The sequence below is a fragment of the Pseudoduganella lurida genome (assembly GCF_007830455.1).
Taxonomy (GTDB): domain Bacteria; phylum Pseudomonadota; class Gammaproteobacteria; order Burkholderiales; family Burkholderiaceae_D; genus Rugamonas; species Rugamonas lurida.
Window position 1 is genome coordinate 114,462 of the sequence record NZ_VLLB01000008.1, and the last position, 57,671, is coordinate 172,132.

The window sequence follows — 57,671 nt, forward strand, 5'->3', positions numbered from 1 at the left end:
AGCGGCTGGGCGATCGTCACTTTTTCGCGATGTCGATTTTTTTGACGTTGTCTTCGTGCCATTGGCGGACGGTGAAAGCCTGAAAGTCGGTCAGGATTGCGGAAACATGTATGAAGCCGTCAGGAAGAAGCCGCCAAGGTGTTTCACCGGCGAGCGACTCTAGCGTCTTTTTATCGAGATCCGTGGTTTCGAGCAATGCTGGCAGCGAGGTTTGCAGCGCGGCGGCGATCGCTTCAAGGATCTTGAGAGAAGGATTTGCCTTGCCGTTTGTAAGATCGGAGAGGAACGAAACCGAGATGCCAGCATGGTCGGCTAGATCGTTTTTCGTCATGCCAAGGATGTCCAGCAAGCGGAGCACGTTAGTGAAAAAAATCTGGTTATACATGGGTCGCCCCTTTAGCGGCTAAACTATGGCGGCAAAATATGGGAAACCTATGATTGGCACAGCCTGCAGTGCCAATCAACATACTCGCCGCGTCAATCGTACTCAGGTAGAGACAATTGTTTTTGCATTTCACTGGACGCGAATGCGAAATGAATTTAACAGCATCTGGCAAGTCACCGCATCAAAATCAGATGGGGCATTGAGCGGTACAGACTAGTCAAGTGCCTAATCGAGCTTCAACTTTCATTGTGTCTCGAAGCGATCTGGCTAATCCATGCACTTGGGAATGCCTTCGTTGTTAGGCAATGATAGGGGGGGCAGCTCCCCGGAGCGGATCGCCAAGTTAAGTCTATGGGCAGTGTCTGCTGTCTTGCTAGGATTTACCTCGCATTCCCAGACTACGAAGACGCGCCACCCTAGGTCTCTAAGGAGGCCTGTGACGCGTCTATCCCTTTGCATGTTCTTCTCGAACTTTTCGATCCAAAACACGGTGTTGCTCTTCGGAGTAGTTGCTACCTTGCAATTCTCGTGCCTGTGCCAAAAGCAGCCGTGGACAAAGACTACAGCCTTATGGCGTGGAAAGACCATATCGGGTTTGCCAGGCAGGTCGTTGCTGTGCAACCGATAACGAAGGCCTAGGCGATGGAGGGCCCGCCGCAAGGCGAGCTCCGGCTGGCTGTCCTTGCCGCGGATCCGGGACATCCGCTCCGACCGCTGTGCTGGGGTCAGGGAATCCACCATCTATTATTCTTCTCCAGCTCCTGCTTGTTTACTTTTCTTCGACGATTTCATAGAACGGCGCTCCCCGGATTACATCGCCTGCCACGTCGAATGACTTGTATAAACAATGGTGGTTAGGTAACGTCTTTACCCGTTCCGCCAGATCACCGAGGTCGGACGTGAAGCCAAGTGCCCCGAGCTCTGCTGCAGCTACATTCGGCACCTTATGGATGAACCAAGTGAGCAGGGGTTCTCGATAATCAGTCCCGCCTGCCTTGAAGTGCCGCAGGTACTGCGACGCAAGGATTACCCCAGCGCCAAACTCGCGCCCTTGCAATAGCAGCTTGCGTAGCACGTCAAACTCGTAGCGCATGATGTTGTCTGCCTCGTCTACGAGCAGGTACGAGTCGACTACGCGGAGCTGTGGATCGGTTCCCTGGAAAGGGCGCTTTGGCGTCCGGAGCATATTCTCGTAGAACATGTTTAGCATTATAGCTACCAGCAAGTTTTTGCTACGGTCGTCTTGCCCCATCGCGTCGAGCGAGATGACAATGACCCCATCCATGAATTCGTCGAACGACTTTGTCTTGCCAGGGTCTCGTTCGAAGAGCTCCATGTCCACGAGGTCGTCGATGATTGCCATCGGCGAGTCCGACTTGCCCCCTAATAGTTCGCGGTATTCCGCATGAATGTCATAGATGGTTGGTGGGACGCCACGCGGACCACACGATTCATAGGCATTGCGTACTGCCCCCTTGAGCTTGTCACGCTGGACCGGTCCGATACCCGTATATACCTTGTCCAATATGTCTGCAAAAAAGCGGAACCTGTCGAGCCAAGGAGCGGACGACTCGCCCATCGATGTCGTATCGAACAGGTTCAGGGGAAGGTGCCGAGGCTTGATTACCTTTGCCCCGGTAGCCGCGACAAAGTCCGGGCTGCTGTAGTCACGTTTGTAGTCGAAGATAAGCAAGCGTGGCTTGGTTCCGCGGTTTTCGTCCCGGGCCCTGGCAATCTGGAAAATAAGCGACTTCAAGAGCTGGGTCTTTCCCGTGCCGAGGTCGCCGACCACCCCAATGTTTAGCTGGTTTAGCCTGGTATCGGAGATGTTCAACGAAAGATGCCTCGCCTCGAAACCGTCTACCGTCTTCCCGACGGAGAGACGAACGCCGGTGCAAGGGACGGATGCGGGTTGCAGGGGCTCCTCATTGATAATCGCGTGCCCCGGGAGCACGGTTTTCTCCGTAGGTGGACTTTCGCTGACGATCGTTGCAGCTTGGCTAGCAGGCCCCGTACCAGCGGCTAGCGGAGCTGGATCACCCGTGGCTTTCTCGCCTGCGGATTCGCTAGCATGGGTGAAGATTGCTGCCTTGGGGAGCAAGTCCCAGTCGTTCACTCGAGCGCGAACCTTGTCGTAGAACGACTGCGCATCACCGATGATGATTTCCTTAGCCCCTTGCGCGGAAATGACGATGGTCTCGGCCAGCCCATCCCCGTCGTTGTCGCGTGCAGCGCTCTCAGGCGAGTCGTCTACCACCACGAGCCGTCCCCTGTCATCGATGCCAATGCTCGACGGAGTTGCCTCGAAAATTGACGCAGCGATGCGCTCATGTAGGGTTGCCCAAAGCTTCTGTTGGGTGGCAACGACGTGGTGCTGGCTATAGACTCGCAACCCAAACCCGACCATCGATAGCAACAGGTGCTGGAGAGCAAGTCTCCAAGCGACCGATTTGGATGCCCGCTCCTGCATGGCTCGCAGCAGGGAGGAGAGTGCCTTTGCCTGCCCGAGTGCGTCCTTGGCATCGGCAGGCGACAATGTCGTACCTTGCCGGCATTTGACCTCGACGGGTGTTAGATGCATTCGGATACTGTGCTTTCCGACGTGTATCCCGACGACAAGCAGGTCCGGGCGCGATAGTGATAAGTCCTTGGAATGGTTGCCAAGGGACCGTGCGAGGTCGGCGAGATAGCCCCGGAACGGATCGACCGGGATCACCAATGCGATCGATGCGTCGTCCTCCGTGCCCGCAAGGACTGGTAGCAAGCTGGCCACGTTGCCGCAAGGACGGAACTGGTCTTGCAGCAGCCGGGCTGCCAGGAAGAGTCCGAGGTCGCCCGTGGCGCCAGTGTCGTCGCCCGACAGGCCTCGCACCGTGGGTATGCCACGCCCAGCGACTTCGAGGAGCAAGTCTCCCAGTCCCTTCTCGTCAAGAGGGGCGTCACCTAGGATGGGCCTCACCACGCGGGCTAGTGCTTCGCGGTCGGCGGCCTTTACCTGCGATAGCAAGTAGTAGCCGTTGGTATCCCCGGCGCGTTGGGAGTAGGAGGGCAGGTCGTAGTCCCACAGATAGGTGCCAGGAATCCAGCCACCAAGGAAGCATGCAGGATCGATCGCCGACGATGATACCGCGACGAAGCCTGCAGCGTGCTCTTCCAGCATATTCGACACGGAATGGACGTCGGGAGCGAACTGCAGGCCAATGCGCATGTCGGAGCTGCCCTCTAGGCTCAGGATGCAGTTGGCAACCTTGTCGTGCAAAGCACTGCCGGATTGCGAGGCCTGGCGTGCTTGCCTTGACTCGCTGAGGAAGGAACCGTTTAGCTGGCGTCTCACGCGGTGGCGAACTAGCCCGCCTAATCCCAGTGGCGAGCGCATGCCTACGTCGGCTGACTCGGGCTGCGTGGATTCGAGCTGGGCAATAATACCAAGGTCCGGACGCGCCCCTACAGGCCGCTTCTCGAACCAGCGAACGTGGTTAAGGGTAGCCTCGGAAAGGTTGGCGATCGTGGCCTGGTCAGGACGTAGGCCAGCAGGACGCGTGTCGTACACTTCGACCTTCCTCGGACCGATTTCTTGCCTAGACACGGTGCGCTGGTCGCTGCCGAAGCGGCGCGTGCACCATTCCGCTAGTCCCGCGTTGCAGGCATCTGTGGTACCGGCGTCGCCGGAAACGACGAGGCTGATGACTGGCTTTGCCGCGAGAAGGTCGCTGACATCATCCATGGCACGACCGACCTGCGCGGGACTGAAGCCGGCCGAGATACCGCCGACCTTCAGGCCGAAGACCTTATCGAATGGCGCTTGCTGTGATCTTGTCGGGAGCCCTGCCAAGCGACTTCCATTCCATAGGACGGACCAGTAATCGGAATCACACTCGACGGACAGGAAGTCTACCGGGTCAAGCCCTTGCGATGCTCCCGGCGACTGTAGCAACATGGTGAGGATATCGGGCACGCAGTCAGGGTCGAGGATGCTCGCGGCCGGGCAAGGTATATTGTCTTCTAGTGCATCGTGAAGTACTTCTTGCGCAAGACAATGCCATGCAAGGCGTAGTGGATGGAGAGGCGAAAGGATGATGGCATCGGGAATCCGCGCGAGCGTCCTTCCCCCAGCCTCGCGACCGCATACGGCGATGGTATCGACCCAGCAAGCAATATCGCGGTCGGACGCGAGCCAGCCGGCATAGCTGTCGAGGTAGGTTTCTACCAGAGAACGGAAGCCCTCGTCCCTCGCGATCCATTTTCCAAGCGGAGACGATTCAACTAGTCCGTTCGACTCATCGGCGCTCTCCCTGATCCTAGCCGCGATTTCCTTCCTTGCCTTTACGAAGCCCGGGGGAGGGCAGAAGCGGGATGGATCTGGCCTGGGGTCTTGTAGGAACCGGGCCTTGGACATGACTGGTCCCCCTGTGGCAGCCCAGTCTGGTGGCGCCCATACGGAACTGTAGTCATCTGACAACACGATGGGGATGAAGGACTTTTCGACATATCGCTCGTCGAGCAGCCACCCCTGCAGGCTGGACAGCCGCCCATTGCGGTCAAGCTGGACGACCGACTTGCCCTCGAACCTGTCGATATGCTGCCTGTTGTGCTTTATAAGGCGCTCGAATTCGCTGCGACAACCATCCTCCCGTGCTTCCTCGCAGGTGACGAGCAACGTGCATGTCTCGGTTTCCTTGCTGCCGGGTCGCCGGAATGCCACGTCGAGTTGGTACTTGTCTTCCACCTCGATCTCGACTTGGTATTCGCCATCGCGTACCTCGTGTACGCTAAGCGCTCGACGTCCCCCATCCTGTACTTCGGTGGCATCGTCGGGGATGCAGGCTGCCTCGACGATGTCGGTCCCAGGCGGGGCCAGCAAGAGTATCTCGTAGCGGCCAGCGCCTGGCAGCGTGAAGGAGGTTTCCCAGTCGGTCTTAGCGCGAGCATTGCGTGGCTTCCTGGGAGGGGACAGTTTGGCCGCCATCCTCGCGGTTACCACGATCCCCGGGGCCCACGTCGAGAGCGAGATGACCTTGGCCGTGGCTGGCTTGCGCCCATCCGACTGGATCTTATATGAAATTGGCGATTTTTGCCTAACTTCCGGTGGTACATCCTCTACATGCATGCTCCCTGCTATCGCGATCGCTTTTCCTTCCTTCCCGTGCGAGCCGCCGACTAGGATTGCCGGTACGGGCTTCCCAGTCCCCTGGTCTTCGATTGCCAACAGTAGGTCGACCCGATCCTGCACGATCGCAGGCATGCCGCGTGCTGCGGGGACCACTGCGTTCGTGCACGTAATCGATAGCTCGCCGACAGCCTCGTCGTCGCCCATCCCGTCGGCAATCAGTCCGGCCCAGCGCTCCGTCGACAAGCAAGTCCACCAATCCGGGGGGGATTCAAGCCGGTCTCCGTCGCATGGGAGGTAGAACGCCGGCGTCGCGCGGTCGAACGCCGTCGGCACGTTGCACCTTGCCTGGACGTGTGCCAGGAAGCCATCGAGCGCTTGCCGTACTGGTTCGTCCGCCCCGCTAGCGAGGCGTTCCGTCCCAGTCCTGAAGCCCTCGGCCAGCGCTTCCGCGACCCTGCCAAGGACCTCCATTTGCTGGCGCGATACGCTGCCGTTGCCCATCGGAGGCAAGCCGCAAGCAAGGGCCAGCGCCTGTCCCGGCTCCAATCCAAGATTTTCTCCAGGAATCGAGAATATGCGTGAGAGCAGCCGCCATGCCGCCTCGCGGCTACCCTTGTGCTGGTCCATGTCGTCCACCGCTTCGGCAGCGGCAGCAACCAGTTGCCTCGCCGTGCCAGCGTCTCGCTCCAACTGGGCACCTTGCAGGGCCTTGTCCAGTAGTTCCTGGACGAGCGAATCCCCCCACCAGTCATCGAAGTTCGCATGTACGCTGTTATTCGATGGACCGATGCCGAATTCCTCTGTCGTCGAGGTAACCGAACGGTTGTTGTACTGTCCAGGCGGGACCAGTGCCACGAAGCTTGGATTGCTAGGGTCGTTGCGGATGTCTAGGAGGTGGCCCTCGTCGCACCTGCCCGAGCTTCCCATTGGAGGATTCGGGCCCGCGATCGAACTAGCGGGGAGCTGCAGGAGGACGGGGACTAGCGTAGGTGGTTGGCCATCTGGTTGTGGGACAAGGATGCCTCCGTTCCTAGCCAATTGCTCGAAGACGTGTTCGAGCATCTCCAATGGCGGCCCATGGAATATGAAGCGCGATTCCAGCCTACCGCGAAGTCCCAGTGTCGCGGCCAGTACTTTTGCCTGGACGATGTGCGAGAGTGTTTCGACGAGTCTGTTCATTTGTAGCTTGGCGAGAAAGGAGGAAGTAGCAACATGCCGCTTTCGGCATCGGGGCTGTCAAGGACGAGGCCTAGCATCCGCAGTTGGTGCCCAAGGTCGTTCCCGGCAATATCATGGCGGTCGATCGCGATCCCGTAGGCTCCGAGTTGTTGGCCCAGCCTGTGGATCGAACGAGGCCCGGACATGCCGGCAAGGGCGCAATGGACCAGGGCTAGCACGGCAACGGGGCCCAGCGACACGACCCACGGACTCGACGTGCCCGCACCTTTTCTCTTCAGCAGGTAGCCCTGGTCGTAGCCGCGCAGGAGCGGTTCCGCCGGGTCCCGTTGGCCGAGCACGTGGCGAGCAAACTCCACCATGTTTGCCCCGATACCCTTCTTGCAGTTCATCGCCCGGGCTTCCCGCTCGCGTATATCGAGGAACGCCTGCCTGGTTTCAAGGGCGGAGAGGGCGGCACGATTGTCCCTGACATGCTGGCACAGGACGGCGACGTCATGGCTGGAGGAAAAGCCACCTTCATAGGGGACGCCGGCCTTGTGGAGGGACCAGAGAACCGTGTTAATACCCAAGCGCGCACCTAGGTATCCGGAAAAGCCGTCCTTCAGCCCAGGCTGCGCCTTCGCCCCATACGCCATGTACTGTGGATGCTTGGGGAAGACTGCCTCCCGGGCTTGCGCCTCACCCACTGGGCCCTTTGCGTCGAGGGCGTCGGACAAGCACTGCCACATCCTCGACTGGACGTCGCAGAGCCACGCTACATGGGCGACGGCGGCGAGGCGGAGTACCGCCTCGAGCAAGCTGGTCCACTGCCGACGAGTCACTGAGTCCTTGGCCTGTATGATGGCGCGCAGGTCGCGGGCGAGCTGTCGGGCCGGTAGGAATTGGACATTCGCAAGGTCTGCTGCGTCGAGTCTTGCCTCGTCGGCCGGGATGGGTACGAGTTCCCAGGCTTCCCCTGGCACCCAAGAATGGGTTTCATGCTCGAGCCAGCGAGCAAATACGTCGTCGTCCTCTCCAACGGTCAATGCCGAGAACAGGTCTTTCCAGAGCGTATCAGCTTCCTGCGCTTGTCCAGAGCCGAGGGACACCATTCGGCGCACCATCCTGCCTGCCGGCCACGAGTTCGCCGTAAGCCGTGCGGAACCCGAGAATAGCGAAGTTCCTGGGACGATCGGCGTTACTTGTAGGAAGCGTTTCGTAGACTGGTTCTTAAGCTTCGGGCTTTCGAGTATGCCGTGGAGGACGGTATTCCACGTCCCTGCGCTAGCGGTACAGGCAGCCTCGGGGAGCGCACGTCGCTCCCGCAGCCGTTGCAGCTTCCGGTCTAGGTCGCGTCCGGACTGTGGAACGCTACCTTCGCTGGCACCCGAGAACCCGATCATACGGTACAGCGATGCGATGAGTACCTCGGAGCTGGCGTATTCGGGGGCAGGGCTTACAGATAAGGAAGACTCCTTGTATAGGGGGTGCGAATTCTGCCAAGGAGCCCTTTGGAAATCTTCAATGCTCATCCGTATTGTGCCTTTCCGTTACGACAAAGCCATCCCATGTTTGGCCTACTGTTGTGCCATCGCTACCCAACCTGACAAGCGAGTCCTCGAGAGCCACCCGGTCTCGCACGATGGGGCCTGCCAGCTTCGCACGCGTGGTGTCTAGCAGCGCCACCACGGTCCTCGGGAGCGATGCGATGGATAATCCCCTCTCCAGCTCCTCGACGGCCTTGAAGAGATCGTAGGTCAGTGCAATCGGTTGGGCCGAGCGCCCTTGGCCGACCCTCAGGAAGCGGATCGGAGGAGGCGGGCGCCCCTGGGTTGCCGGAGGGATCGGTGTAACTGGCTGTGGTTGCACGACTAGCACGGCCTGGCGCTGCGGTGGAGGCAGCGGCTGCCCGAACGTCGTGGTCAGTGAGACCTCGAAGCCATGCTTGCTATTCAGGAGCCTTTTCACCTGCTGCGCAACTTCATGGATCCGCTTGCCATGCCCTTCTTCCACTATTAGTTGGAACGATCGCAGTGTCGATGCGTCGGCCACTACAGCGGAGCGCGTGCAGACGCTGCGTCGTACTAGCCGGCATGCAAAGTCCCGCAGCATGCGTTGGACGCGTCCAGCAGTTGCTGGCCTCTTGCGCCGCAAGGCAGGGGAGGACAGGACCTTGTCAGCGGCCGTTAGCCTGGCGAGCAGCTCGAGCTCGCTGCTGGACAGTATCTGGCGCTTGCGCATAAAGTCTGTCCCATCCGCGACTGACCTGCTAAACCTAGCATCGATCTCCGCCAGGAACACCTTGGTTCTCCCGCTAACCGCCACCTCGCCGTCCGGGCTGGCGAGCGCGGGATCCAAGGATGTGGCTAGTCCTTCGAGCGATGCCATGATGGTCGCAGGAAGGTAGGGCTTCTTCCGATCCTGTAGGAAATACTGCAGGCCCCTTAGGGTGCGCGAGGCTGCGTCGTCGTACTCGCCGACAGCAAGGTCCTTGAGGTCCTGGGTCAGCGAAGTAGCGGCGCGATGATCCCACTGGTGGAAGAGGGAATGCTGGTAGCTCGACGTGGCAAGATAGTAGGGAGCGGTGAGCTGTTCCCGCTTGGGACGTGGCGATGCCATGCCTTCTTCGTCGAAGCGACGCAATTCGCTAGCCCATTCGCATGGGCTAGCGTGTCCGCTAGCGGAACCTTGGAACTGGCCAACGAGGAGGTAGGACACAAGGGAGAACAGGTCCCTGAAACTCCAGCGCTTGCCACTCCCGAGCTCATGCCACCGCAATACTTGCAGCAACGCACGGCGTTCCTCCTCGCGGTCTAGCAGTGCCCGGCTATGACAGAAAGGACACGCAGGCCCTGCCTTGCAGCTGCCGTGATCCGGCCAGTCACTCATGCGCGTCGCGTGGCGGAGAAGGGTCTCGGCTGGTGACGGCTCGTCGGTGCCCGGAGCGACCAGCAACGATTCCGCGTCCATTGGCCAAATGGCCACCGCGTCGTGCCCCTGCAATGGCCAGCATGATGGTGCGTCGGACGACTGGCTAACTGCACGTGTAATGTCCTCTAGCAGGGCTTGCGCGGGTCCCGGCGCGTCCTCGAAGGCCAAGGCCAAGGCATCGTCCAGCACGCCGCGATTCACGCAGCAAAGGTAGAGCGACTTGGATGCAGGCGTGAGGACCTCCGATAGCTCCCGGAGCAGCAACCGAGCAGCCGACACCCCTTCCTCGTTGCCGTTGACCGTCGCGTCCTGGACGATGCTAAGCTCGATCGAAGGGCGGGTGCCAGGAAGATCGTCGAGGATCGCGCGCACGGTCCTGGGCACGCGTTGCCCGCTGTTTGGGTGGAACTCCCTGGCCAACCGCGCTACGAGGCTGCCTGATGCGCCTAGGGCTTCATCTAGGCACCTAGCCGTGTGCTCGATGGCCTCGGTTTTTCCGTTTCCTGGCCCGCCCACGAGAAGGAGGATTCGCGGAGTGCTATCGACTCCTAATCCGATTGCGCTTGCCCACGCCTCTAGTTGGCCAATTAGCCTGGTCCGTAGTAATTCGCGCCCAGGGCGTCCGCTGCTTTCGTCGAAGAGCCTCTTGACGCCCCCTGAGTGGTTGCCTGCCCACTCGACTAACCCTGCGGGAAACCGCGTGCTCCCTGCGTGTGTCTGTGTCACTGACTATCCCCTGTCATGCTATCTCGATTCCTATTTTCCAAGTTCGAGGTTGAATGGCGACCGGGTCGCCCTGTCGATCCCTTGCTCGAGCGCGCCTCGATGATCGTACCGCCGAGCATCACCCAAAGGAGGAATCATTGCTTTCCCATCTGGGTGTACCACTGGCATTCCTGGATACGCATTGCACCTCTAGTTGGGGATTTCCCACGGAAGCGGAACCAATTCGAGAAACCCTGGGGCCTTGCCCATTCTCGCCCTGCAGGGATCGGTCGTCCCTGATAGTGGAGTACGTCGTTCCGCGTCCACAAACGTCGTGATGCTCGGTGCTGGCTTGGCATGGAGACTAGGCAGGTAGAATTCGCATGATGGACATAGCGACGCCTAGTCAAGCAGCATGCAGGAAGCTACTGTCTTCCGTCTGACCTAGGCTCTGGTGATATTGCTTCAGCAGGCCCTGGACAATCTGGCCAAGCGCATGACCAAGTATTGGAGGTACGGCATTGCCGACTTGGGTATATTGCGGTACTTCGTACTTGCGTTTCTCGCCCCCGGTAGTGGCCTTAGACCGGAACACATAGTTGTCCGGGAAGGACTGTATCCTCGCCATCTCGCGCACTGTCAAGGTACGCAAGCCGCCCAAGGACATGTGATAGTGGCAAACGTCGTCAGGTATGGACACCGCTGCAGGGGCGGGCTCGTCCGGGAGCAGTGCCTGCTGCGAAGATTTCTTTGTCTGTAATCCGGTAAGGAACTCCTCAAAGAAAATCTTGTTCTTAAACTGGTGGAACGACCCCTGGGCAGGGATGAAGTAGCTGCTACTGCTCAATTGCTTCCACGATTCTTCATCTAGCTCGTGTGCACTACCCCTCAGTAGCTTGTAGACAGCGGCGGCAATCGGAGATTTTTTTCCAAACTTGCTAAGGACCTGATAGACACGAAAACGTGCTTGTACTGCAAGTCCATGCTTGCGGAGCACGTGGTTGGCAACCTCGGTGCCGAGGGTAACCGTCTTGGGGGGGAGTGCCTGGGGTCCGAGGAGCGTGTTGATGCCTTGGACGTACTCAGACTGCGCAAGGCCATGCTCCCGAAGGTCGTCAATGGCATCCATCGTCGTGGGCGGCCTTGCAGGCGTCGACAGCCCTGCTAGGAAGGTTCCATCGAGGAGGTTGCGCGTCTTTGCCGCGTCGTATAGGGGTAAGTCATCCCTCCGGATCGGTTTTCCTGCTCTTGCCTTCTCGAAAAATTCTACTGACGATAGTAAGAGCTCGCGGTCGCGTCCAATCATCTTTCCCAGCAGGATGTCGAAGACATCGCGCCTGAACGACAGCATGATGAATCGGGTACGGTTCTGTGCCACGCCCGCGAATTTTGCATTTACATGCAAGCAAAGTGGCACGTAGCCACCCCGAGCATCTCCTGCGTCGTCGCCACCCTCGATGCCGATCCGTGCAAACGCCTTGGCCACTTCGACCCAGGCGAATACTTCGCTACCATCGACTTGGAAAGGCCTGAGGATGCCAGTTACATTCTCCAGGAGCGCGAATTTCGGTCGGGTGAGTTGAACGAACTTGGCAAACTCCCAGGGAAGGTCGTTACGGGAATGGGTGTACTGCCGCGACCCAGCCATGCTGAAGCTCTGGCATGGCGGCCCGCCGGATACGAGGTCGATGTTCCCACTGCCGAATCCGTGCCTAATCTCCTCTAGCGCCTTTCGATTCGATGGTTCGTTTAACCAGGCATTAAGCTGGCGCACATTGCCAACGACAAGCGCGCCCTTGAGGTCGGTCCCGTCCTCGTCCAGGTCGCCAAATTGCGTTCCAAGGGGAGGATAGTCCTGGGGATTTTCTTGCAGCCTCTTCGCAAGTTCATGCCGTCCAAACTTGCTGCTCAACCATTTTGTCTTCAGCTGGCCTGACACTTGCGAGCTCTTGGCTGCATGGGTGAGGTCCTCACCGAGGAGGTTGCATGCAAACGTCTCACCTGCCATCGGCGACAGTTCGTTAGCTAGCAGCATCTCTCCTCCAGCTGCACGGAGGCCCAGCGAAAGGCCCCCGCATCCTGCGAATAATTCTATATATTTCATGAGTTTAGGTACAGTCCCTGCATTGGGAGTAGCTGAGCCAGCATTTTTTCCAAGGAGAATAATTTTCGAGGTGAATTTCCCCTGAGGCTATTATATCTCCTAGCTCTGCAAGCGCTCACTGTAGCAATTGCCCACATGGAGAGCTTTTATCACTGTCGCGGGCCAGATTGTCGCTGTGCTGCCGAGGGCGGTGATACGTGCCTATTCACAGGCGCGGAGCATGAAGTCGATTCGTATCAAGCTGCTAGAGATGTGGATAGCGATGGCCGCGCAAACGTAGCACTGCCGCATCTGCACGTACGAAATCCGTTGCCCATAGCTGGTGCAATTGCCAAGTCTTGAGTTGACGTTCAAGTCGGTCTGATGGACATGGTGTTGAAGCATTAGCGACAGTGCTCTGCATGAAGTGTCGCATGATGCCGCGCAGGTGGCACGGCGCATCAGTCGTTTACTGTTAGTACGCCAGTGCATTGCCTTCGCAGTGAAACTGACGCCGCACGTTTCTGCGGCAGAAGCGGCAGTTGCGGCTTTCCTCAAGCACGGCAGGTACGGCTCATCGCCAAATATCGGGGCATTTGGCCGACGCGAACGATGTGTCGTCTACTCAGCGTATTTCGCAGTGACTTTTACTATGAGCTCGATAAGCCAGCAGGTGCGCATGAATGTGAGAATGCCCAGCTTCTCAAAGCGGTTAAGCACAGCCACGAAGCAAACGTTGGCACATACGGTTCACCGCGCGTCGTACGAGATCTTATCGATATGGCTTTACAGCAAGAATCGCGTAGCACGGCTGAGAAAGCGGCCGGCATTGCATGCCGCCACGAGCATCGCAGCGCACCAGAGCAGCTCGCTTCGCCGGTCCACGCGATTGCATCGAACATGCTGGGTCGACAGTTTGAAGCGATAGGGCCGAAGCAGAAATGGGCCGCTGACTTAACCTACGTATGGACGGTGAAGGCTGGCTATTTGTCGCTGTGGTCCTTAACCTGTACTCGCAGCATGTGGTGCGCTGGTCGATGTAACCCACAATGACGGCTCTGTTAGCAATGGATGCCCTGCTAGTTACCACCTTCCATCGTGACGACCACGCCTAGTGGCCTATCATTCGGACCATGGTTCACAATACACAAACGAGAAGTTCCAGCCATTGCTCGAATTACATCCCATCGTTCGCAGTATGAGCCGTCACAGCAGCTTCTGGGACAGCGTTGCGATGCAATGCTTCTCCTCGACGCCTAAGACAGAGCGTCTGAGTGAAAGCGCTACCGGCCCAGGAATCTACGCGCTGGCGCGTTTGACTACACCGACAGTTCTAAAATCCAAGTCTGCATCATTCCATACTCGGCTATCTAAGGCCGTTACAGTTTGAAAATCTAGAAGGTGCTTTATCGGAAGTGGCCGTAATGATGCGGAGAGGCAATAGTATAGTAAATCAGGCTATCAAATAAATTGATACCTAGATGAGGAAAAATAGCTGCATACGGGTGGTGCAACGTGGTATAGTATGTTGCTATTTAAACTACAAGTTCCGTGATGCCGCGATCGATCCAAACGTGTGATTTTCTGTCAAGAAAACGTGCTAGAAAGCGCGCTATGCGAATAGCAAGACGTCGTAAGAAGGCCCTCGATCGATACAGGCGTTATTGCGATCATCTCGCTCGCTTTGGTAGTAAGTCAAAAATCATAGATTTGCTCGCTAACGCCTGCTCGGTGGACGTCAACGAGAAGCTCTCCCAGATCGTAGCCAAGGTGCCACAGACATTTTCAATTATCGAAGATCCTGCTCGGTCTGTAGCCTGGATATTGCATTTTGCCAAGCACATGCGTATTGATAAGGTGAAAAGGGTGGAAATAGATCAATCTAAGCTGGAAATCTATGATCTTGCGGCTAATTCGCTTCTAGATATCGTTGCTTATGAGTCGAGAAAAGAGCGGCGTTATCGCGGTAGCAAGATTTACATTGGAGGGCGCTATCCTCTTGATCCCAACATTAAACGTTTTGTGAAATCAATGGGGGTAATTAAGCACCTAAACATCGTTCACGAAAAGGCCACTGCTAGTGAGAGTGCTAATCTAAGGTTGTTCGATCGGAGATGTCGACACTATGACCCTAAGCAGGATCCGACTAAACCTGATGCAAAAGCGAAGGTTGTGGCTGGATTCGTAGATCATTTCAATATTTGCCTCAAAGATCATAACCGCGTTCTTACTCACAGTGCTCGTCATAAACTCTGTGAGTATATTAGCGAAATTCTGTGTAACGCAGAAGATCATCCTGGGCTTGTGGATTGGACTGTACAGGGTTATCTTGACAATTCACTTGAAGTCCCAGTATGTGAGATAGCAATATTCAACTTCGGCAAGTCTATTGCTGAGACGCTGAGTGATCTGCCTGATAATTCTTATACACGGACTCAGATTGATCCTTACATAAAATTACATGCCGGACAAGGATTTTTTGGTCTAGGTTGGAGGTTGCCGGATTTGCTGACTTTAGTTGCTCTTCAGTCACATGTAAGTTCAAAAAACAACACTGTTAAGGATAGTCGAGGACAGGGATCAGTGGATCTAATTGACTTTTTCCAAAAAGTGCATCGGGAGTGTGCTCCAGAGAGCAAGGTTCAGGCTAAGATGGCTATAGTCTCGGGTGGAACATATATTTTGTTTGATGGAACTTACGCTATGCGCGAAACACAGAATCGTGGTAAAGTAATCGCCTTTAACCGTATGAATGATCTCAACTCGAAGCCTGATGCGCAGTTTGTCAGGTCGCTGAAGGGTGTACACTTCCCTGGGACCATCATTAGTATCAGATTTCCTCTCGGTGCAGCCAGTACAGTTGCTTTGGGTGATAATTAGAATGAGCCAGCCAGTGATAATAGACTTTGCAACCCTTGGAGGTCCTGTTTTTACGGGGCGCATGCGAGGTGAACAGCTTCGAGAGAGGCTGTCTGTAGAGCGGCTGGACGATACTGATGCTGCGGTTGAGGTAAAAATTCCTGATTCTACTTACTCACTTAGTAGCTCGTTTATTCTAGGACTTTTCGGTAAAAGTGTTGTTCGAGCGGGTAGTAAGCAGGAATTTTATAGGAAGTATAAGTTCACGTCGAATCCAATGTTCAAAGACATTATCGATAGCTGCGTAACTCGCGCGTTGCAGGATAAGAGTATTTTAACCTAAGCAGAGGTTCTCAGGTTTGAATAAATCCTTGCATGCTGTGCAGCCTTTGATTGGGCAGTCTCTTGTAAATCTCCCTCCTTTTGGCTCATGCATCACGGCTGATCAAAATTTTCCTTGTTGTCCTAAATCTGAGCGGGTTGTATATGTCTCAGTTTCAGTACCTCCACCTCAGCCGCCCGATACTTCCGAATGGGGTACACCTTCGACAATTGTCGCGGTGATTGCGCTCGTAGTCTCGCTTGGTGTGCCTATTTATACATGGCTGAAGGACAAGGGTGACAAGAAAAAATCAGTAGAGGACGATTATTGGCTCAGGCAAGTCGTTGGTCCGGTTGCAATTGAACCACTCCTCAAGAATGTTATCGAATTAATTGGCGCTGTTCCAGCCGATGCGATTTCTGGTAATTTCTCATTGCAAAATATTCATGAATTCCACGAGCAGTATTTAAAAAAGCTTGCTACGCTAGCTGTTAATGCAAATTCATTACAGATTATTGATGGTAGACTTGCAGCTAAAGCTGCTGTTGCCATTGACGAGATTCAAGAACTCATGATCGATTATTGTTATCATAATGAAGAAATGAGTTTAAGTGGGAACGTCGTCGTGGGATACGAAAAAGATGTCTTTCAAGATTCAGTCAGAAAAAAGCTCGTAGATCTTGTCACTGTTATTAGGGATTATCAAGTTAAGAAGGTAGTGCATTGAGCATTATGCGTTGTACGTAGGGTTAATGTACTTGTTGTTAATATTGTTTTGTACGTGCTGTCGAAATCTACTCATACGATTACCTATTTATCAGGTCCCGGACCTCGCACCCAGAATTTCTGACAGTTCCGTGAGCCTGCTTCGCGGACACAAAGCAGCCGCCACAGCTCATATTAAAACTATCGACGGAATTGAGGAGCCAAATAATCTCCGATTTTTCATTGAATTTTGGAATGACAAGCGGTGAAATCTGCGGCAGAACCGCAACATCGTTGATTCATATGGATGAGATACGCCCTGCAAAGCCGTCTAGACGGGTTCGACTCCCGTCCTCGCCTCCATCAAATCAAGCACTTAGCGAATCGAGCATCAGCTCAACACGTCTGTGCACTACACGGAAAGTGTGGTGCACCACACCCGTATAAGACCTAATCGCCGTTGACATTCGGGCGTCGGGACATAGGCTATGTCCATCGCGCCCAGCCAGCACGGGCGGTGCGCGGGTGCACCTCGACAAGAGCGGCTCGATGGATGAAGTGCCGCTGATTGAACTCAGCTTGATCCAGCAAGGCCGGACAACCGGCCATCTTGGTTAGGCGCGGGGATCGATGCCGATCGTTTCGCCCTGGTTTTGCTGCATGATCTTCATCGCCGACTCCAGCATCTTGCGCATCACATCGTCGTTGCGGAATGACGCCCCCTCGATGGCCACACGAATTTTCTGCATGAAATCAAAGCGTTCGCTATCGTCGGTAGCCTGTACCTCGCCAGTGCCGCCATTCGTTCCAGGCGAACCATGCACGCCTGACCATGGAAGTGATTGCCACGGAACGCCGCGTCAATCACCTGAAGATGTTGATGTCAGCCTGCGCATAACGGCGCAACTGGAGGAGCGGCTGGTCGCGCGGCCGATTGCGCGCATCCCGTTCGTGGTGTGCGCGGCGCCTGCCTATCTCGACCGCGCTGGCCGGCCGGTATCGCCGGAAGACTTGCGCCATTATGCCTGCCTCGTCCTGCGCTACCCGACCGATGGCCGCTTCCTGCCGTGGGGCTTCGTGCGCGATGGCGTGCAGTTCGACGCCCCGGTCAAGGTTGCGCTCATCAGCGACGATATCGACGTGCTCGCACAGATGGCAGTCAATGGCGGCGGCATCGCCCGGCTGGCCAGTTTTGTCGCCGGCCCGCTGATCGACAAGCAGGCGCTGGTTCCCCTGTTTGCAGAAGACTGTTGCCATGGTGCCCACGCCGTTCCGGAGCCGATGCAGGTCTATGCCTGCGTGACGGATCGCCAGGCCTTCACGTCGAAGGTGAGGGCCTTCGTGTCCCACCTGGAGGGCTGCCTTGCCGATGCGGGAATGGCCGGCTGACGTGCGCCGCCGCGCACCGCGTCCCGGCTCGCACTGCTATCGGCTCCGGGGCTGGAGGGGAGTTTCGCCGGCAACTGTTCATTGCCTCTGTCAACGTGCGTGGGGTCTGGTCTGCGGCGGGGCGCCTGTGGCGGCGCGCGCCCCTTCCTCATTCGATTGGCCAGAAACTGTCGAAGGCCTGCAGCGCGAGCAGACCGCGAGTCCACAGCTGATCCGGGAGAAAGCCGAAGGTGCGCGTGCGCCATCGTGACCCCTACCGTTTCAGATTTAAAACGCAGCGTTGTGGTGAGCCACTTCAAGTCTGTGGCTGCGCGCAGTAAGCTGTTTCACACCTGTCTGACGACGTTGTTCGGAGCGTCTTTGGGAAAGGGGACGCTCGGGCTGCTGGCTGGCATTGCCGGCGGCGACCTGGAAGCAAAGCCGAAGGACAGCTCTTCGCAGCAGCATGGCAATGCATCGCCGCGCCAATCAATCGGAAGTGAAAGAGAATTTCATGAATCATCGCCATCTGGCTTTGTCGGCTGCCGTGCTAGCCATGTTCGCAGTGGTACCTTTGCAGGCGGCGGAGCCGCTGAAAGTTGCATTTGTCTTCTTTGGCAGTGTTCAGGATGGCGCGTGGACCTATTCGCACGACCAGGGGCGGCTTGAAATGGAGAAAGCCTTGGGTAGCAAAGTCAAGACGACGCATGTGGAAAATGTTCCAGACGGAGCAGATGCAGAGCGCGTGATACGCAAGCTGGCGGCGGAAGGAAACAAGCTGATTATCGGTGCCTCGTTCGGCTATATGAATGCCATTGAAAAGGTGGCCAGAATCTATCCAGATGTGACATTCGAACATGTTACCGGCACGAGGCGGTCCAGGAACGTGGGGACCTATGCGACCCGCGATTATGAAGGGGTCTACCTGCAAGGTATTCTGGCTGCAAGGATGACCAAGTCCGGCGTCATCGGCTTCGTCGCACCATTCCCCATTCCGGCGGTCCTGGCAAATATCAACGCCTTCACGCTGGGGGCGCAAAGTGTCGATCCAAAGGTCAGGACCCGCGTGATGTGGGTGAACACCTGGTACGATCCGGCTCGCGAAAAACTGGCGGCTGAAGCACTGATCTCTCAGGGGGCCGACGTCCTGGCAAACGATACCGCGTCACCGGCTGTACTCCAGGCTGCCCAGGAAAAGGGCAAGTATGGTTTCGCACGTGATGCCGACATGAGCCGGTTTGCGCCGAAGTCCCATCTGACGGCAACGACGAACCAGTGGGGCAAGTTCTATACAGAGACCGCATTGGCTGTGATGAGCGGGACATGGCGATCCGGCGACGTACGCGGCGGCCTGAAAGAGGGCATGGTCAGGATGGCGCCCCTGAACGGTGTCGTTCCGGCCGATGCGGCGAAGCTGTTCGAAACACGCAAGGCGCAAATGAGCGCAGGGAAGCTCAATCCGTTCCGCGGTCCGATCAAGGATCAGCGTGGCAACCTCAAGGTTCCGGCAGGCGTCGACATGCCGTTGCAGGAAGTCCTCTCGATGAACTACTACGTTCAAGGCGTCGAAGGCGCGATGCCAAAATAAGGTCGGTGGCTGGCACCGTGCCATGCGCGGCAAGCCGATGTCGATGGCTGGCGGAAAGCACGGATTCGTATCCGTGCTTTCCGATTTCGATCGGTCATTTTGCATGTGCGTCGTGCGATTGGCATGTGGTCAGGAGGTACGCAGTACCGACGGAAAACCCACGTACTGGTTATACGAATCCATGTGCCGGACACTAGTCGTCATGAGGTCCACGAAATCCTTCAGTTTGCGTGTCTTGTACCGCTGCTGCTGGTAGGCGCAATAGATGCGGGTGCGCTCCGGTTTCCAGTTCGGCAGCACCGGCACCAGCGTGCGCCGTGTGACCTCGGGACGAGCGAAGAAGTCGGGCAGGAGCGCGATACCGGTGCCGTCGAGGCAGAACGATTTCATCACCCAGTAGTCATTCGTCGCCACGCTGCATTTAGGCACGTATGGTTGGCTATGCCGGTCCGAGTGCAGCATTGTTTTTTCGCTGGCACCTTGTGATTCGCCGAGGATGATGGAGTCGTGACGCGAGATGTCGAGCGGCGTCACCGGAATGCCGCGGCGCTGCAGGTACGCCGGACTGGCGTACAAGCCATGACTGATGCGCCCCAACAGCTTCGCGACGACGTTGGGCAAGTCTGGTGGTTCGGCACACACATAACAGTCCATGTCGCTGACATCGGGAAGATTGCCTCCCCAGGCGATATCCATCCGGCATTCGACATTCGGGTAGCGTTCGCGAAACAGCCGGGTAACGTGACATACGAATGCCGTACTGAAGACACTGTCGGCGAGAATGTTCAACGTGCCAGTGACGCCGCTGTCCAGCTCCTGCATTTGTACCCTGGCGGTTTCGATCCTGCCGGCAAGGTCCGCCAGCATCTCTTCGCAATGCGCAAAAAAAACGCGGCCTGGTTCGGTGGGCACGACGCCCCGTGCACGCCGTGTCATCAGCGTGGCGCCGAGCGTTTGCTCCAGGCTCATGATCTGCCGGCTCAGGGTCGCCTTCGATATCCCGCTCACCTCTTCGGCACGCGTCAAACTGCCGTTACGCATCACCAGCGCAAACGCCTCGATCAGACGTAAATCGATCTGCATCCTTTTCTCCAGAATCCAATAGCTTGTCCGCAAGAGCGCTGAACGGCCCATGCCTTTCACGCGGCCAGCCTATCACGCGCGGACGATGCCGAGCGTTCCAGAACTGAAACAGTGAGTGATCGCAACCCCCTTACTCCTCGACGCGCCGCGCTTTAGATTGGCGGTGAACACTTATTTGAGGAATCGAAAACATGACAAACGTGATCAGTACCAGCGTTACTGCCACAGCATCGCAGGGCGGCGCGTGGTACCCGGTAATTCCCGCGAGCGATCTGGTCCACGCAAGCAGTATCGCGCTAGGTTTTGTCGAGGGAGAGGAGCTTGCCTTGTGGCGGGCGCCGAACGGCGTCGTCCAGGCATGGGAGAACCGCTGCCCCCACCGGGGCATGCGATTCACGCTGGGCCGTGTCGTCAATGGCCGGCTCTCGTGCGCCTACCATGGCTGGGAATTCCAGTCAGGGTCTGGCCGTTGTTCGGCGATACCTGCGCATCCGGAGATGCCTGTCCCACGGAGCATTTGCGCACGCACCTTCCAGGCCGCGGAGGCCAACGGGATTGTCTGGGTCGCTCGCCAGCAGAACACCGTAGCGCCTCCGGTCACGGCGGTGCACACGATCCTTCGGTCGCTGGGCATTCGCGCACCAGCGGACCATGTCATCCGCGCGTTGGCCGGTGACGGCTGGCGCTCGTCGGCGACGGATGTGTTCTTGGGCGACATCGGCGGCCAGCAGGTGGTTCTGTATCTGGCGCGGGCCGCGGTCGGCCTGGTAATGCTGCATGTCGGACTCGTGGACATGCTGGATCCGGCGCAAACATCCCGCCTGCATGCCGGTCTGCGCCAGCTGCGCACCGCTATCGAAACACAGTGGCGCCTTGCTTCGGTGGGCCAGGAAGGAGAACGGCAATGACTGCAAGGACGAGCGACAAGAATGTGCTGAACGCATGGCTGACCGTTGGTCCTGCCAGCCGCCTGGTCGGCACGAGCCAGGACCGCCCCTACACGACGCAGCTGATCGGCTTGCGTGCATGTGTGTGGCAGGGCGCCGGTGCGGCCCCCTCGGCATTCCTGGCCGGAAATCAAGTCCATGTCCAGATCCGTTACGGCTACATCTGGATCTGGCCCGAAGGTACGCCCGGCGCGCTGTTCGACTTTGCCGAATACGGGGAAGCAGGGCGCCGAATCGTGGACAGCGATGGTATCGGCGTCGCCGTATCCGGTCTCCGGATGATTGAAAACTTCCTCGACATGGGGCACTTTCCCTTTGTGCACGCCGCTTATCTCGGCGAGGTGCCGAATACGGAAGTGGCGCCGTACGCCGTGAGGATCGATGAAGTGTCCGACGAGATATGGGCCACGGAATGTTGCTTCGTGCAGCCAAAATCGTCCATTGCCTCGACCACGCCCCTGGAGGTGCGCTACGTCTACCGGGTCATGCAGCCCTTTGCCGCAATGCTTTACAAGACCTCGTTCCTCCATCCCGGCTGCATGGATGTCCTGACGCTTTTCGTGCAGCCAGTGGCCGAGGACCGCATCATCGCGTACGGACTGCTGGCCTATCTCGATGATCAGTCGACCGAGAACGACCTGATCTCCTTCCAGCACACGATCTTCGGCCAGGACAAGCCGATCCTGGAAAACCAGGTGCCGAAATGCCTGCCGCTGCGGCCAGGCAGCGAGGTGCCGGCGCGTTGTGATGCGGCGTCGATTGCCTACAGGCGCTGGCTCCAGGGCCGTGGAATGCAGTATGGCGCCATCGTGGATTGAGGCGCACCGATGGCTGATGAATTGAATGAACCGCGCGACCGGGTGCCGCTGAAGGTCCGTCGCAAATGGATGATCGCCGACGGTACCGTCGGGCTGGAACTGCAACGCATGGATGCGGCCCCGGTCATGCCGACAGCACCTGGCTCCCACATCGAACTGACATTGCCGGGGACCGATGGCAAGGCTCTCTTGCGTCACTATTCGCTGTGCAACGCACCCGATGAACTTGATCATTATGTGCTTGCCGTGAAAAGGGACCCTTGTTCACGTGGTGGTTCCGCCTACCTCCACGACCACCTTGGTGAAGGCGACCTCCTTCTTGCTAGCGAGCCGCGCAATCAGTTTGCACTGGCTGAAGGGGCTTCTCGTCACGTGCTGATTGCCGGCGGAATCGGCATCACGCCGCTGTTGGCCATGGCGCAGTATCTGCACGCACAGGGCGATCAGTTCGAGCTGCACTATTTCGCGCGGGCGCTTCAAGCCGCTGCATTCCTCGATCGTCTCAGCCGGTTTGCAACGTCGTACAGCTTGCACCTCGGTCTGACACCCGAGGAAACAGAAGCGGCGGTCGCTGCCACGGTCGCGCGCGCGGATGCGAACACCCACGTCTATGCCTGTGGACCTGCACCGCTGATCGCTGTTGTCGAACGCCTCGCGGGCGCACGACTGAGGCCAGACCAGTTTCATCATGAATACTTTGCCGCGCCCCGTTGTGTCGTTGACGATGCAGCAGGTGCCTTTCGGGTCGAGTCGGCCAGAACCGGCGCCGTATTCGATGTCCCCGCTGACCAGACGATTGTCCAGGCGCTGGAGGCTGCCGGTCATGCAGTGGCCATTGCTTGCGAACAGGGTGTTTGCGGCACCTGCCTGACCAGGGTCCTCGCTGGCACGCCTGATCACCGGGATGCGTATCTCAATGCCGCTGAACGCGCCAGGGGAGACCAGATGCTGATATGCGTGTCACGCGCGCTGTCCCCAACGCTCATCCTCGACCTTTGAAAGATATCTGCAATGCGATTATTCGACTACGAACTCTCCGGCAACTGTTACAAGGTACGCCTGATGTTGCATCTCCTGGGGACCAGCTACGAACGCCACCCGATCAACTTCCACCCCGGGAGGGAACACAAGGCGGCGTGGTTCCTCGAGCAGCACAATCCCCTTGGCCAGATCCCCGTGCTGGTCGACCAGGGCGTCTCGATCCGCGACGCGCAGGCCATCCTTGTGTACCTGGCGTCCAGATTCGATATGACGAACCAGTGGTATCCCGCCGATGCGTTGATCCGTGCCCGCATCCAGATCTGGCTCGCAACCGCTGAGGAGATTACGCGTACCGCCTCGGCGGCGCGATTGCATGACGCACTGGGCTATGCGTTCGACGTGGAAGCGTGTCGTACCGGAGCGCGTGCCGTGTTCCGGCTCCTCGACGATCACCTCGCCGAGCAGCACAGCGCCGGCGGGCGCTGGCTGGCCACGCCTCATGCACCGACGATCGCGGACATCGCCTGCTTCCCTTACGTGGCGCTGGCGCAGGAAGGCGGCGTTTCGCTCGACGAGTTTCCGGCCGTGCGCGCATGGATTGCCGACTTTCGCCATCAGCCCGGGTTCATGGGCATGGCCGGCATCATGGCGCCACAGTTGGGCGCCCATTAGTCATCCCACGGTAACGAGCATGATCGGTTCTCGAACGGAACGGCGAGATCGCGCACTGGCGCCGCGCGACCTGCACCAGATCGTCCGTGTAACCGACCACCAGAAGGACGCATCGAATGAAAACCAAAGCCGCAGTCGCCTGGCAGGCCGGCAAGCCATTGACGATCGAAACGGTGGATCTGGCTGGTCCACGCACGGGTGAAGTGATGGTGGGGATCAAGGCCACCGGCATCTGCCATACCGATTACTACACGCTGTCCGGGGCCGATCCGGAAGGTGCGTTTCCCGCCATCCTAGGCCACGAAGGCGCGGGCATCGTGGTAGAAGTGGGACCAGGCGTGAGCTCGCTCCGTCCTGGCGACCATGTGATTCCGCTATATACGCCGGAATGCCGAGAATGCAAATTTTGCCTGAGCCGCAAGACGAACCTGTGCCAGAAGATCCGCTCCACGCAGGGCCGCGGCCTGATGCCCGACGGGACTTCGCGGTTCTCGATCGACGGCCGGCCGATCCTGCACTACATGGGCACCTCGACCTTCGCCAACCATATCGTGGCGCCGGAAATCTCCCTCGCGAAAATCCGTCCGGATGCGCCCTTCGACAAAGTTTGCTACATCGGCTGCGGCGTGACCACGGGCGTGGGGGCCGTACTGTTTTCCGCGCGGGTGGAGGCTGGCGCCAACGTCGTGATCTTCGGGCTGGGCGGCATCGGCCTGAATGTCGCGCAGGGCGCTCGCATGGTCGGCGCCAACCGCATCATCGGCGTGGACCTGAATCGGGACCGCGAAGCAATGGCGCGCAAATTCGGTGTGACGGACTTCCTCAATCCCAGGGAGATCGAGGCGGCCGGCGGCAACATCGTCGACGCCATCATTGCCGTGACGGACGGCGGCGCCGACTACAGCTTCGAGTGCATAGGCAGCACGAAGACGATGCGGCAGTCGCTGGAATGCTGTCACAAGGGCTGGGGGCGCTCGATTATCATCGGCGTGGCCGAAGCTGGTGCTGAAATCAGCACGCGGCCGTTCCAGCTGGTGACTGGCCGCAAGTGGGAAGGTTCCGCGTTCGGCGGAGCGCGCGGCCGCACCGATGTGCCGAAGATTGTCGACTGGTATATGGAAGGCAAGCTCCGTATCGACGATCTGATCACGCACACACTCAGCCTCGACCAGATCAACCATGGCTTCGACCTCATGAAACGCGGCGAATCGATCCGTTCTGTCGTCGTCTTCTAGACCGGGTGCCTGGTGGACGCGGCGCTGTCAGGGCGGCGACAGCCAGTCCACCACAGCTTGATCAGATCACCAAGGCGTTCGCGGAGCATCGACACGGCCCCGCTGCATGGCGCCTCCTCGACGCTGCCTGCGCCTTCGACGCAGGAACGTTCGAAACCCGACCGATGCGGTGACACCGTCGCGAGCGATCGTTCACCAGGCGCAACCGTACATGTCGGTTGGACAGACGAGCCCATGCGCGCCGATCACCGGTCGTTGGCCACTCACGATCCACCTCCGGCTTTTGCGTCGAGCTCCGCGAGATAGAGGGCTACCGACGATGCGGGGAGAAAACTGGTGGTAAAGCTGTTGCGCACGAGTTGGCGGATCTCCGAACGCGTCAACTCACTGGCCTCCGCAATCACGCGGTAATTTTCCGTGATCGACCCGAACCAGGCAGGATCGTCGGAATGCAACGAGGGCCGCATACCGTCCACGAGCATCTGGCGCACGGGATGCTCGGCGAGCGATGCGACTACGCCCAACTGGACCTCGGAGCGCGGGCAGACCGTCACAGCAGTTCCCGCTTCGCCAAGCCGGCGAGCCAGTGCCGGTCGTTCGTAGACCCGGTTGCCATGGTCGATGCGGTCCACTTGCAGAAGGTCGAGTGCTTCCTCGATATCCTCCGGCGGACCTTCGAACCCGGCATGGGCGACCAGCTTGAGGCCCATCGCGCGCGCCTGCCGGAAAAGTCGGGTGAACTTTCCAGGCGAATGCCCGACTTCCGCCGAGTCGATTCCGATCGCCACGATTTGTGCGCGATAGGGTGCCAAAGACGCCAGTATTTCCAGCGCTTCCTCCTCGTCCCGCTCGCGCATGAAATTCACGATGAGCATGGTCGACAGACCGATGCGGGCCGCATGGCACTGAGCCCTCGCAAGTCCTTCAAAAACGGTTTCCACCAGCACGCCGCGTGTCGTGTGAGCTTGCGGATCGAGCATCAGTTCCACATGGCGAACGCCTTCCGCGACCGCACTGTCGAAATACGCCGATGCGACCTCGGCGAAATCTTCCGCATGCAGCAGGACGGTGGCTGCCTTGGCGTATATTTCCAGGAAATCGTCCAGGCTCGCCACATCGTAGGCGACGCGCGCGGCGTCCACGCTCGCGAACGGATCCACGCCGTTCCGTCGCCCTGTCGCGATGACCTGCTCGGGAGTGACGCACCCTTCCAGATGCACATGGAGTTCCGCTTTTGGCAGTGAACGGATGAAGGCAGCAAGATCAGTCATGCCTGCGATTATAGACCGGTGGTTTTAGCGCCGGAGACCCGGCCGCGCGTGGCAGCGACGACAGTTCGCCAAGCGAGCGTCATGCCCAGCGCCACGCCGGCGCCCAGGCAGCAGGCGATGCACAGCGCGGCCACGATGAAGGCATGCGCGATCGCCGCCGGGTCGTCGCGTCCGCCAAGCACGGTGTAGAAGATCCCGCCGATCAAGGCCACGCTGAGCGCGGTGCTCACCTGCAGGGTCGAGCTGGCGATGCCGGCGATCATGCCGGCGTGGGCGGGCGCCACGCGGCCCGTGATCATCTTCATCAGTGTCGGCAGGCCGAGCCCTTGGCCGAAACCGATGCAGAACAGCAGGATGGCGAGCGCCATGGAGGCCGGCGCCGTGCCATCCGGCGTCGCTGAGATCAGCCATGCCAGGCCGAGGAATGCGGCCATTTCCAGTCCCATGCCGAGCGGATTGACCCAGTCGCCGAAATGCCGGCGGAAATACGGCGTGGACAGGGGCCCCAGCAGGAAGCCGGCGCCGAAGGGCAGGAAGACCAGGCCGGCGTCCAGGGCGCTCACGTGCAGGGCGTTCTGCAAATAGACCGAGAACAGCAGGAAGAAGGACCCGATCGAATAGAAGGACAGGGCGATCAGCAGGGCGCGGCCCAGTCCCGGCGTGCGCAGGGCCGCGGGATCGAGCAGGGGCGCTCCGCCGGCCTGCGCGAGCCGGCTCTCGTAGCGCCAGAAGAACCGCGCCAGCAGGGGCGCCATGGCCAGCGACAGCCAGGACCACCAGGGCCATCCCGCCTCGCGGCCTTCGATCAGCGGCACGATCAGCAGCGCCAGCGTGAGCATCGACAGGACCATGCCGCCCGGGTCCAGCTTGCCCGAGCGCCCCGCGTCCGTCTTCTTCAGCAGAGGAATGCCGAACAGGATCACCAGCAGGGCCACCGGCAGGTTGACCAGGAAGACCGCGCGCCATCCCAGGCCGAACAGGTCCAGCGCGATGAGGATGCCGCCCAGCGCCTGCCCGATGACGGAGGCCAGGCCGAACACCGCGCCGTACAGGCTGAGCGCGAGCGGCTTTTCGGATTCGGGGAAGATGGCCTGGATGGAAGCGAGCGCCTGTGGGGCCATGACGGCGGCGCTGATGCCCTGCAGTGCGCGGCCGGCGACGAGGGCCCAGGGCGACCAGGCGACACCACACAGCAGCGACGCGGCAGTGAAGCCGATCAGGCCGAGGAAGAACACGCGGCTGCGGCCGTACAGGTCGCCCAGGCGTCCGCCGGTGATCAGCGTGACGGCATACAGCGCGGCGTACGCGGAAATGACCATCTGCTCGGCCGAGGACGAAGTGCCCAGGCCGCCCTGGATGGACGGCAGCGCCACGTTGACGATGAAGAAGTCGAGCGGCGGCAGGAAGGCGCCGACCAGCAGGATGGCAAACATCGCCCAGCGGCGCGGCTCGGGAGGAGCGGGATGAGTCTGTATCATGGTGTCTCCTTAATAAACCAATCGGTTCCAAATTAGGCAAAAAAAATGTGCGTCAGTCGAGAACGCGCAGGGCGTTGTCGACCAGCGCGACCATCTCCGCTTTGGCAACGCCGGTCTTGCCCAGCACGCGCATGCCCTGGATCTGGCAGACCAGGAAGCGCGCCAGGGCCTGCGCATCGCGTGCGGGAAGCTCGCCGCTGGCCTGGCCGCGGACGATGGCGGCGGCGTACAGTTGCTGCAGGCGTTCGAACATGCCGCGGGCCCGTTCCGCAATGTCGGGATCGTGCGCCGCCTGTTCCGTTGCCATCGCCACGATCAGGCAGCCGCGTCGGCCCGTGCTACCGGAGGACTGGACGGCATGGCGCAGCAGCGCCGTGCGTATTGCCGCGCGGGCGGAGCCCGGTTGCGACAGCTGCTCCGCGGTGACTTGCAGGCCCTCGGCCATGTAGCGGTCGAGAGCGGCCAGCAGCAGGCCCTTCTTGTCGCCGAAGGCCTTGTACAGGCTGCCGCGCGAGAGGCCGGTCCCCTCGATCAGGTCGGGCAGGGATGCGCCTTCGTAGCCGCAATCCCAGAACACCTGCATCGCATCGCGGGCGGCATCGTCCAGTGCGAATTCGCGTGGACGGCCGGGTGCGCCGTTGTTTCCCATCGCTTTACCTCGTCAATCCCGTTATATATAAACCAATCGGTTCCGATATTAGCACCGGGCGCGGGGCAAGGCAACCGGGCGCCGGTTGAATCCCGTCCCGTCGTCACGCCAGCAAAAAGTGACGGTGCCACGGCCTTTGCAGATACCGCCGCCGCCGCCGCAGGAGCTTGACGCGGTGAGATCAGTGCGCGCGGGGCCCCGGGGGGAAGCCATGGGCCCGGGCCGACCAGGCGACGCCGAAGCCGGCGATCGACAAGCCCAGCACTGCCCAGGGAAACGCGCCGGCGCCCCAGGTATCGAGCAGCACACCGCCCAGCGCACCGGCCCCGGCTATCGCACTGTTCCAGGCCACGACGTTCATCGACAATGCGATGTCGGCGCCCGTGCCGGCACTGTCGGCCAATGCCGTTTGCAGCAGCGTCGCGGCGCCGCCGAAGGTCACGCCCCACACGGCAACGCCGGCGTAGATCGCCGCCGGTGCATGGGATGCAACGATGAACAGCAGGGCGACCAGCGCAAAGATGGCCAGGCTCGCCAGGACTGCCGCGCGCAGCCGGCGGTCCACCATCCGGCCCGCGAGCCAGATGCCTCCCAGCGCCGCCAGGCCAAAGGTGAGCAGCACCACGTCGACGTGGCCGGCCAGGCCCGCCAGCGCAACGAAGGGCGCGATGAAGGTATAGAGGACGTTGTGCCCCAGCATCCAGAGGACGACGGTCGCCAGGACCGGCCGCACGCCCGGGGTCCTGAACACGGCGCCCATGGACCGGCGCTCACGGCCTGCCTGGCCGGGATAGTCCGGCACCTTGACGAGCACCCACACGATCAGCAGCACGGTCAGGCCCGACATGACGTCGAAGGCATTGCGCCAGCCCACCGCCTTGCCAAGCCAGGTGCCGAGGGGAACGCCGAGGGCGAGCGCAATCGGCGTGCCGACCATCGCGATGGCCATTGCCTGCCCCTGCTGGTGCACGGCCACCATCCGCCTGGCGTAGCCGGCCAGCAGGCTCCATGCCAGGCCCGCCGCGGCGCCGACGCAGAACCGCGCCACCATCGTCAGCCACAGGCTGGAGGAGTGTGCGGTGACCAGGTTAAAGACGAGAAAGCCGGCGATCGTCAGCAGCAGCACGTTGCGGCGCCGCCATCCTTGCGTGGCGACAGTCAGCGGGATTGCGGCCAGGAGGGAACCGAGTGCATACGCCGTCACGGTCTGTCCTGCCAGGGCAGTGCTGATGCGCAGGTCTGCGGCGATCTGCGGCAACAGGCCGGCAGGCAGGGTTTCGGTGGCGATGCAGATAAAGCCTGTCATCGCCAGCGCAAGCAAGGCCGCGATCGGTAACGGTTCCGTGGAGGCCAGGGTGCGGCCATGGGGCGGATTTGCTGCATTCATCGTTGCTCCTGTGAAGACGGTAAAGGGAAGATCGGCGCTAACATATGTATCAATCGGTACAAATGTTAAGTTGGGCGGTCCGGCTTGTCAACGACTTTTGTACCGTTTAGTATTGATGTCAGTGAACAGGAGGAAACGATGGCGCAAATGGGCCGACCGCGACAATTCGACCGCGCTACCGCGGTGACCAAGGCGATGCATCTGTTCTGGCAGAATGGATACGAGGGCACCTCGCTGAGCCAGCTGAAAGCCGAACTGGGGATCTCCGCGCCCAGCTTCTATGCGGCCTTCGGTTCGAAGGAGGCCCTGTTCCACGAAACCGTCGCCCGGTACCTGGACAGCCATGGATCGGTGATGGACTGCCTGTGGGATCCGGCGCTGCAGCCCAGGGCCGCCATCGAGCTGGCGCTGCGCGGCTCGGCGCGCATGCAGGTCGAGGCATCGCATCCCAGCGGGTGCATGGTGGCCCTGGGCGTGACGAGTGCCGGCGCACCCGACAACGCGGCCGTCACCGCCGGGCTGACGGCGGCGCGGGCCCGCAACCGCGCCGGCATCCTGGCCTGCGTGCAGCGCGGCATCGCGCAACGGCAACTCGATCCCGCCACGGATGCCGCCGCCTTGGCGGGTGCCTTCGAAAGTTTCCTGCTGGGGCTGTCGACGCTCGCGCGCGACGGTGCCACGCGGGAGACCCTGGACAGCGCCGTCACTCAGGTCCTGCAACTGTGGCCCGGTCCGGTGGACGGCAAGGCGGAACGCTGAAGACGCCACTGGCGTTCCGGCCGGCGCGTCAAGCAAGTGCGCGGCCGGAACGATCGGCGTCGGGTCAAATCCCCGCATACCACTCATAACCGCGGTCTTCCCAGTAGCCGCCCCTGCCGGCCCCCAGGCCCTGCAGGCTGTCGACCAGCTCGATGCGCATCAGGTACTTGGCCTGCTTGTAGCCGAGCTGGCGTTCCACCCGCAGGCGCAGCGGCGCGCCGTGGCCAACACTCAGCTCCTTGCCGTTCATGCCGTAGGCCAGGATCGTCTGGGGGTGAAAGGCATCCACCAGGTCGATGCTCTCGTAGTAGCGGCCGCTGCCATCGAGCGTCGGCTCGAGTTCGTCGGCGCAGTGGAACACCACGTAGCGTGCGCTGGGCAGGATGCCGGTGGCGCGCAGCACCTCGGCCAGCGGCACGCCGGTCCATCGGGCGATCGCGCTCCAGCCTTCCACGCAGTCGTGGCGCGTGATCTGCGTGCGCGACGGCATCACCTTGAGCCCGTCCAGCGAGAATTCCCGGGGCCGCGCGACCAGGCCGTCGACGCGCAGGCGCCAGTCGACGAAACGCTTGTCGAGCAGGGCCGCGTAGGCGTCGCTGTCCGGCATGCTGCTGCCGTTGACCCGGAAGCGCGGCGAGATGTCGGTTGCACGGTATTCGCGGGCCAGCGCATGGCGGCCCTGCAGCAGCCGCTGCGCGGATCGGGTGAGGTGTTCCGCCGTTTCGAGCACCCGGCCGGTGGGCGTGTCCTGCACGGACATGTCGCAGCCGAGCAGGGCGGCGCCGGCGCCGAGTGCGCCGCCCAGGAGGAAGCGGCGGCGGGTGGGTCGATGGTCAGTCATGGTGCGATGTCTCGATGGCGTAGCGGCCCGTGATCATGGAACGCAGGTTGTTCCACACGCCCGACAGCAGGACCATGGCGAGATGGACCAGCACGAACAGGACCACGAGGGACGCGGTGATGAAATGGAGCGTGCGGGCCGACTGGCGTCCGCCGAACAGGTCCAGCAGGAAGGGCGCCACGGCGTTCATGCCGGGCGACATGGTCAGTCCGGTCAGTACCATCAGCGGCAGCAGGACCGCTGCCACGCCGAGGTAGCTGAGTTTCTGCAGCACGTTATAGCGGCGCGCCGCATGTCCCTCTGGAAAGCGCAGGCGCGCATGGGCGACGATTTCCTGCCAGAGGTGGCGCGGCGCGAGCTCCGCGCGGTGCGGTACCAGGTCGCGACGCCAATGCCCGCTCATCACGCTGTACAGCAGGTAGACGGCGCCGTTGCACGCGAAGGCCCACGCAAAAAAAAAGTGCCAGCGGCGGCCCGCTGCCAGGTCCTGGAAGGAGGGCAGGGTCAGCCAGGCCGGAAAGGCGCGTTCGGTGCCCTGGCCAGCGACGCGTGAGACACCCAGCACGCCGGTGGTCGCCACTTCCGCATGGCCCACGCGCAGGTAGCCGCGCAGCTCGCCGTGAGCGCGCGAGGCGCCGATGCTGAGGAAGGCGGGATCGCCGTCGGCGCCGTACTGGTCCCAGTACAGGCTGGGCCAGGCGTTGAAGATCTGCAGGCCGCTCAACAGCAGGACGCCCAGGCAGATGACATTGATCCAGTGGGTGAGGCGGGTGATGACGGCATGCCGGCGCACCAGCACGGTGTTTTTTTCAGGCTTCATGACAGCTCCGGAAAATGGAAGCCGGCCTGCACAGCGCGGCCGGCTTCGCTTTGCTTACATCGGCGGCACCACGCCATTCGCGCCCACCACGATCTGCTGCGCCGTGAGCGCGCCCTTGTCACCCTTCATGGCCGGCACGAACACGACCGCGCCGGCAACCAGGTCCTTCATCCCGGCCGGCGCCAGGGTCACGACCGGAGTGCCGGGCGGGATGGCGATCTTCTTTTCCTTGCCGTGGTAGGACACGGTGACGGTATGGCCATCGACACCCTTGACCGCGTTCGCCACGGTGGCATTGGTCATGCTGCTGTTCGGCTTCAGGTCCCAGCCGTAGCTGCCTTCGCCCGTGCCCTTCATGGCCGGCGGGAAGATCAGCACTTCGAGGGCGCCGTCGCCGCCATCGGCCTTCGGCAGCGAAGCGATGCCCACGAAATCGCCCGGCTTGATGTCGCCGATGTCGGCGCGCGCCACGCCGGCAACGCGGGCGCCCTCGGCCAGGGTGACGTCGACGGTCCTGCCCTCGCGGGTCCTGACCTTGATCCTGCTGCCGTCGACGGCAACGATGCTGCCGCGGACATGGACCTGCTCCGCATTCTGGGCCTGGGCCACGGCCGGCATGACGAAACTGGCGGCCGGCAGCACGAGGGTGGAGGCGGCGAGCAGGGCGCGCGCAGCGATACGGGAAATCATCTTGTTCATGGTATACCTACTAGTTGGTAGATTGATGGCGCAAGTAAAACGACCTCGGTACAGCGCGCCGACAGACTGCCGAGGTCAACTGGTGATGATGGTGGTACCGCCGGGCTTCAGTCTCCCGGCGGCAGGCGTGTCACATGCGGCGGGATGGCCGCCAGGTGTGTTCATGTCGTTATCCTACCTACTGGTAGGTATGCAGTCAAGCGCTGTCATCCCGTTCCGTGGACGATGATCTCCATTGAATGGGCAACCGTGGCCGAAGTGCGGCAACGCAGGCGCACGTCGGAGGGGTGCTGCTCGGCCATCAGAAATCGGGATCGGCCCATTGCTTCCCGGCCCAGGCTGGCAGGCGTCACAAGACGTTGCAGGTCCTGGCCATTGCAAGCGCTCAGCGCATGCCGCCCGAACCGAGGATGATTTCGCCCGTCACCCAGCCGGCATCGTCCGACGCGAGATAGGCAACGATCGGCGCGATGTCGCGCACCTGGCCGATGCGCCCGAGCGGCGTCAGGTTCTCGTACCAGGCCTGGAACGCGGAGCCGATCGCGCCGGCGGCATGCGTGCCTTCGGTTTCGATCATGCCGGGGCTCACGGCATTGACACGGATGCCCCGCGGGCCGAGTTCTCGCGCGAGCACGCCGGTAATGGCATCGAGCGCCCCTTTCGTTCCGGTGTAGACCGCACTGCCCGGCGGCAGAACGCGCGTGACGTTCGAGCCGATGTTGATGATGCTGGCACCCTTGCCCAGGTGCGGCGCCGCGGCGCGGATGACCAGCAGGGGACCGAGCACGTTGATGTCGAACTGCCTGCGATACAGCTCCTCGGTGGTGTCGCCGATCTCCGCCAGCTGGTAGATGCCGGCGTTGTTCACCACGATGTCCAGGCGCCCGAAACGATCGATGGCCGCCGTGACCAGCGCTGCGACTTGTGCCGCGTCCGTCACGTCGGCGCCCACCGCCACGGCCGTCCCGCCAGCGGCGTCGATGTCGGCGACCACCTGGTCGGCACCGCTCCTGCCGGATGCGTAATTGACCACGACCTGCGCGCCATCGGCGGCCAGCTGGCGGGCGATGCCCGCGCCGATTCCCTTGGACGCGCCCGTTACGATGGCGACCTTGTCCTTTAACTTGTACATGTCTTGAGAGCCCGGAAGAGCTGGCGTTCATCCCGCCAGCAGGTTGGAAAACACCATGGTGCCGCGTACAGAGTTGTCCGGGAACTGCCACTCCTGTATATTCGACGTACATTTTTGTACGGATCGATACGATGGACTGGGGCGACGTCCGGATCTTCCTGGCGGTGGTGCGTAGCGGATCGTTCGGCGAGGCCGCGCGTACCCTGGGCGTGAGCCATCCGACGGTGGGGCGCCGGATCAAGGCGCTCGAGCAGGAGGCGCAGCAGCCGATCTTGCGCAGGACCAGCGCGGGCCTGGTCCTCACGGATGCCGGGGATGCCGGATGGCCCTGGCGGAAGCCATGGAAGCTGCCGCGCTGGCCATGGAGCGGCGCCTGGCGGGCAACCACGAGCGCCTGGAAGGCATCCTGCGCATCTCTGCGGCGGAATGGTTTGCCGGCCATGTGCTCGCGCCCGTGCTGGCCGAACTGGCGCGCCGCCATCCGGCCGTGGTGCCCGAGGTGATCGCCAGCTACCGCCTGCTGAACCTGTCGCGCCGCGAGGCCGATGTGGCGTTCCGCATCGTGCCGTTCACCGAACCGGACATCGTCCAGCGCCGCCTGATGACGATCCCTTACGGCCTCTATGGCTCCGCCGATACCGCGTCGGCGCTGCAGCACGATCCGGCGTCGGTGGGACTGATCCTGATGAATACGGCGCAGTCCCACTTTCCCGATGTCGCCTGGCTGCTGGACCGGTTTCCGGCGTCGCGGCGGGTCTTCACGAGCACGAGCCGGGCCGTCCAGGCCCAGATGTGCCTGCGAGGCATGGGCATTGCCGTGCTGCCCATGCCGCTGGGCGATGCCACCACCGGATTGCAGCGTATCGACACGCCGGACGGGCCACCCGGCAGGGACGTCTGGGTGGGCTACCACCAGGACCTGCGGCATATGGACCGCCTGCGGGCGATGCTCGAGATTGCCGATGCGATGCTGTAGCCGGAACGCCAGCAGGGCATACGCTGAAGGGCGATGTTCGAATGGCATGGCTATCCGGCAAGGCCGTCTGGAGCCATGTTGTTGCACGGTCGACGAAGCTGCCGATGGTGCTGAAATGAGGGCATTACTGGCGGGCGATGTAGCGTACACTGCACCGATGGTTGGTAGGACTAAAAGTGAAGGCACCCCGCCTCCATATCCTCCTGAGGGGCGATATGAACTTGTTCTTACATCCAGGCTGGTCCGGCGACGGATCCCGCAACAACGAGCCTGAGCCCAGCCAGGCAGCTCCGTGAGCGCTGACCTTGCCCAGTGCGGCGACGCGGCCCTGACGCTCGAGAATTGTTCCGACGAGTCCATCCATCTGCTGGGCATGCTGCAACCCCATGGTGCCATGCTCGTGCTCGACAGCACGCTGCGGCTGAGTGCCTGAAGCGCCAATGCCGCATCGCTGCTGGACATGGTGCGCGCGCCTGGATTGCCGCTGGCGCAGCTGGCGCTTGCGCCGGCCGTGCGCGCGAACGTGGAGGCCTGCGTGGCGGCAGCCGGCGACGAGGACACCACGCACACGTCCGTGCAGACGACCATCGGTGCCCTCGAATTCGATTGCATCACCCATCGTTACCTGGGCAACGTGCTGGTCGAGTACGAGCAGCGCACGGTATCGGGAGATGTGGTGGGCCTGCTCGCCGTCAGGGCGCATGGCGCCATCGACAGCCTGCGGCGCCAGGAATCGGTCGCGACGCTCATGGGCCGGGTCACGCAGCAGGTGCAGGCCCTGACGGGTTTCGACCGCGTGATGGCTTACCGGTTCCGCCATGACGGCAGCGGCGACGTGGTGGCCGAAGCGCGTGGTGTCGACCTGGCGTCGCTGCTCGGCATGCGCTATCCCGCCAGCGACATACCCGCCCAGGCGCGCCGCCTCTACCTGATCAACACCTTGCGCCTGATTGCCAACGTAGGGGCCACTCCGGTAGCCATGCTCGGCCGCCATGACGGTGCGCCCGTCGACATGAGCCATGGCGTGCTGCGCAGCGTCTCGCCGATCCATCTCGAATACCTGCGCAACATGGGCGTCGCTGCCTCGATGAGCGTATCCATCGTCGTCAACGGCGAGCTGTGGGGCATGCTGGCATGCCATCACATGACCGCACGGCAGGTGCCGCACGCGATCCGCGCGGCGGTCGATGTCCTGGTGCAGGTGCTGGCGGCCACCGTGCAATGGCTCGAGGCCCAGCAGTGCAGCCAGTTGATCGAACAGTCGATGCAGGTGCGCACGCGGTTGATGCGCACCCTGGTGGACGATGACGACGTGCTGCGCGCGATCCTGGACGAGGCCGCGGCCCTCTGCGCATCGCTGGAAGCGGAGGCGCTGGTCGTCTGCCAGCACGGCCGCATTCTGGTCCATGGCGATATCGACGTGACGATGGCGGCGGCGATCATCGCGTCCCTGGAGGACAGTACCGAGGAGCTGGTGGTGCGCCAGGCGCGCCCGGACTGGCCGGACAGCATCGGTGACCACAACGGCAAATGGGTCGGCATGCTGGCCCTGTCGTTCGATCCCTCGACCCGGGGCTGGCTGATCGCCCTGCGTGCGGTGCTGGACGATATCGTCGACGAGGCCCGCACCGGCAATCCGGACACCCGCTACCTCGTCGCCTCATCGGCGAGCGCCATCGTGGACGGCGATGCCGACCGGCTCACCCAAGTGGTGAGCAACCTGCTCAGCAACGCCAAGAATCATGGCGATGCCGCGCATGCCATCGACATCCGCCTGGCCAGCGTCGGCCGGTTCGCCGTGCTGAGCATCCGCAACGCCGCCATCCCGATCAACGAGGAACTGGCCAGGGTGCTGTATGACCCGTTCAAGCGCGTGGCGCTCGATAACGCCCGGAACCGGGCGGCATGGGCCTGGGCCTGCACCTGGTCCACAAGATCGTGACGGAGCATTGCGGCACGATCCACTACAGCTACGAAGCACCCGACGTGATTTTCACGGTAGCGATTCCGCTGGCAGCGCCGGCGGCACCGACGGAAATCGCGCCAACCGCCTTCGCAAATGGCAACAGGGTGAAATGATGGCAATGAGAGAAGAATCGAAACGCATTCTGCTGGTCGACGACAGCCGTGACTCGGCCGATGTCATGGCCGAGTTGTTCCATTACATGGGCCATGAAACGCAGCGCGCCTACGAGGGCATCGATGCCCTTGCGATCGCTGCCTGGTTTTCACCGCAGGTGATCATCCCGGACCTGTCCATGCCGAACATGGACGGGCTCGCGGTGTCCCGGGCGCTGCGCCGCATGCCCAATGTCTGCGATGCCGCCATCATCATCCTGACCGGATTCTGGGGAAGGACCGCGGCGGCTGCCGAGAAAAGGGGGGTGGACCTGGTAATGATGAAGCCGGCGAATCTCGAGAATGTTCTATCGGGCATGCATGCCGTGATCAGGATGCGCCAGCAGGGTTCCGGCGCGGCAGGCTGGCGGCCATCGGCGTGGCCGCCAGCATCGGCGGGATCCGGCTTGCCAGCTCGTCGATAACCACGCGCACGCGCATGGGCAGATAGCGCCCCAGCGGCCACATGGCGTAGACATCGAACCCGGGCCCGCGCAGTGCAGGAAGCACCTCCACCAGCAGCCCGGCATGCAACTGGTCCGTGATCAGCCAGGAAGGCAGCCACGCCAGCCCGGCGCCCTGGACGGCGGCCGCGGCGATCGATTCCAGGTCGTCGAAGCGCAGCCGCCCCTGCGCGACGATGCTGCGCAGGGCGCCGGACTCGCTGAACCGCCAGGGCACAACGCGCTCGCCCTTGCCGTACGCAAGGGTGTCATGCGCTGCCAGGTCGTCGAGACAGGCAGGCGCGCCGCGGGTCCGCAGGTAGGCGGGCGCGGCACACAGCACCATGGTCTGCACGCCGAGCCGGCGCGCCTTCAGGTCGGCTTCGTTGGCCAGCGCGCCGGTGCGGACCACCAGATCGTATCCATCCTCGAGCAGATCGACCGGCCGGTCCGTGAACGTGACATCGATCGCCAGCTGCGCGTGCTGTTTTGCCAGCGGCACCAGCAGCGGCGCAACGCAGTGCCGGCCCAGGAGGACCGGGACGCTGATGCGCAGGCGGCCCACCGGCTCGCTGCGGCCCGTGTCGAAGATCTGTTCCGCACCCCTGATTTCCGCCAGCGCCCCGGCGCAACGTTCGTAGAACAGGGCGCCTTCCTCGGTCAAGGCCAGGCTGCGCGTCGTCCGGTGAAACAGCTGCACGCCCAGGCGCTCTTCCAGCCTGGCAATAGCCTTGCCGACGGCGGAGCGTGTCAGCCCCAGCTGCCGGGCGGCCACGGCGAAGCTCGCCCCCTGGGCTGCCTGGACAAACGCGGCAATGCCGGCCAATGGATCGCTCATACACGCCTCTGGTGAAAAAATGTCCCCAACGCAGGGAGTAACCGGCGTCAATGGAGCGTTATTTTCTCTTATATCATGAAGCCCGATTATTTGAGAGGAAACACCTTGGTCCACCCATCCCTCCCCGCGCGCCAGTCGCGCCGCACTTTAAAAAAACCTGCCGGCGTGACGGCGAAAGCACTCTCGCTTTGCATCGCCGCATGGGCCGTGACGGGAGCTGTCGCCGCAGGCAGTGCGTTCGCCGCCGGGCACACGAACGCAGTGCCGGTACAGAAGGCCCAGGTTCCTGGCTATTTTCGCCTGCCCGTCGGCACCATGACCGTGACGGCCCTCTTCGACGGCGTGGTCGACATCGACGCCGCACTGCTGGGCGGCGCCAGCAGGCAGGTCATCCGGTCTTCCTTGCATCGCAACTTCCTGCCCACCGGAGCACCGGTCCAGACGCCGGTGAACGCCTATCTGGTCGAGACCGGCGAAAATACCATCCTGGTCGACACGGGCACGGCGAAGCTGTTCGGCCCACGGCTCGGTTTCATCCTCGAGAACCTGCGTGCAGCGGGATACCAGCCCACGGACATCGACACGATCCTGCTGACGCACCTGCACCCCGACCATGCGGGTGGCCTGCTCGCCGAGGGCGGGACCATGGCCTTTCCGAATGCACGGGTGTACGTGCCGAAGGCCGATGCGGACTACTGGCTGAGCCGCGACAGCGAACGCCATGCGCGGCCGGATCAGCGCGCCCTGTTCAAGATGTCGCGCGATGCCGTCGCGCCGTACCTGGCGACGGGCAGGCTCACCGTGTTCGATGCGGGCCAGCCGATCAGGAAGGGCGTCACGGCGATTGCCGCGGGTGGCCACACCCCGGGCCATACGGCCTATCTGTTCGCGTCGCGCGGTGGCGACATGCTGGTGTGGGGGGACATCATCCATAGCGCGGCGGTGCAGTTTCCGCATCCGGAAGTGGCGATCGAATTCGATTCGGACAAGCAGCAGGCCGTGAAAACACGGAACGCGCTCCTCTCGTATGCGGCCGCGCGGCGCGTCTGGGTCGCCGGTGCGCACATTCCGTTCCCGGGGATCGGCCATGTCGGCGTCGACCAGGCGTCCTCCTACCGCTGGGTGCCGGCCGACTATCGCTGATCGGGCCCGCTGCCAGGTGTGTCGGGAGGCGGACCGCTGACCGGCAGGGCGGTATTGCGAGCGAGGCCGTTGCACTGCGGCGGCGAGCGGCATCGTGTTGCTGCCGGTCCCGGTAGAATACGGCGTCGCGCAATTTCTGCCACTTCGCCTGGCTCTTCGGCCCTCATGCATACCCTGGAACAATTACAAAGCGGCGCGCTGGCTGGCGCCGTCCGCCTGCAGCTGTCGTGCGGCCTCACCGCATTCCCGCGCGAGATCTTCGACCTGGCCGACACGCTGGAAATCCTCGACCTGTCCGGCAACGCGTTGTCGGCGCTGCCCGACGACCTGCCGCGCCTGACGCGGCTGCGCGTGCTGTTCTGCTCGCAGAACCGCTTCACCGTGCTGCCCCCCGTGCTGGGCGCCTGCGCGGGATTGACCATGATCGGCTTCAAGAGCAACCGCATCAGCGTGGTGCCGGCCGACGCGCTGCCGCCATCGCTGCGCTGGCTGATCCTGACCGACAACCGGCTGGAAGTCCTGCCCGCGTCGATCGGCCGCTGCGCGCAGCTGCAGAAGCTGATGCTGGCGGGGAACCGGCTGAGCACCCTGCCGGAGGCGCTGGCGGACTGCACCAACCTGGAACTGCTGCGCATTGCCGCGAACCGGCTGACAGTGTTGCCGCCCTGGCTGCTGGGCATGCCGAAGCTGGCCTGGCTGGCCTATGCCGGCAACCCGTTCACTGCCGCGGACGAGGCGGCAGCAGCGGCCGACGCGCATCCGGCCCGCATCGGGTGGCAGCAACTGACGATTGACCGGAAACTGGGGGAAGGTGCCTCCGGCATCATCCACCAGGCGCTGTTGCGGCAAGCGGAAAGGGATGGGACGGCCGTCGCGGTCAAGCTGTTCAAGGGCGCGATCACGAGCGACGGCCTGCCCGGGTGCGAGCTGGCGGCCTGCATCGGCGCTGGCAGCCATCCGAACCTGATTCCCGTATTGGGCGAGGTCGACGATCACCCCGATGGCATCCACGGCTGTGTGATGGCCCTGGTCGACCCCGCGTTCCACAACCTGGCCGGGCCGCCCAGCCTGGCGAGCTGCACGCGGGACGTCTACCCGGAGACCACGCGCTTTCCGCTTCAAGGCCTGCTGCGGCTGGCGCGGGGCATCGCCGCGGTAGCGCAGCATCTGCACGGCCGCGGCATCCTCCACGGCGACCTGTACGCGCACAACATCCTGCATACCGAGGGCGGCGACGCCTTGCTGGGCGACTTCGGCGCCGCCTCGCGGTTCGTGCCGCACGGCGCCGCGGCGCAGGCCCTGCAGCGGCTGGAAGTGCGCGCCTTCGGCCTGCTGCTGGGGGAACTGATGGCACGGTGCGAGACGGCCGACGCTACCCGTGAAGTGCTCGCGAGCCTGTCCACGCTCCAGCATGACTGCACCCACCCGGACCCGGGCGCACGCCCCCTGTTCGACGCGGTCGTGCAGCGCTTGCCGGCACCTTCGGACGGAGCCGGCGCCTGAGCGGCCTGAACCGCGCGCCGCTGTTGCTGCCGGTCATGTTACATAGTGCCATAGCATGATGAAAGAAAGCGCGGCATGAAACCTGGAGAGCTGATCGGCTGTCACGACTGCGGATGCCTGTACCAATGGCAGCCGCTGGCCGTGCGCGAGCGTGCGCGCTGCGGGCGCTGCCAGCTGGAGCTGTACCGCTGGCATGCGTCCGGCCCGACGAAACGGACCGACACCATGGTGGCGTTGACGCTGTCGGCCGTGCTGGTGTTCATCGTCGCCCAGTGCTTTCCGATCGTGACCCTGCAGATGGCGGGCATGTCCTCCGGCGTCACGCTGCCGCAGGCCGTTGCCGTGCTTTGGGGCGAGGGCATGGGCGTGATCGCCACTCTGGTGCTGTTGTGCGGGATCGTCTTTCCCGGTCTCGAACTGAGCGCCCTGCTGTACGTGGCGCTGGGGTTGCGCCGGCGTGTGCGCGTGCCCGGTTTTAACCTGGTCCTGCGCACAGTGCAGGGCGCGCGCCACTGGGCGATGACGGAAGTGCTGATGATCGGCATCCTCGTCACCGTCATCAAGATGACCAGCCTGGCACGGGTGGTGCCCCATCCGGGCCTGTTCGCGTTCGGCGTACTGACGATCCTGTGCGCGCTGGTCATGCGTTACGAGCCACGCGCGCTGTGGGCACTGGCCGACCGCCAGGTGCCGCAGCCGGACGAGGTGGGGCAGGCCGGGCATGCCCACCACCACGAACCTCGGCATGATCACCAGCCCCCGGCCGAGCTGATCGCCTGCGATACCTGCGGCCTCGTGAACCGCCTGGAGCCGGGGGCGCACCAGGCCCTGACACCCAAAGAGGAAGCGCGGACCAACACCCACTGCTGCCGCTGCAAGGCGTCGCTGCATCGCCGCATCCCGCACAGCATCGGCTGGACCTGGGCGATGCTGGCCGCGGCAGCGCTGCTGTACATTCCAGCCAACATGCTGCCGGTGATGTACACGCAGTCGGTCGGTGGGACGGAAGGCGACACCATCATGAGCGGCGTGCGGCTGTTCTGGAATACCGGCTCGAAAGGGCTGGCCATCATCATTTTCATCGCCAGCATCGCGGTACCGGTGTCGAAACTGCTGGCGCTGGTCTGGCTGAACGGCACGGCGCAGCTGCGTTCGCGCGCCGCGCCATTGGCGAGAACGCGCGCGTATCGCGTCGTGGAATTCATCGGCCGCTGGTCGATGCTGGATATTTTCGTGGTCACGCTGACGGTGGCGCTGGTGCGCTTCGATGTGCTGGCCGCAATCACTGCCGGTCCCGGCGCGATCGCCTTCGGCTGCGTCGTCATCCTGACGATGGTGGCCTCGGCGCAGTTCGATCCGCGCCTGATCTGGGACCCGATCGATTCATATGGAGAACCTCAACATGCCTGAACAGGACGGCATACGCCCGACTGCACCGTCGCTCGACGAATTGTCGAACCCTGCGCCGAGTCCTGCGCCGAGTCCTGCGCCGAATGCTGCGCCGAATCCTGCGCCGAACCACGCGCCGGTGCCGCCGTCCGCGCGCTCGTCCGTGCCCCGGCCGGCCATCGACCGTCCCAGCCGCTGGCTGCCTTCCCTGATCTGGCTGATCCCCGTGCTGGCCGCCCTCATCGGCGCGTGGCAGGTGGCGGTCTGGCTGGGCAACCGGGGGCCGACGATCACCGTCTCGTTCTCGACCGGCGACGGCCTCGAGGCCGGCAAGACCAAGGTCAAGTTCCGCGACGTCGACATCGGCCAGGTCGTGGCAGTCCGCCTCGGCCAGGACGCGGGCCGCGTCGAAGCCGAGATCGAGATGGCGAAGGAGGCGCGCCGCTTCGCCGCCAAGGACAGCCGTTTCTGGGTGGTGCGCCCGCAGATCGGCGCGGGCGGCGTCACGGGACTGAACACGCTGCTGTCGGGCGCGTACATCGGCGCCGCGCCGGGCGCCAGCGAAGACAGCAGCGACAGTTTCACGGGCCTGGAAGCGCCGCCGGCCGTGCCGTATGGCCTGAAGGGGCGCGAGTACCGCCTGCATGCAGACAGCCTCGGCTCGCTGGCCCCCGGATCGCCCGTGTACTACCGGCGCGTGAAGGTGGGCCAGATCGCCTCGATCGCGCTGGACGCCAGCGGACAGGGGATCGACATGTCGGCCTTCGTCGAGGACAAGTTCACGGGCCTGGTCGGGCAGGACACGCGCTGGTGGCATGCCAGCGGCGTCGATCTGCGGCTCGATGCCAACGGCCTGAAACTCAATACCCAGTCGCTGGCGGCGCTCGCCACTGGCGGCATCGCGTTCGAAGCGGTCGATGGCCGCAAGCCGGCTGTCCCGGCGGCGGCCGGCACGCGGTTCGTGCTGGCCGAAGACCGTGCCGCGGCGCTGCGCGCGCCGGACGGCCCGGCCGTCAGCGCCGTGCTGTATTTCGACGGCTCGCTGCGTGGCCTGGTGGTGGGCGCGCCGGTCGACTTCCGCGGCATCGCGCTGGGCGAAGTGCGCAGCATCGGCGTCGAATTCGATCGCCAGCGGCGCAAGCTGAGCATGCCGGTCACGGTCGACCTGTACCCGGGCCGCCTTGGCGAATCGTTCCTCGAAACGCTCAACAGCAATACGGGCGGCGACGCGCTGGGCCAGATGGTCGCGCGCGGCCTGCGCGGCCAGCTCAAGAGCGGCAACCTGCTGACCGGCCAGCTGTACGTGGCGCTCGACTTCCATCCGAATGCGCCCAAGGCGGCGCTGGCGATGCGCGATGGCCAGCTGGTGTTCCCGACCGTGCCGGGCCAGCTCGACGAACTGCAGACCCAGGTCGCGAACATCGCGCGCAAGCTCGACAAGATCCCGTTCGACGAGATCGGCAATAACCTGAACAAGACGCTCGTGCAGGCCAATGCATTGATCGCCCGTCTGGACGGCCAGGTGCTGCCGGAAATGCGCGATGCGCTGACCGCCGCGAAGCAGACCTTTGCCAGCGCCGAAACCCTGCTGTCGCAGGACGCGCCGCTCCAGTCGGACCTGCGCCGCGCGCTCACCGAAGTCACCGACACCATGGAGAAATTGAACGACCTGGCCGACTACCTGGAACGCCATCCCGAGTCGCTCATTCGCGGCAAACCGCAGGAGAAGAAGAAATGAACCGCCTCACGCTCGTCCAACGCAAGCGCGCGCTGTATGCCGCCGCGCTCACGACGGTGCTGGCCGGCTGCGCCAGCGCGCCACCCGACCAGTTCTACACGCTGACCGACAGCGCCGGTGCGCCGGTGCCGGCGGCGGCGCCGGCGCCGGTCTACATCGAAATGCGGCCGGTGACGGTGCCGGACCAGGTGCGCCGCAACCAGATGGTGGTGGCGAAGGGCGCCGGGCAGGTCGACCTGCTGGAGCATCATCGCTGGGCCAGCAAGCTCGACGACCAGATCCGCGTTGCGCTGTCGCTCGGCATCGCGGCCCAGCTGGGCGCGGTGGACGTGTACAACAACCCGGCGCCGCCCGGCGCGGCGGTGTACCGCATCAGCGCCAGCGTGCAGCGCTTCGAATCGCGGCTGGACGATTACGCGCTGGTCGATGTGGTGTGGAGCGTGCGCCGCGCCAGCGAGCGCGAGGTGCTGACCTGCCGCAGCGTGTTCCGCGAACCGGTCGGCGCCGGCCATGCGGCGCTGGTGGCCGGGCACCGGGCTGCGCTCGCCAGGGTCTCGGCAAGCATCGCCGCGGCGGTGCGCGGCCAGGCGTCGGCCTGCGCGGCGAGCGACGGGGCACCTGCCTGACCAGGGCCGACTGCTCAGAACCGGTCGCCCGCAGCACGCAGCAGCTGCGCATCCCCCCAGGTTGCCACGACAGGCAGCGCATCGCCGGACTTCGATCCCCGCACCACCAGCTCGATGATCTGGTAGCCGCGGATGTTTGCCTTCAGCCGATGCGCCTTGCTGCCATAGGCCAGCGCGGGGCTTTCGGCCAGCAGCCTGCCATCCCCGTACACAGAGAAGCGCACCGGCTGTTGCATGTTTGAGGTCGAATCATCCACGCCGACGGAGGCCAGCAGCTGCGCATGGCCGGCACCGTTCTTCACCTGGATCCGCGAGCCGGACAGGATGCCGATGCCCGACTCGAACGCCTGGCCCGCCACCTGCAGGGTCTGGCCGTAGGGCGTGACATCGGCCTGCGCACCGCCCCAGCCGGCGTACTGGGGCCGCGCGCCGCCCGAACGGGTGCTGGCCCACGGGTCGATCATCCGGTGCACGGTGGGATCGGCCTGCGGCTGCCGCACGCCGTCGCGGGCCACGTTGATCGCGCCGGGAATCTCGGACAGGTAGACACCGTTTTCCAGCTGCCGCTTGCCGGTGGCTTCGAACACCAGCGTCTCGTGCGGTGCCAGCGTGAAGGCCTTTTCGCCAGTGAACTTCACGCTCTCCTTCGACCACAGGTTGCGCAGCGTGACCGGCGCGCTGCCTGACAGTTTCATGTGGCTCGCCAGCAGGGTCACCTCGGCCGGCGCGGCGCCCCGGTTGAACAGCGCGACCGCCTTGCGTCCCCCGTCGCCCAGCGTCTTGACGATGATCTGGGCATCGTCGGAATCATAGGTGACCACGCCCTGGTGGCCGCCCCGGTCCTGGTTCAGCGCGACCACGTCCGGATTGCCCAGCACGTCGAGCAGCGATGCCGGACCGTTGCGCAGGTCGTAGCTGACCAGCAGCGGCGCATTGATCATGGCCCACAGCGAGAAATGGGAACGCACTTCGACCGGGTGGGCGGCATCGAAGGCGCCATGGCCGATGTGCAGGATGTCCGGATCGTTCCAGTGGCCGGGACCGGCATACAGCGCCCGTTTGGCCGCGCTGTCGAAGTTGTGCAGCATGCTGGTCCAGCTGGGCGTGATGTCGGCGCTGGTGCGCCACAGGTTGCCCACGTCCTTGCCCCAGGCGCGCACGTTCGCCATGCCCCAGGCGCAGATCGACAGCACGTAGTCGTTGTCCGGCCGCGCCGCCTGCAGTGCCGCGGCGACGGCTTCGTAGCGGCCCCGCACGGCGGCGCTGTCGGTACGGTTGATCGAGGCGCGCTCGATCAGCGGCGCCTGCGCGCGGTAGGCCTGCTGCTTCACCACGTCGGAACCGGGCACGAAGTCGGCCAGGCCGCAGGCATCCACCTTCAGGTAGTCGAACCCCCACTGCTTGAAGTACAGGTCGATGTCCTGTCCGACGTGGCCTTCCAGCCCGACTTCGCGCTCGGCGGTGGTGCCCTGCGGGAGGTTCGGCGAGTGCAGGTCGTGCGCCTGCGAACAGGCATTGCGGCCCACGTCCGTGTACAGGCCGGCCTTCAGCCCCATGGCGTGCAGCCGGGTGGTGAAGGGCTTGAAGCTGGTGCCGTCCGGGCCACCGGTCGCTGCCGAGGGAAAGATGCCGGTGCGGATCTGCAGGCGGCCGTCACCCGCGCGGCGCTTGATCCACCAGCCGTCGTCCAGGATCACGTAGTGGTAGCCGAGTTTGGCCAACCCGCTGTCGACCAGCACCTTCGCGGCGCCCATCACCTTGTCTTCATCGACTTCGGTGCGGAATGCATTCCAGCTGTTCCAGCCCATCGGCGGGGTGCTGGCGGCCCCGCTCGTGTCGCCTTCCCACCGGCCGGCCGGCGCCAGCGGATCGGCCGCCGGCCTGGCATGCACCTGCGTGACGAGTAACGTTGCAGCCAGCAGGCTGTACAGAAGTTTCAATTGCGCTCGTTTCGCTTGCGGCAAATGCATTTGCGGTTGCTTGTTCGCGCCAGACCATCGGTAAGCCATCCATCTCTCCTGTGTCAAAGGGCGTCTTGCTCGCCCATGTTCGTTCAACGAATGTTCAGCGTGGTGCCCGCACCGAACGCGCCCAGCCTGTCATCCCAGCGCTGCGACTTGCCGGCATCGTCGGCATTGGCAGGCCGCACGCTGTAACGCGCATCGCCGGCAAGCGAGGCGGCACCATCGGGCAAGGCAAGCAATACGTCGTAGATACCGGCAGGCGTCCCGGCCGGCACGGCAAACCGCGCCGTCACCGTGCTGGTGCGGCCCGGCAGCCAGTCACGCGGATCGACCGACGGCAGGGCAAGCCGCACGACGGCGCCGGTAGTGCGGTGCTTCAGCAGGAGCTGCACGCCACGCGGGTTGAACGCGCGCGCCCAGCCGCTGTTGCGCAGGGTGAGCGCGAGCTCGCCCGATCGACCGGCTGCCACGTCGGCACTGTGCCGCAGCGTCGCCAGTTCGAAGCGGTAGCCCATGCTCCGCTTGACCTGCGCCATGCAGCCCTGCGCCTCCCAGCGCGTGTGGAACAGGCCGCGGTAGTACGTGTCGTTCAGGTAGGTCAGGCCGAACCGGCTTCCTTCGCGCAGGATGTCGTCGCAATTGGTGCGCGGCGTTGGATCGGGTTCATCGGCCGGATTGCACGTCTCCGCGCCGAACGGTGTCACGGCCGACAGCGCCGCCGTGTAGGCGTGCTGGCGCTGGCGGGTTGCCGCATCCTCGCTGTACGTGCCCACATCCGTGTTGGAGGCCATGAAGCAGTCGTTATGCACGCCGATGCGCGAAGCCTTCGAGCCGTCGCGCCAGCGCGGCACCTGCGGCGCCCATGCCATGAGATACGGTGGATAGCGCAGTTGCAGGAACCGGTCGGGCGGCAGGGCGTCGAGCAGCGCATCGCGGATCTGCGTGCGCGGTCCCGCCGCGGTGAGGTCGTTGGACGAGGTATGCCATTCGCCCCAGGCGCCCACGAAGCCGGCCTGCAGATAGGCGATGACATCCGCGTTCGCCGCCAGGACCGGTTTCAGCTGCCCGATGTGTTCCAGCACGCGGGCGAGCGGCGCATCCTGCGCGTTCCGGTACGCGGTCTCGCCGGCCGGGTAGTTGTACAGGAAACGCGGGATGAGTTTCAGGCCCGCGCGCCGCGCCGTGGCGAAGCTGGCGGACAGGCCATCGAGGACAGCCTGCGGCAATGGTGCGCCCGCATACGCGTCCAGCCGCACCGGCGCATACACGATGCGGTAGCCGGCCGCGAACTGGGCATCGGCCTGCGCCGGCGTCCATGCGGCCAGGCTGTCGTTCGCCCAGACGTACATGCCGCGCTCGGGGTTGGCGATCCCGGCATCCGTCGGGCGGAACGTCGTTTCACTCGTCGCGCCTGCCACGCCGCCTGCCGCCTGCGCGGAGAACGCGCAGAGCAGGGCGAGCGGCAGCAGGCATTGCAGTGTCGTCGGCATCTTCGGCATCTTCGTCATCCCATCACGCGTTCAGAAGACGGCCGAAGGCGGCCGGCACGTGGAAGTCCGGCGTGGCCGTGCGCGTCGGGCTCCAGGCCGAATAGACCGGCTGCTTGCCGTCCTGGCCCTCCACGCGGAACAGGTTCAGGCGCCAGCCGTCCTCCGCTCCGCCACGCAGCGGTACGGCCAGTTCCGCCGTCCACACCTTGTGCTCCGCATCGATGTGCGCCTTGCCCCGGCTCTCGCCGACGATGCGCCGCTTGCCCGATGCCTCCACGGCGATCTCCATCAGCATGCCGTTGGGCGCCACTTCCACCTCGCGGTAGCTCTTGAGTCCCGCCCGTTCCGGCGCCTGCAGGAAGACCTCGACGACGTCGCGCTCCCACAGCGGCCAGATGCCGGCCGCCGAACCGGCGCGCTCGTAGGTGCTGAGCGTGTCGTACTTGCAGGTGAAGCGCAGGTACAGGTGGCCGGCATCGCGCAGCAGCTGCACCCGCGTCGATTGCGGGCCTTGCAGAGGCTTGCCCTGCCAGTCGTGGCGGAAGAACGTCGATGGTGCATCGGCCCATTGCGAAGCGCGCGGGTAGCCGTCCGTCCCCAGCGCCCCGACCTTGCCGGCGAAGGCGACCGGCAGCGTGTCGGGCGTCTCGGGCCGCGCTTCGATCAGCAGGCTGTGCGTGAACCGCACCGGCAAGGTGGCCCTGGCGGCCGTCACCTTGCCCAGGGCACGACCGGTGAGCGAGTCCTGCACCGTCCACACGCCGGGGCCGAGGCCGCGCAGGGCAACCGCGCCGTCGAAGGTGTCGGCATAGAACGCGTAGTGCAGGGCGCCACCCTGTTCCACCACGTGGGTCTCCGGCTTGTCGAAGCCCAGGTCGTACAGCTCGCCGCGGTAGCGGCCTTCGGCGAGGCGCCCCTTGTTGTACAGGTCCACCCACTGGCGCCAGTGCGCCTCGCGCTCGGGCGTCAGCAGGAAGGAGTCCTTCGGCTTCGGATCGACCGGCCAGGTGAACTTGGTGGCCACCACGGCGCCGATGCCCACGCTGGAGGCAAAATCCTGCCCGCCGGTGCTCAGCTCCACGTGGTCGCCCGCGTAGGCGGACCAGGGGCCCATCAGGGCCTTCAGGGTCTTGCCCTTGTGGCGCACCTGCCAGCTCGACAGCGGGTCGGAGGCCGGCGCCTGGTCCATGTACGGCATGTTGTGGAAGGCGTAGCTGGTACCGCACGGGCAGACCTCCAGCACCGCTTCCGGATTGGCCGCATGCGTCACGTCGTGCATCACCTTGTAGAAGGCCGACACCGCCTCGACCGATTCCTCGGGCCGCGCGTGCTTGTGCTTCGGGTTGAAGCACGGTGCCACGCCGTTCAGGTGCTGGCCGTCGACCTTCAGGCCGTCGAAGCCCCAGTCGGCGATGATCATGCGGATCGTCTCGGCCAGGCGCGCCTGCGTCTTGTCGTAGGCGGGGCACAGGTAGAAGCAGTTCCACCACGTGACGTCCTGCGCCGCGCCGTCCTTGTCGAGGAGGAGCAGGTCGGTGTGGTCATGCAGCTCGTCGCTGCCGGGGGCCACTGCCAGCGGCGCGATCCACAGCCGCGCCTTCATGCCGCGCGCATGGATGTCGGCCACCAGCGCCTTCATGTCGTCCCCGCCGCGCGGGAACTTGGCCAGGTCGGGCGTCCAGTCGCCCGTCCTGACCTGCCAGCCGTCGTCCAGCACGGCCCACTTGAAGCCCAGCTCCTGCACCTTGGGCAGCGTGGCGCGGACATAGGCCAGCGAGAAGTCCCGCTCGTAGCCCCAGGCGCACCACTGCGCATCGTAGGCGCTGGCCGGTGGCTCGGGCGCCGCCAGCCCCTGCGCGGCCATCAGGCGGCGGTAGCGGTCCAGCGGCACGTAGTAGTCGCCACGGTGCACGGCGATGAAGGTGGGCGGCGTGACAAGCGTGGCGCCGGGCGCCAGCGTCTGCGGCACGTCGCCGCGCAGCGCGATGTCGACCTGGTCGCCGACTGCCTTCACGGGCAATGCGACGAGCAGCGGCTGCAGCGCCAGGTGGCCGACGGCCAGGCCGATGTCGCGGCGCCAGACATCGGCGACCGGCGTGCCGCCGCCGTAGTCGGACGCATTCATGCCGAGGAAATTGCGCTGCTCGAAGCCGCGCTTGACGGGCTGCACCCAGTCGCGCCGGTCGGCATGGCTGGCGCCCGAATAGGTCCAGTAGCCGCCCGCGTGGCGCGGGGCGGCGGCCAGGCGGTGCGCGGCATTCACCCACGCGTCGACGACCAGTGGCTTGCTGCCCGTGTTCACGTAGCGCACGTCCAGCAAGGCCACGCCTGGATGCTCGTCGAGGAGCGTCACGGTGACGCGCTTCTCGATGCCGTCCAGCGAGCGGCCGGCGAGATGGAGGGCCTGGCCGGCACCGAACGGCGTCGTCACGCGCGCCGGCTCGGCCTTCTGCAGCGAGAAGCGGCCGGACGGCTTGCCGCCGATGACGAGGTGCTCGCTGGTGTCGAAGCCGGTCAGCGCGGTGGATTGTTTGCCCGCCAGGCTGACGATGCGGCAGCGCATCTGCGCGTCGAACTGCAGCGACACGGCGGCGTCCTGCACGCGCACCTGGCCCTTGCCGTCGGCAGCGCGGGCGAGCGGGATCTGCGTGGCCAGCGGCGCGGCGCCCAGCCACTGGAGGAAGGCACGGCGCGCGGTCATCGCTGCACCGCCGGGACATCGGGGAGGGGGAAAAGTGGCATCGGCATTCCAGTTCGGGTCGTGCGGGCAGGGCGCCCGCAGATAAAACACTGGCGACGCGCTTGAAGCCACGTCGCCAGCATCGTCATTGAAGGAGAAGGGGCACGCGGTGCCCCCGTTGCATCAGAACTTCAGGCTGGCGCCCAGCGTGACGGAGCGGCCGTAGCGGTAGTAGCCGTTCGGCAGGCTGATGGAGCCGTTCGTCAGCTTCGGTGCCTGCTCGGCATCGGTCAGGTTGTTGCCTTCGATGCTGATGCGCAGCGACTTGGTCACGTCGTACGCCAGCTGGGCCGTCAGCCACGTCACGGAGTTGGTCACCTCGTTGAAGCCGGCGCCGAGCACGTTGGTGGCGGTCGTGAACGAGTCGGTGAAGTCGGCCGTCGTGCTCATGCTGAGCGGTCCCTTCTCGTACAGCAGGCCCAGCGACGCCGTCGCCGGCGCAATGCCTTCGAGCGGACGTTCCACGCCATCGACCCAGCTGCTCGACAGGTTGCGGGTGTACTGCGCCCGCACGCCGAAGCCGTTGTCGAACAGGTGCTGCAGGCCGATCTCCATGCCGCGCGCCTTGGCGCTGTCGCCGTTGATGGGGCGCGACACGTTGAACAGGCGGCCACCCGGGGCGCCGATGTCCTGGCCGGTCAGGAACTGGCTGGTGATCTGGTTCTTGATGTTCTTCTGGTACACGGCGAACGTCAGTGCCGAGTTCTTGGCGTAGTACCACTCCAGCGAGATGTCGGCCTGCTTCGCCGAGTACGGCTTCAGGTTGGCATTGCCGCCGTAGATCTGCGTGAAGTCACCCCAGGAGATGCTGGCGGTGGTGCTGGACGGCGCCAGCTTGTCCACCGACGGACGGGCCATCGTCTTGGCGGCGCCGAGGCGCAGCTGCAGCGTGTCCGTGATCGCGTAGGTGAAGTTGGCCGACGGCAGGCCGTAGGTGTAGCTGGCATCCTGCTGCACCACGGACGGATCGGCGTAGACGGCCGTGTAGTTGAACGCGCCGTTCTCGATGATGTCGTTGATCTTCGCGTCCCAGGCCTGCGCGCCGGTCTTGGTGTGCACCAGGCGCACGCCCACGTCCGCCGTCCATTTTTCGCCGGACATGTCGGCCTGCACGAAGGCTGCCGTGGTGTCCTCTTTCACGCGGTAGCTTTCCAGCGGGTTGAACGCCGGTGCCGACAGCGTCGAGCTGTACACGCCGCCACCTGGCCGTGGCTTGCCGTCGAGGCCTGCCAGCGCCTGCGCGTAGTTGTTGACGTCGAAGCCCAGGAAGCTGCGCGGGAAGTTGCCGCTCACGCCCGACAGGAAGCCGCTCGGGGTCAGGGTCTGGTTGATGACGTTGCCGCCCAGCGTGCCCACGTTGATCGCGTTGGCGCCGGAGTAGTGGTCCGCGCCGGCATTGAACGCGTTGTTGATCATGTCGCGCGTCTTCTTGCGGTTGGTCTGGCTGATGCCGAACTTCAGCTGGTCGACATGGAAGCGGTCCACCTTCCATGCCGCATCCAGGGCCAGGCCGCCGATGCGGTCATCCACGTTGTCGCCCGTGCGGCTGTAGTAGTGGGTGTTGAAGTCATTGCCGCTGAACTGGCCGGCAGCCAGGCCGCTCTGCAGGTCGCGGCCGTCGGCCAGCGTGGTCGTCACGTCCGGCACGGCGGCGCCGGTGAGCCGGATGCGCGTCACGTTCGGCTGGTTCATGCGCAGCACCACGTAGGTATCGTTGCCGCCGGAGTTGCGCTTCGACGTGGACAGGTACATGTCGCCGTTGACCTTCAGGTCCGGCGTGACCTTCCACTCCGCCCGGGCACCGACCATGGCGGTATCGACCACGCGGTACTCGGTCTGGTTCAGCACTTCCGGATTGAGGCGCAGCTCGGGGTCCGTGTTATCCAGCGTCAGGTCGGTCACCACGCCGTTGTTGACCTTGATGTTGGACCAGCGGCCGGGCGAGAACAGCGGATAGAACGACAGCTGGTAGCCGACCTGCGGCGAGTCGAGGCGCGTCTTGAACCCGTCGACGATCACTTTCAGGTCGCTGTTCGGGCGCCACTCCACCTTGCCCGACAGGGCGATGCGTTCCTTCTTCTCCATGATGGAGCCGAAGCGGAACTGGCCCGGGGCCACCAGGCCTTCTTCGTCGGCGTCGAGGATGCCGTTGCCGTTCGGGTCGATGAAGCCGCCCCAGGCGTTGCCCGATTCCCAGAACTGGCTCGGGTCGCTCGGGATGGCATTGCGCGTCCAGCCGCCGTCGTTGCCGGCCGTGTCGGTGCGCACGTCGCGCTTGGCGTAGACGACGCCGAGCAGCACGCCCAGCTTGTTATCGCTGAAGGTATTGCTGTACGTGCCGGACAGCTTCTTGCCGTTCAGGTCGCTCATCTGGTTGCGGTCGCCCTCCAGGCGCAGCAGGCCGTGCTGGCCCTTCTGGTCGAACGGGCTGGCCGAGCGCAGGTTGACGAGGCCGCCGATGGCGCCTTCGATCAGCTGCGCCTGGGTCGACTTGACCACGTCGGCGCCGCTGATCACGTCGGCGGGCAGCACGTCGTATGCGAAGTCGCGGCCGGCCCCGTCGGTGCCCAGCAGGCGGCCGTTGAAGGTGGTGATCGTGTATTCGGGGCCCAGGCCGCGGATGCTGACCTTCTGGCCTTCGCCGCCGGCCGTGCGCGAGATCGACACGCCGGTGATGTGGCTGAGCGAATCGGCCACGTTGTTGTCCGGGAAGCGGCCGAGCTCCGTCGCGCTGATGCTGTCCTGCACGACGGCGGAGTTGCGCTTGAGGGCCAGCGACTGCTGCAGGCTGGCGCGGGTGCCGGTCACCACGACCTGTTCCAGCTGGGCGGCATCGGCCGGGACGGTGCTCTCCTGGGCGCCGGCGGCCGTCGCGAACGTGGCCAGTGCCAGCAGGCAGGCCGAAGTCAGGGGATGCAGCACCAGGTGGTGATGGCTGTCCGCATGCGAGCGGCGTTGCAGATGAGAACTCATTAAACGCTTCCTTTTATAAGTTATTGGCGCAGCGCAGGCGAATGCGGCGGGAAAGCTCTCCGGTTGCGATCCCACGCCTGCCAGTCGCGGCCCGGACCGGCAGGTCGATCTTGCTGCGCTTTCGTTTTATTTCGTACTACACGTGCCCTCACCACGAGGACTTTCGTTTTTTCTGAAATCGAAAGCTACAGTGGGGGTGCTGTTTGGTCAAGCGTTATTCAGTCTATAGCGAAATTCCTTGCGATTCAAAGCTTCTTGTGTGTTTTCGAATTGCTTGTTGTTTTCGTGTACTTTCGATCATGTGCTTTCGTTCGAAAGTTGGATATGTTAGCCGCCGATTTCCCGAAAGCATTTTATTAGAAGCGTCCGACGCGGCTCGCCCCCATGAGGCTTGCCTGGTGCCGTCATGCCTGCGTGCCCGACCTTGCGTGCAGCTATGGGGCGTGGACACATTGCGATCCGGCATGCCCGGGATCGACGATCCGGCTGTCCGGCGCAGAGCGTACCGGTGGGGCGTGGCCGCATCGAAGGGGGCAATAAAGTTGCTTCAAAGCGGGCCGATCGGCAAGGTCAGGGATGCGATGTTCAAGCGGGCCGATCCTGCACGTCTTGGTGGCAGGCTGGCATCCGCGGAGGGCAGGCCGGAAGGTGCGGTCCGCAGTGCGACGACCGCGGGCCGGGTCGGCGCAGCCGCCAGCCGCCGTCGGGCCGGCAGATGAAGTCGCGCATCTGCCGGCCCGACCGCTGCCGGATGGCCCGCGATGGGTGGGCGTCTCGACACGTCGCAGGCGCACTGCGGCGAAGCGTCGACAGGCCGAGCCGGTTGGTCAGGAGGGGGCGGGGTTCGAAGTGGGTGGCGACAGGCGCCGTTGCACGCAACGCAGCGTGCGTCCTGCATGGCGGCCGGCAGGCGGTGCCGAAGGCTCGCGCCAGGGTGATGTCGGGCAGCGTGCCCGGCGGACAGTGGTCTCGCTCGCGCGGTATCCGCCCGAGAGGTCGGATCGGCCGCTTGCCGAAGGCAGCGGCCGGCGCATGTCCCGGAGCCTTACGCTGCCGGCCGCGGACGCGCTGTGTCGTCAGGCTGCCTGCAGTTCGGCAGCACTCTTGCGGCGGCGCGACAGGTAGCCGACCATCGGCAGGCCCAGCAGCAGCAGGCCCCACGTTTGTGGCTCCGGCACCGGGCTGATGTTGACGGTGCCCGCATAGCTGGCGGCTGCCGGCCCCGTGCCACCGTCGCCGATCGTGCCATGCACCGTCAGCACCAGCGGCCCCATGATCGGCGCCATGGACAACGTGCCCCATTCCGTGGTGCCGTTCGGGCTGAGCGTCAGAGCGAAACCGTTGATGTCGGCGGCGTAGAAGCTCACGTCGGTCGTCGGCAGGAAGCCGATCGTGATCAGGCTGGAGTCCACGCTGAAGAAACCCGACGACGGGGCAAGATTGAAGGTGTCCGTGAAGTCGCCCATGGTGAAGTGGGTGACGGCAAACGCTCCCGACAGGGGACCACCGGCAGCCCCGCCAAGATTGACGTTGGTATTCAGATTGTCCGCATAAACGGATCCTGCTGCAACCAGCATTGCACCAGCCACGAGGCTCTTGATATTCATCGCATTTTCTCCTGAAAGCCACGGCCATCCGCGGCACACGTCGCAACCTTACTCGAGTGCAGATAAAAAGGGGGTACCAGAAGTGTCACATCCGTGTGGCATCTTGATTCAAGGAAAAACGTACGGCGATTTCAATGGCCGAGGTAACGATAATTGACAAGCCAATTCAATGGCTTGCGCGGCAGCCGGGTAAAAATGCCGTTGCGATGACGGGTCGATCCAAGGGGATAAAAGACGGGAAATGCCAGCAGATATCCTGGCTTTTTTTTATTCGGGGTGTCCGAAATTTTCCACAAGGGCGCATCTCTGGCTCATTCGGCCTTATTCGGCATCCAACGGGCGCATTGGCGCATGCGCAGCCAGATCAGCATGCACGCCGCATTCCGGGCGGTGCATGGCATGGATGCGTGGCCACCGGCCGGGCTGCACGTTCCGAGCTGATCGTGACATCCGCCGGTTTTGCCGATTCAGCCCCCGCTGGTTTATCTTTGCCGCGCGCAGCGTGATTCATTTTCGGGAATGCATTATCTGGAAGGCCGAAGTTATTATTGTTTCTATCGTTCAATAATGCGCCGAGCGATTATCGCCCTGTCGCGTTGCAGGAATGGGCAAAGTTTTTTCAAACGTGCTGAACAGTAGTAGTAGGCCGGCCGTTCCTCCTTTATAGTGACGTGGGATCGAGGCAGTGGCGCGGCCATTCATTCAGCATTGGATGGTTCAGCTATTTTTTCGACGATAAAAGCGCGCACAGGGGAAGTTGCCTTCCGCTGTAGAACGCGATGACAACAGGCGACGCTTCCGATATTCATCATGATGAACAAAAAACTTCTCGGCATTCCGCTCGGGAGTCGGGAAGGCAAGGCCGCGCTGGCACTCACGCGCGACTTCGACACGGTTCTGGCACGCGACCTGGACCATGCGGAAACGCTGCTGAGAACGCGCAGCTTCCTGCTCGGCGTGATCGAAGTCGGTGCGCCGGCCCCGCTGGCGGAGGTCGAACAATTTCTTCGTGAACATTCGTGGGTGACCTGGATCGCGCTCTGTCGAGACGATGCGCTGCTCGACCAGCGCTGGCGGCGCCTCGTGCACGCCCACTGCATGGATTTCCACACGCACCCGGTGGATGCGACCCGCTTCGGCCATACCCTCGGTCATGCGCAAGGCTTCGCCGAACTGGGCGACGTGGCACCCCGGCGGACGGAGGGGGATGACATGAAGATCACCGGCAGCAGCCCGGCCATCGTCGCGCTGCGGCGCCAGCTGTTGCGCGTGGCCGCGGCGGAAGCGTCGGTGCTGATCTGGGGCGAGAGCGGCACCGGCAAGGAACTGGCGGCGCGCGCCGTGCACGAACAGTCGGCACGACGCGGCGGACCGTTCGTCGCGATCAACTGCGGGGCGATTCCGGCCACGCTGATCCAGTCCGAACTGTTCGGCCACGAGCGGGGCGCCTTCACGGGCGCGGACAAGGGACGGACCGGGCTCATCGAATCGGCCGCCGGCGGCACCGTGTTCCTCGACGAGATCGCGGACCTGCCGCTGGACATGCAGGCCAACCTGCTGCGCTTTCTGCAGGAGAAAACCATCCATCGCCTGGGCGGCACGAAACCGGTGACGGTGGACGTGCGCGTGGTCGCCGCCTCGCACGTGCGGCTGCAGGATGCCGTGTCGCGCGGGGCATTCCGGGAAGACCTGCTGTACCGCCTGAACGTGCTGTCCGTGGAAATGCCGCCGCTGCGCGACCGGGCCGACGATCTGCAAGCCCTGGCGGAAACCTTCTTCCAGGATTACGCACGGGAACGGGCCGCCGGCGTCAGGGGCTTTTCTCCCGGCGCGCTGGCGGCATTGCGCGCGCACCACTGGCCGGGCAATGTGCGCGAGCTGCTCAACCGGGTCAGGCGCGCCTCCGTCATGGCGGAAGGGCGCACGATCAGCGCCCAGGACCTGGGGCTGGCCAGCGACAGCTGTGCGGCGCAGCGGCTCCATCACACGCGCGCCCATGCGGATCGGCTGGCCATCAAGGCGGGGCTGTTGGCCGGCAAGACCATTACCCAGCTGGCGCTCGAGCTGGGCATTTCACGCATGACGCTGTACCGCCTGATGGCCAAGTACGACATCGAGACCCAGGTGCGGAAACGTC

At 63.2% G+C, this 57,671-nt stretch carries 43 protein-coding genes and 1 pseudogene (1 of these 44 only partly in view); 22 read left to right on the forward strand and 22 right to left on the reverse strand.

Annotation, left to right across the window (positions count from 1 at the left end):
- Positions 1-16 precede the first annotated feature (16 nt).
- From IP91_RS20430 to IP91_RS20455, 6 genes are all read right to left on the reverse strand, one after another.
- Positions 17-385, reverse strand: coding sequence for a transcriptional regulator (locus IP91_RS20430; protein WP_145651404.1), 369 nt, complete (start codon positions 383-385; stop codon positions 17-19).
- Positions 386-652: 267 nt separating this feature from the next.
- Complete coding sequence (locus IP91_RS20435) at positions 653-1,126, reverse strand: very short patch repair endonuclease (protein ID WP_145651406.1); 474 nt, start codon at positions 1,124-1,126, stop codon at positions 653-655.
- A 28-nt stretch (positions 1,127-1,154) separates the two neighbouring features.
- The gene (locus IP91_RS20440; protein WP_145651408.1) at positions 1,155-6,674 is read right to left on the reverse strand and encodes an ATP-binding protein; all 5,520 of its coding nucleotides are present in this window, start codon (positions 6,672-6,674) and stop codon (positions 1,155-1,157) included.
- A complete protein-coding gene (locus tag IP91_RS20445; protein ID WP_229474734.1) occupies positions 6,671-7,765 on the reverse strand; it encodes a hypothetical protein in 1,095 nt (364 codons plus the stop codon). Before IP91_RS20445 ends, IP91_RS20440 begins: the two co-directional genes overlap by 4 nt.
- Positions 7,766-8,174: 409 nt before the next feature.
- Positions 8,175-9,956, reverse strand: coding sequence for a hypothetical protein (locus IP91_RS20450; RefSeq protein WP_229474736.1), 1,782 nt, complete (start codon positions 9,954-9,956; stop codon positions 8,175-8,177).
- Between the two features lie 739 nt (positions 9,957-10,695).
- Positions 10,696-12,393: a DNA cytosine methyltransferase gene (locus tag IP91_RS20455; protein WP_145651415.1), complete on the reverse strand. Its 1,698-nt coding sequence runs from the start codon at positions 12,391-12,393 to the stop codon at positions 10,696-10,698.
- Between the two features lie 1,533 nt (positions 12,394-13,926).
- Between IP91_RS20455 and IP91_RS20460 the strand changes: the two genes are divergently transcribed.
- Both IP91_RS20460 and IP91_RS20465 read left to right on the forward strand, forming a co-directional pair.
- On the forward strand, positions 13,927-15,252 hold the full coding sequence (locus IP91_RS20460; RefSeq protein WP_145651416.1) for a hypothetical protein: 1,326 nt from the start codon (positions 13,927-13,929) through the stop codon (positions 15,250-15,252).
- A 338-nt stretch (positions 15,253-15,590) separates the two neighbouring features.
- A complete protein-coding gene (locus tag IP91_RS20465; protein ID WP_145651418.1) occupies positions 15,591-16,280 on the forward strand; it encodes a hypothetical protein in 690 nt (229 codons plus the stop codon).
- 592 nt (positions 16,281-16,872) lie between these two features.
- Here IP91_RS20465 and IP91_RS26650 read toward each other — a convergent pair.
- Positions 16,873-17,007, reverse strand: coding sequence for a hypothetical protein (locus IP91_RS26650; protein ID WP_259772466.1), 135 nt, complete (start codon positions 17,005-17,007; stop codon positions 16,873-16,875).
- On the opposite strand from IP91_RS26650, the gene IP91_RS20470 reads away from it, so the two are divergent.
- Both IP91_RS20470 and IP91_RS20475 read left to right on the forward strand, forming a co-directional pair.
- Positions 17,006-17,647: a substrate binding domain-containing protein gene (locus IP91_RS20470; protein WP_229474738.1), complete on the forward strand. Its 642-nt coding sequence runs from the start codon at positions 17,006-17,008 to the stop codon at positions 17,645-17,647. The two genes, IP91_RS26650 and IP91_RS20470, sit on opposite strands and share 2 nt — an antisense overlap.
- A 445-nt stretch (positions 17,648-18,092) precedes the next feature.
- On the forward strand, positions 18,093-19,214 hold the full coding sequence (locus tag IP91_RS20475; RefSeq protein ID WP_229474740.1) for a BMP family ABC transporter substrate-binding protein: 1,122 nt from the start codon (positions 18,093-18,095) through the stop codon (positions 19,212-19,214).
- 129 nt (positions 19,215-19,343) lie between these two features.
- On the opposite strand, the gene IP91_RS20480 is transcribed toward IP91_RS20475, so the two are convergent.
- The gene (locus IP91_RS20480; RefSeq protein ID WP_145651420.1) at positions 19,344-20,297 is read right to left on the reverse strand and encodes a LysR family transcriptional regulator; all 954 of its coding nucleotides are present in this window, start codon (positions 20,295-20,297) and stop codon (positions 19,344-19,346) included.
- Positions 20,298-20,488: 191 nt separating this feature from the next.
- Between IP91_RS20480 and IP91_RS20485 the strand changes: the two genes are divergently transcribed.
- From IP91_RS20485 to IP91_RS20505, 5 genes are all read left to right on the forward strand, one after another.
- Positions 20,489-21,205: a Rieske 2Fe-2S domain-containing protein gene (locus tag IP91_RS20485; protein ID WP_145651422.1), complete on the forward strand. Its 717-nt coding sequence runs from the start codon at positions 20,489-20,491 to the stop codon at positions 21,203-21,205.
- Positions 21,202-22,062 carry an aromatic ring-hydroxylating oxygenase subunit alpha gene (locus tag IP91_RS20490; protein WP_145651424.1) on the forward strand — a complete coding sequence of 287 codons (861 nt, stop codon included), beginning with the start codon at positions 21,202-21,204 and terminating at the stop codon, positions 22,060-22,062. Before IP91_RS20485 ends, IP91_RS20490 begins: the two co-directional genes overlap by 4 nt.
- A 9-nt stretch (positions 22,063-22,071) precedes the next feature.
- Complete coding sequence (locus IP91_RS20495; RefSeq protein ID WP_145651426.1) at positions 22,072-23,061, forward strand: PDR/VanB family oxidoreductase; 990 nt, start codon at positions 22,072-22,074, stop codon at positions 23,059-23,061.
- Between the two features lie 12 nt (positions 23,062-23,073).
- Positions 23,074-23,715: a glutathione S-transferase family protein gene (locus IP91_RS20500; RefSeq protein ID WP_145651428.1), complete on the forward strand. Its 642-nt coding sequence runs from the start codon at positions 23,074-23,076 to the stop codon at positions 23,713-23,715.
- A gap of 116 nt (positions 23,716-23,831) precedes the next feature.
- On the forward strand, positions 23,832-24,950 hold the full coding sequence (locus tag IP91_RS20505) for an S-(hydroxymethyl)glutathione dehydrogenase/class III alcohol dehydrogenase (RefSeq protein WP_145651430.1): 1,119 nt from the start codon (positions 23,832-23,834) through the stop codon (positions 24,948-24,950).
- Positions 24,951-25,213: 263 nt separating this feature from the next.
- On the opposite strand, the gene add is transcribed toward IP91_RS20505, so the two are convergent.
- The 4 genes from add to IP91_RS20525 all read right to left on the reverse strand — a co-directional run bounded on the left by add (position 25,214) and on the right by IP91_RS20525 (position 29,735).
- Positions 25,214-26,221, reverse strand: coding sequence for an adenosine deaminase (gene add / locus IP91_RS20510; RefSeq protein ID WP_145651432.1), 1,008 nt, complete (start codon positions 26,219-26,221; stop codon positions 25,214-25,216).
- Positions 26,222-26,229: 8 nt separating this feature from the next.
- Complete coding sequence (locus IP91_RS20515; protein ID WP_229474742.1) at positions 26,230-27,699, reverse strand: MFS transporter; 1,470 nt, start codon at positions 27,697-27,699, stop codon at positions 26,230-26,232.
- Positions 27,700-27,751: 52 nt separating this feature from the next.
- The gene (locus IP91_RS20520; RefSeq protein ID WP_229474744.1) at positions 27,752-28,348 is read right to left on the reverse strand and encodes a TetR/AcrR family transcriptional regulator; all 597 of its coding nucleotides are present in this window, start codon (positions 28,346-28,348) and stop codon (positions 27,752-27,754) included.
- A gap of 181 nt (positions 28,349-28,529) precedes the next feature.
- Entirely contained in the window at positions 28,530-29,735 is a 1,206-nt protein-coding gene (locus IP91_RS20525) for an MFS transporter (RefSeq protein ID WP_145651434.1), read from the reverse strand.
- Between the two features lie 147 nt (positions 29,736-29,882).
- Here IP91_RS20525 and IP91_RS20530 point away from each other — a divergent pair, with 147 nt between their 5' ends.
- The gene (locus IP91_RS20530; protein WP_229474746.1) at positions 29,883-30,494 is read left to right on the forward strand and encodes a TetR/AcrR family transcriptional regulator; all 612 of its coding nucleotides are present in this window, start codon (positions 29,883-29,885) and stop codon (positions 30,492-30,494) included.
- 64 nt (positions 30,495-30,558) lie between these two features.
- Here IP91_RS20530 and IP91_RS20535 read toward each other — a convergent pair whose 3' ends face one another.
- The 4 genes from IP91_RS20535 to IP91_RS20550 form a co-directional block, all read right to left on the reverse strand.
- The gene (locus IP91_RS20535; protein ID WP_145651438.1) at positions 30,559-31,335 is read right to left on the reverse strand and encodes a molybdopterin-binding protein; all 777 of its coding nucleotides are present in this window, start codon (positions 31,333-31,335) and stop codon (positions 30,559-30,561) included.
- Entirely contained in the window at positions 31,328-32,155 is an 828-nt protein-coding gene (locus IP91_RS20540; RefSeq protein WP_145651440.1) for a cytochrome b/b6 domain-containing protein, read from the reverse strand. The genes IP91_RS20535 and IP91_RS20540 overlap by 8 nt, the downstream gene beginning before the upstream one ends.
- Before the next feature lie 54 nt (positions 32,156-32,209).
- The gene (locus tag IP91_RS20545; protein ID WP_229474748.1) at positions 32,210-32,854 is read right to left on the reverse strand and encodes a hypothetical protein; all 645 of its coding nucleotides are present in this window, start codon (positions 32,852-32,854) and stop codon (positions 32,210-32,212) included.
- 385 nt (positions 32,855-33,239) lie between these two features.
- Positions 33,240-33,986 (reverse strand): glucose 1-dehydrogenase, encoded by a 747-nt coding sequence (locus tag IP91_RS20550; RefSeq protein ID WP_145651442.1) that lies wholly within the window; start codon positions 33,984-33,986, stop codon positions 33,240-33,242.
- A gap of 131 nt (positions 33,987-34,117) precedes the next feature.
- Between IP91_RS20550 and IP91_RS20555 the strand changes: the two are divergent.
- The 5 genes and pseudogenes from IP91_RS20555 (at position 34,118) to IP91_RS20565 (ending at position 37,505) form a co-directional block, all read left to right on the forward strand.
- Positions 34,118-34,962 (forward strand): annotated as a pseudogene (locus IP91_RS20555) (LysR family transcriptional regulator).
- Between the two features lie 292 nt (positions 34,963-35,254).
- Positions 35,255-35,395 (forward strand): phytochrome family protein, encoded by a 141-nt coding sequence (locus tag IP91_RS26105; RefSeq protein ID WP_158643178.1) that lies wholly within the window; start codon positions 35,255-35,257, stop codon positions 35,393-35,395.
- A gap of 27 nt (positions 35,396-35,422) precedes the next feature.
- Entirely contained in the window at positions 35,423-36,904 is a 1,482-nt protein-coding gene (locus IP91_RS20560) for a GAF domain-containing protein (RefSeq protein WP_145651444.1), read from the forward strand.
- Positions 36,868-37,041, forward strand: a complete 174-nt coding sequence (locus tag IP91_RS26110) for a hypothetical protein (protein ID WP_158643179.1) — start codon at positions 36,868-36,870, stop codon at positions 37,039-37,041. The genes IP91_RS20560 and IP91_RS26110 overlap by 37 nt, the downstream gene beginning before the upstream one ends.
- Entirely contained in the window at positions 37,038-37,505 is a 468-nt protein-coding gene (locus IP91_RS20565) for a response regulator (protein WP_145651446.1), read from the forward strand. The genes IP91_RS26110 and IP91_RS20565 overlap by 4 nt, the downstream gene beginning before the upstream one ends.
- On the opposite strand, the gene IP91_RS20570 is transcribed toward IP91_RS20565, so the two are convergent.
- Positions 37,411-38,361 (reverse strand): LysR family transcriptional regulator, encoded by a 951-nt coding sequence (locus tag IP91_RS20570; RefSeq protein WP_145651447.1) that lies wholly within the window; start codon positions 38,359-38,361, stop codon positions 37,411-37,413. The genes IP91_RS20565 and IP91_RS20570 overlap by 95 nt on opposite strands.
- A gap of 75 nt (positions 38,362-38,436) precedes the next feature.
- On the opposite strand from IP91_RS20570, the gene IP91_RS20575 reads away from it, so the two are divergent.
- The 5 genes from IP91_RS20575 to IP91_RS20595 all read left to right on the forward strand — a co-directional run bounded on the left by IP91_RS20575 (position 38,437) and on the right by IP91_RS20595 (position 44,760).
- The gene (locus IP91_RS20575) at positions 38,437-39,504 is read left to right on the forward strand and encodes an MBL fold metallo-hydrolase (RefSeq protein WP_145651449.1); all 1,068 of its coding nucleotides are present in this window, start codon (positions 38,437-38,439) and stop codon (positions 39,502-39,504) included.
- A gap of 165 nt (positions 39,505-39,669) precedes the next feature.
- Positions 39,670-41,007 (forward strand): leucine-rich repeat-containing protein kinase family protein, encoded by a 1,338-nt coding sequence (locus tag IP91_RS20580; protein WP_145651451.1) that lies wholly within the window; start codon positions 39,670-39,672, stop codon positions 41,005-41,007.
- 75 nt (positions 41,008-41,082) lie between these two features.
- Positions 41,083-42,417, forward strand: coding sequence for a paraquat-inducible protein A (locus IP91_RS20585; RefSeq protein WP_145651453.1), 1,335 nt, complete (start codon positions 41,083-41,085; stop codon positions 42,415-42,417).
- Positions 42,410-44,134, forward strand: a complete 1,725-nt coding sequence (locus tag IP91_RS20590; protein WP_145651455.1) for a PqiB family protein — start codon at positions 42,410-42,412, stop codon at positions 44,132-44,134. Before IP91_RS20585 ends, IP91_RS20590 begins: the two co-directional genes overlap by 8 nt.
- On the forward strand, positions 44,131-44,760 hold the full coding sequence (locus IP91_RS20595) for a PqiC family protein (RefSeq protein ID WP_145651457.1): 630 nt from the start codon (positions 44,131-44,133) through the stop codon (positions 44,758-44,760). The genes IP91_RS20590 and IP91_RS20595 overlap by 4 nt, the downstream gene beginning before the upstream one ends.
- 14 nt (positions 44,761-44,774) lie before the next feature.
- Here the strand turns inward: IP91_RS20595 and IP91_RS20600 are convergent, their stop codons facing one another.
- The 5 genes from IP91_RS20600 to IP91_RS20620 form a co-directional block, all read right to left on the reverse strand.
- Positions 44,775-46,700, reverse strand: coding sequence for an NPCBM/NEW2 domain-containing protein (locus IP91_RS20600; RefSeq protein ID WP_229474750.1), 1,926 nt, complete (start codon positions 46,698-46,700; stop codon positions 44,775-44,777).
- A 113-nt stretch (positions 46,701-46,813) separates the two neighbouring features.
- Positions 46,814-48,232 carry a DUF4832 domain-containing protein gene (locus IP91_RS20605; RefSeq protein ID WP_199754673.1) on the reverse strand — a complete coding sequence of 473 codons (1,419 nt, stop codon included), beginning with the start codon at positions 48,230-48,232 and terminating at the stop codon, positions 46,814-46,816.
- Positions 48,233-48,236: 4 nt separating this feature from the next.
- Positions 48,237-50,915, reverse strand: a complete 2,679-nt coding sequence (locus tag IP91_RS20610) for an alpha-galactosidase (RefSeq protein WP_145651461.1) — start codon at positions 50,913-50,915, stop codon at positions 48,237-48,239.
- Between the two features lie 162 nt (positions 50,916-51,077).
- Positions 51,078-53,927, reverse strand: a complete 2,850-nt coding sequence (locus IP91_RS20615; protein WP_145651463.1) for a TonB-dependent receptor — start codon at positions 53,925-53,927, stop codon at positions 51,078-51,080.
- 1,076 nt (positions 53,928-55,003) lie between these two features.
- Complete coding sequence (locus IP91_RS20620) at positions 55,004-55,534, reverse strand: FxDxF family PEP-CTERM protein (protein ID WP_145651465.1); 531 nt, start codon at positions 55,532-55,534, stop codon at positions 55,004-55,006.
- 134 nt (positions 55,535-55,668) lie between these two features.
- Here IP91_RS20620 and IP91_RS20625 point away from each other — a divergent pair, with 134 nt between their 5' ends.
- Both IP91_RS20625 and IP91_RS20630 read left to right on the forward strand, forming a co-directional pair.
- Positions 55,669-56,040: a hypothetical protein gene (locus IP91_RS20625; protein ID WP_145651467.1), complete on the forward strand. Its 372-nt coding sequence runs from the start codon at positions 55,669-55,671 to the stop codon at positions 56,038-56,040.
- Between the two features lie 304 nt (positions 56,041-56,344).
- A protein-coding gene (locus tag IP91_RS20630; RefSeq protein ID WP_145651469.1) for a sigma-54 dependent transcriptional regulator crosses the window boundary here: on the forward strand, positions 56,345-57,671 show its 5' portion. The gene runs 8 nt beyond the window's last position; only the first 1,327 of its 1,335 coding nucleotides appear in the window; the start codon lies at positions 56,345-56,347; its stop codon lies beyond the right edge, outside the window.

What these genes read in the sequence shown, in the direction of transcription:
- IP91_RS20430 (WP_145651404.1), bottom strand. Translation starts at nt 385, where the DNA reads ATGTATAACCAGATTTTTTTCACTAACGTGCTCCGCTTGCTGGACATC.
- IP91_RS20435 (WP_145651406.1), bottom strand. Translation starts at nt 1,126, where the DNA reads ATGGTGGATTCCCTGACCCCAGCACAGCGGTCGGAGCGGATGTCCCGG.
- IP91_RS20440 (WP_145651408.1), bottom strand. Translation starts at nt 6,674, where the DNA reads ATGAACAGACTCGTCGAAACACTCTCGCACATCGTCCAGGCAAAAGTA.
- IP91_RS20445 (WP_229474734.1), bottom strand. Translation starts at nt 7,765, where the DNA reads ATGGTGTCCCTCGGCTCTGGACAAGCGCAGGAAGCTGATACGCTCTGG.
- IP91_RS20455 (WP_145651415.1), bottom strand. Translation starts at nt 12,393, where the DNA reads ATGAAATATATAGAATTATTCGCAGGATGCGGGGGCCTTTCGCTGGGC.
- IP91_RS20460 (WP_145651416.1), top strand. Translation starts at nt 13,927, where the DNA reads ATGCCGCGATCGATCCAAACGTGTGATTTTCTGTCAAGAAAACGTGCT.
- IP91_RS20470 (WP_229474738.1), top strand. Translation starts at nt 17,006, where the DNA reads ATGAAATCAAAGCGTTCGCTATCGTCGGTAGCCTGTACCTCGCCAGTG.
- IP91_RS26650 (WP_259772466.1), bottom strand. Translation starts at nt 17,007, where the DNA reads ATGCAGAAAATTCGTGTGGCCATCGAGGGGGCGTCATTCCGCAACGAC.
- IP91_RS20475 (WP_229474740.1), top strand. Translation starts at nt 18,093, where the DNA reads ATGGCAATGCATCGCCGCGCCAATCAATCGGAAGTGAAAGAGAATTTC.
- IP91_RS20480 (WP_145651420.1), bottom strand. Translation starts at nt 20,297, where the DNA reads ATGCAGATCGATTTACGTCTGATCGAGGCGTTTGCGCTGGTGATGCGT.
- IP91_RS20485 (WP_145651422.1), top strand. Translation starts at nt 20,489, where the DNA reads ATGACAAACGTGATCAGTACCAGCGTTACTGCCACAGCATCGCAGGGC.
- IP91_RS20490 (WP_145651424.1), top strand. Translation starts at nt 21,202, where the DNA reads ATGACTGCAAGGACGAGCGACAAGAATGTGCTGAACGCATGGCTGACC.
- IP91_RS20495 (WP_145651426.1), top strand. Translation starts at nt 22,072, where the DNA reads ATGGCTGATGAATTGAATGAACCGCGCGACCGGGTGCCGCTGAAGGTC.
- IP91_RS20500 (WP_145651428.1), top strand. Translation starts at nt 23,074, where the DNA reads ATGCGATTATTCGACTACGAACTCTCCGGCAACTGTTACAAGGTACGC.
- IP91_RS20505 (WP_145651430.1), top strand. Translation starts at nt 23,832, where the DNA reads ATGAAAACCAAAGCCGCAGTCGCCTGGCAGGCCGGCAAGCCATTGACG.
- add (WP_145651432.1), bottom strand. Translation starts at nt 26,221, where the DNA reads ATGACTGATCTTGCTGCCTTCATCCGTTCACTGCCAAAAGCGGAACTC.
- IP91_RS20515 (WP_229474742.1), bottom strand. Translation starts at nt 27,699, where the DNA reads ATGATACAGACTCATCCCGCTCCTCCCGAGCCGCGCCGCTGGGCGATG.
- IP91_RS20520 (WP_229474744.1), bottom strand. Translation starts at nt 28,348, where the DNA reads ATGGGAAACAACGGCGCACCCGGCCGTCCACGCGAATTCGCACTGGAC.
- IP91_RS20525 (WP_145651434.1), bottom strand. Translation starts at nt 29,735, where the DNA reads ATGAATGCAGCAAATCCGCCCCATGGCCGCACCCTGGCCTCCACGGAA.
- IP91_RS20530 (WP_229474746.1), top strand. Translation starts at nt 29,883, where the DNA reads ATGGGCCGACCGCGACAATTCGACCGCGCTACCGCGGTGACCAAGGCG.
- IP91_RS20535 (WP_145651438.1), bottom strand. Translation starts at nt 31,335, where the DNA reads ATGACTGACCATCGACCCACCCGCCGCCGCTTCCTCCTGGGCGGCGCA.
- IP91_RS20540 (WP_145651440.1), bottom strand. Translation starts at nt 32,155, where the DNA reads ATGAAGCCTGAAAAAAACACCGTGCTGGTGCGCCGGCATGCCGTCATC.
- IP91_RS20545 (WP_229474748.1), bottom strand. Translation starts at nt 32,854, where the DNA reads ATGAACAAGATGATTTCCCGTATCGCTGCGCGCGCCCTGCTCGCCGCC.
- IP91_RS20550 (WP_145651442.1), bottom strand. Translation starts at nt 33,986, where the DNA reads ATGTACAAGTTAAAGGACAAGGTCGCCATCGTAACGGGCGCGTCCAAG.
- IP91_RS20560 (WP_145651444.1), top strand. Translation starts at nt 35,423, where the DNA reads ATGGTGCGCGCGCCTGGATTGCCGCTGGCGCAGCTGGCGCTTGCGCCG.
- IP91_RS26110 (WP_158643179.1), top strand. Translation starts at nt 36,868, where the DNA reads ATGGGCCTGGGCCTGCACCTGGTCCACAAGATCGTGACGGAGCATTGC.
- IP91_RS20565 (WP_145651446.1), top strand. Translation starts at nt 37,038, where the DNA reads ATGATGGCAATGAGAGAAGAATCGAAACGCATTCTGCTGGTCGACGAC.
- IP91_RS20570 (WP_145651447.1), bottom strand. Translation starts at nt 38,361, where the DNA reads ATGAGCGATCCATTGGCCGGCATTGCCGCGTTTGTCCAGGCAGCCCAG.
- IP91_RS20575 (WP_145651449.1), top strand. Translation starts at nt 38,437, where the DNA reads ATGAAGCCCGATTATTTGAGAGGAAACACCTTGGTCCACCCATCCCTC.
- IP91_RS20580 (WP_145651451.1), top strand. Translation starts at nt 39,670, where the DNA reads ATGCATACCCTGGAACAATTACAAAGCGGCGCGCTGGCTGGCGCCGTC.
- IP91_RS20585 (WP_145651453.1), top strand. Translation starts at nt 41,083, where the DNA reads ATGAAACCTGGAGAGCTGATCGGCTGTCACGACTGCGGATGCCTGTAC.
- IP91_RS20590 (WP_145651455.1), top strand. Translation starts at nt 42,410, where the DNA reads ATGCCTGAACAGGACGGCATACGCCCGACTGCACCGTCGCTCGACGAA.
- IP91_RS20595 (WP_145651457.1), top strand. Translation starts at nt 44,131, where the DNA reads ATGAACCGCCTCACGCTCGTCCAACGCAAGCGCGCGCTGTATGCCGCC.
- IP91_RS20605 (WP_199754673.1), bottom strand. Translation starts at nt 48,232, where the DNA reads ATGACGAAGATGCCGAAGATGCCGACGACACTGCAATGCCTGCTGCCG.
- IP91_RS20610 (WP_145651461.1), bottom strand. Translation starts at nt 50,915, where the DNA reads ATGACCGCGCGCCGTGCCTTCCTCCAGTGGCTGGGCGCCGCGCCGCTG.
- IP91_RS20615 (WP_145651463.1), bottom strand. Translation starts at nt 53,927, where the DNA reads ATGAGTTCTCATCTGCAACGCCGCTCGCATGCGGACAGCCATCACCAC.
- IP91_RS20620 (WP_145651465.1), bottom strand. Translation starts at nt 55,534, where the DNA reads ATGAATATCAAGAGCCTCGTGGCTGGTGCAATGCTGGTTGCAGCAGGA.
- IP91_RS20625 (WP_145651467.1), top strand. Translation starts at nt 55,669, where the DNA reads ATGGCCGAGGTAACGATAATTGACAAGCCAATTCAATGGCTTGCGCGG.